50 protein-coding genes (1 of these 50 running past the window's edge) are annotated in these 57,671 nt (G+C 62.0%); 26 read left to right on the top strand and 24 right to left on the bottom strand.

Annotated elements, in window-relative coordinates:
* Positions 1-4: the 5' end (the start) of a tRNA (adenosine(37)-N6)-threonylcarbamoyltransferase complex dimerization subunit type 1 TsaB gene (gene tsaB / locus G442_RS0107070; protein ID WP_026397427.1), read on the bottom strand. It extends 713 nt beyond the left edge of the window; the window shows 4 of its 717 coding nt (coding positions 1-4); the start codon lies at positions 2-4; its stop codon lies beyond the left edge, outside the window.
* A complete protein-coding gene (locus G442_RS0107065) occupies positions 1-582 on the bottom strand; it encodes a malonic semialdehyde reductase (protein WP_026397426.1) in 582 nt (193 codons plus the stop codon). Before G442_RS0107065 ends, tsaB begins: the two co-directional genes overlap by 4 nt.
* Before the next feature lie 114 nt (positions 583-696).
* Entirely contained in the window at positions 697-1,260 is a 564-nt protein-coding gene (locus G442_RS0107060) for a NifU family protein (RefSeq protein WP_026397425.1), read from the bottom strand.
* A 195-nt stretch (positions 1,261-1,455) separates the two neighbouring features.
* A complete protein-coding gene (locus tag G442_RS0107055) occupies positions 1,456-1,743 on the bottom strand; it encodes a hypothetical protein (protein WP_035376325.1) in 288 nt (95 codons plus the stop codon).
* A gap of 457 nt (positions 1,744-2,200) precedes the next feature.
* Between G442_RS0107055 and G442_RS0107050 the strand changes: the two genes are divergently transcribed.
* From G442_RS0107050 to G442_RS21275, 3 genes are all read left to right on the top strand, one after another.
* Entirely contained in the window at positions 2,201-3,646 is a 1,446-nt protein-coding gene (locus G442_RS0107050) for a sodium:solute symporter (RefSeq protein ID WP_026397423.1), read from the top strand.
* 111 nt (positions 3,647-3,757) lie between these two features.
* Positions 3,758-4,024, top strand: a complete 267-nt coding sequence (locus tag G442_RS0107045) for a GNAT family N-acetyltransferase (protein WP_026397422.1) — start codon at positions 3,758-3,760, stop codon at positions 4,022-4,024.
* 295 nt (positions 4,025-4,319) lie between these two features.
* A complete protein-coding gene (locus G442_RS21275; RefSeq protein WP_051292063.1) occupies positions 4,320-6,464 on the top strand; it encodes a phosphocholine-specific phospholipase C in 2,145 nt (714 codons plus the stop codon).
* 102 nt (positions 6,465-6,566) lie between these two features.
* Here the strand turns inward: G442_RS21275 and G442_RS0107035 are convergent, their stop codons facing one another.
* The 4 genes from G442_RS0107035 to G442_RS0107020 form a co-directional block, all read right to left on the bottom strand.
* Positions 6,567-7,268: a hypothetical protein gene (locus G442_RS0107035; protein ID WP_146882427.1), complete on the bottom strand. Its 702-nt coding sequence runs from the start codon at positions 7,266-7,268 to the stop codon at positions 6,567-6,569.
* 236 nt (positions 7,269-7,504) lie between these two features.
* The gene (cysC, locus tag G442_RS0107030) at positions 7,505-9,397 is read right to left on the bottom strand and encodes an adenylyl-sulfate kinase (protein WP_026397420.1); all 1,893 of its coding nucleotides are present in this window, start codon (positions 9,395-9,397) and stop codon (positions 7,505-7,507) included.
* Positions 9,398-9,413: 16 nt separating this feature from the next.
* Positions 9,414-10,208, bottom strand: a complete 795-nt coding sequence (gene cysD / locus G442_RS0107025; RefSeq protein ID WP_026397419.1) for a sulfate adenylyltransferase subunit CysD — start codon at positions 10,206-10,208, stop codon at positions 9,414-9,416.
* 18 nt (positions 10,209-10,226) lie between these two features.
* The gene (locus G442_RS0107020) at positions 10,227-10,916 is read right to left on the bottom strand and encodes a phosphoadenylyl-sulfate reductase (protein ID WP_026397418.1); all 690 of its coding nucleotides are present in this window, start codon (positions 10,914-10,916) and stop codon (positions 10,227-10,229) included.
* A gap of 316 nt (positions 10,917-11,232) precedes the next feature.
* On the opposite strand from G442_RS0107020, the gene G442_RS0107015 reads away from it, so the two are divergent.
* Positions 11,233-11,493: a hypothetical protein gene (locus G442_RS0107015; protein WP_026397417.1), complete on the top strand. Its 261-nt coding sequence runs from the start codon at positions 11,233-11,235 to the stop codon at positions 11,491-11,493.
* An 18-nt stretch (positions 11,494-11,511) separates the two neighbouring features.
* Here the strand turns inward: G442_RS0107015 and G442_RS21270 are convergent, their stop codons facing one another.
* The gene (locus G442_RS21270) at positions 11,512-12,798 is read right to left on the bottom strand and encodes an MFS transporter (protein ID WP_051292061.1); all 1,287 of its coding nucleotides are present in this window, start codon (positions 12,796-12,798) and stop codon (positions 11,512-11,514) included.
* 102 nt (positions 12,799-12,900) lie between these two features.
* Between G442_RS21270 and G442_RS0107005 the strand changes: the two genes are divergently transcribed.
* Entirely contained in the window at positions 12,901-13,599 is a 699-nt protein-coding gene (locus G442_RS0107005) for an SDR family NAD(P)-dependent oxidoreductase (RefSeq protein ID WP_026397416.1), read from the top strand.
* Here the strand turns inward: G442_RS0107005 and G442_RS0107000 are convergent.
* Genes G442_RS0107000 through G442_RS0106965 form a run of 8 tightly spaced genes read right to left on the bottom strand, consistent with a single transcriptional unit; the run spans position 13,593 to position 24,066 of the window.
* Positions 13,593-15,215 carry a peptide ABC transporter substrate-binding protein gene (locus G442_RS0107000; protein WP_026397415.1) on the bottom strand — a complete coding sequence of 541 codons (1,623 nt, stop codon included), beginning with the start codon at positions 15,213-15,215 and terminating at the stop codon, positions 13,593-13,595. The genes G442_RS0107005 and G442_RS0107000 overlap by 7 nt on opposite strands.
* A gap of 4 nt (positions 15,216-15,219) precedes the next feature.
* Complete coding sequence (locus G442_RS0106995; protein WP_035376324.1) at positions 15,220-16,545, bottom strand: NAD(P)/FAD-dependent oxidoreductase; 1,326 nt, start codon at positions 16,543-16,545, stop codon at positions 15,220-15,222.
* A gap of 21 nt (positions 16,546-16,566) precedes the next feature.
* Positions 16,567-17,538, bottom strand: coding sequence for an oligopeptide/dipeptide ABC transporter ATP-binding protein (locus G442_RS0106990; RefSeq protein WP_026397413.1), 972 nt, complete (start codon positions 17,536-17,538; stop codon positions 16,567-16,569).
* Positions 17,535-18,524 (bottom strand): ABC transporter ATP-binding protein, encoded by a 990-nt coding sequence (locus G442_RS21265; RefSeq protein ID WP_035376323.1) that lies wholly within the window; start codon positions 18,522-18,524, stop codon positions 17,535-17,537. Before G442_RS21265 ends, G442_RS0106990 begins: the two co-directional genes overlap by 4 nt.
* Positions 18,521-19,390: an ABC transporter permease gene (locus tag G442_RS0106980; protein WP_161628341.1), complete on the bottom strand. Its 870-nt coding sequence runs from the start codon at positions 19,388-19,390 to the stop codon at positions 18,521-18,523. Before G442_RS0106980 ends, G442_RS21265 begins: the two co-directional genes overlap by 4 nt.
* Entirely contained in the window at positions 19,387-20,346 is a 960-nt protein-coding gene (locus tag G442_RS0106975) for an ABC transporter permease (RefSeq protein ID WP_035376322.1), read from the bottom strand. Before G442_RS0106975 ends, G442_RS0106980 begins: the two co-directional genes overlap by 4 nt.
* Entirely contained in the window at positions 20,339-21,514 is a 1,176-nt protein-coding gene (locus G442_RS23880; RefSeq protein ID WP_026397410.1) for an NAD(P)/FAD-dependent oxidoreductase, read from the bottom strand. Before G442_RS23880 ends, G442_RS0106975 begins: the two co-directional genes overlap by 8 nt.
* Positions 21,515-21,540: 26 nt before the next feature.
* Positions 21,541-24,066 (bottom strand): TonB-dependent receptor plug domain-containing protein, encoded by a 2,526-nt coding sequence (locus G442_RS0106965; RefSeq protein ID WP_051292060.1) that lies wholly within the window; start codon positions 24,064-24,066, stop codon positions 21,541-21,543.
* Here G442_RS0106965 and G442_RS0106960 point away from each other — a divergent pair.
* On the top strand, positions 24,007-24,966 hold the full coding sequence (locus G442_RS0106960) for an IclR family transcriptional regulator (RefSeq protein ID WP_084440443.1): 960 nt from the start codon (positions 24,007-24,009) through the stop codon (positions 24,964-24,966). The two genes, G442_RS0106965 and G442_RS0106960, sit on opposite strands and share 60 nt — an antisense overlap.
* On the opposite strand, the gene G442_RS0106955 is transcribed toward G442_RS0106960, so the two are convergent.
* A complete protein-coding gene (locus tag G442_RS0106955) occupies positions 24,952-25,185 on the bottom strand; it encodes a hypothetical protein (RefSeq protein ID WP_026397407.1) in 234 nt (77 codons plus the stop codon). The two genes, G442_RS0106960 and G442_RS0106955, sit on opposite strands and share 15 nt — an antisense overlap.
* 470 nt (positions 25,186-25,655) lie before the next feature.
* Here G442_RS0106955 and G442_RS23875 point away from each other — a divergent pair, with 470 nt between their 5' ends.
* The 17 genes from G442_RS23875 to G442_RS0106865 all read left to right on the top strand — a co-directional run bounded on the left by G442_RS23875 (position 25,656) and on the right by G442_RS0106865 (position 43,396).
* Positions 25,656-26,282: a GNAT family N-acetyltransferase gene (locus G442_RS23875; RefSeq protein WP_161628339.1), complete on the top strand. Its 627-nt coding sequence runs from the start codon at positions 25,656-25,658 to the stop codon at positions 26,280-26,282.
* Positions 26,283-26,387: 105 nt separating this feature from the next.
* A complete protein-coding gene (ruvC, locus tag G442_RS21245) occupies positions 26,388-26,933 on the top strand; it encodes a crossover junction endodeoxyribonuclease RuvC (protein WP_035376319.1) in 546 nt (181 codons plus the stop codon).
* Positions 26,930-27,547, top strand: a complete 618-nt coding sequence (gene ruvA / locus G442_RS0106935; RefSeq protein ID WP_026397406.1) for a Holliday junction branch migration protein RuvA — start codon at positions 26,930-26,932, stop codon at positions 27,545-27,547. Before ruvC ends, ruvA begins: the two co-directional genes overlap by 4 nt.
* A complete protein-coding gene (gene ruvB / locus G442_RS0106930) occupies positions 27,544-28,614 on the top strand; it encodes a Holliday junction branch migration DNA helicase RuvB (RefSeq protein ID WP_026397405.1) in 1,071 nt (356 codons plus the stop codon). Before ruvA ends, ruvB begins: the two co-directional genes overlap by 4 nt.
* A gap of 8 nt (positions 28,615-28,622) precedes the next feature.
* Complete coding sequence (locus G442_RS0106925) at positions 28,623-29,039, top strand: YbgC/FadM family acyl-CoA thioesterase (protein WP_026397404.1); 417 nt, start codon at positions 28,623-28,625, stop codon at positions 29,037-29,039.
* Between the two features lie 138 nt (positions 29,040-29,177).
* On the top strand, positions 29,178-29,897 hold the full coding sequence (gene tolQ / locus G442_RS0106920; protein WP_026397403.1) for a protein TolQ: 720 nt from the start codon (positions 29,178-29,180) through the stop codon (positions 29,895-29,897).
* A 4-nt stretch (positions 29,898-29,901) separates the two neighbouring features.
* Entirely contained in the window at positions 29,902-30,339 is a 438-nt protein-coding gene (gene tolR, locus G442_RS0106915) for a protein TolR (RefSeq protein WP_026397402.1), read from the top strand.
* Between the two features lie 131 nt (positions 30,340-30,470).
* Entirely contained in the window at positions 30,471-31,466 is a 996-nt protein-coding gene (locus tag G442_RS0106910; RefSeq protein ID WP_026397401.1) for a hypothetical protein, read from the top strand.
* A 26-nt stretch (positions 31,467-31,492) separates the two neighbouring features.
* Entirely contained in the window at positions 31,493-32,875 is a 1,383-nt protein-coding gene (gene tolB, locus G442_RS0106905; protein WP_026397400.1) for a Tol-Pal system protein TolB, read from the top strand.
* A gap of 247 nt (positions 32,876-33,122) precedes the next feature.
* Entirely contained in the window at positions 33,123-33,602 is a 480-nt protein-coding gene (pal, locus tag G442_RS0106900) for a peptidoglycan-associated lipoprotein Pal (protein ID WP_026397399.1), read from the top strand.
* Positions 33,603-33,887: 285 nt separating this feature from the next.
* Positions 33,888-34,799, top strand: coding sequence for a tol-pal system YbgF family protein (locus G442_RS21240; RefSeq protein WP_246789357.1), 912 nt, complete (start codon positions 33,888-33,890; stop codon positions 34,797-34,799).
* Between the two features lie 33 nt (positions 34,800-34,832).
* Positions 34,833-36,134, top strand: a complete 1,302-nt coding sequence (gene tilS, locus G442_RS0106890; RefSeq protein WP_051292058.1) for a tRNA lysidine(34) synthetase TilS — start codon at positions 34,833-34,835, stop codon at positions 36,132-36,134.
* A 431-nt stretch (positions 36,135-36,565) separates the two neighbouring features.
* The gene (gene ftsH, locus G442_RS21235; RefSeq protein WP_035376346.1) at positions 36,566-38,503 is read left to right on the top strand and encodes an ATP-dependent zinc metalloprotease FtsH; all 1,938 of its coding nucleotides are present in this window, start codon (positions 36,566-36,568) and stop codon (positions 38,501-38,503) included.
* Between the two features lie 193 nt (positions 38,504-38,696).
* Entirely contained in the window at positions 38,697-39,728 is a 1,032-nt protein-coding gene (folP, locus tag G442_RS0106880) for a dihydropteroate synthase (protein WP_026397397.1), read from the top strand.
* A 93-nt stretch (positions 39,729-39,821) separates the two neighbouring features.
* Positions 39,822-40,688, top strand: coding sequence for a LysR family transcriptional regulator (locus G442_RS0106875; protein ID WP_026397396.1), 867 nt, complete (start codon positions 39,822-39,824; stop codon positions 40,686-40,688).
* A 304-nt stretch (positions 40,689-40,992) separates the two neighbouring features.
* A complete protein-coding gene (gene aldA, locus G442_RS0106870) occupies positions 40,993-42,441 on the top strand; it encodes an aldehyde dehydrogenase (RefSeq protein WP_026397395.1) in 1,449 nt (482 codons plus the stop codon).
* 1 nt (position 42,442) lies between these two features.
* On the top strand, positions 42,443-43,396 hold the full coding sequence (locus tag G442_RS0106865; protein WP_026397394.1) for an AEC family transporter: 954 nt from the start codon (positions 42,443-42,445) through the stop codon (positions 43,394-43,396).
* A 109-nt stretch (positions 43,397-43,505) separates the two neighbouring features.
* On the opposite strand, the gene G442_RS21230 is transcribed toward G442_RS0106865, so the two are convergent.
* Genes G442_RS21230 through G442_RS21220 form a run of 3 tightly spaced genes read right to left on the bottom strand, consistent with a single transcriptional unit; the run spans position 43,506 to position 49,417 of the window.
* Entirely contained in the window at positions 43,506-45,089 is a 1,584-nt protein-coding gene (locus G442_RS21230; protein ID WP_371863412.1) for an efflux transporter outer membrane subunit, read from the bottom strand.
* Positions 45,086-48,238, bottom strand: coding sequence for an efflux RND transporter permease subunit (locus G442_RS21225; RefSeq protein WP_035376318.1), 3,153 nt, complete (start codon positions 48,236-48,238; stop codon positions 45,086-45,088). Before G442_RS21225 ends, G442_RS21230 begins: the two co-directional genes overlap by 4 nt.
* Before the next feature lie 6 nt (positions 48,239-48,244).
* The gene (locus G442_RS21220; RefSeq protein ID WP_408734933.1) at positions 48,245-49,417 is read right to left on the bottom strand and encodes an efflux RND transporter periplasmic adaptor subunit; all 1,173 of its coding nucleotides are present in this window, start codon (positions 49,415-49,417) and stop codon (positions 48,245-48,247) included.
* A gap of 385 nt (positions 49,418-49,802) precedes the next feature.
* Here G442_RS21220 and G442_RS0106845 point away from each other — a divergent pair, with 385 nt between their 5' ends.
* Positions 49,803-50,426 carry a TetR/AcrR family transcriptional regulator gene (locus G442_RS0106845; protein WP_161628338.1) on the top strand — a complete coding sequence of 208 codons (624 nt, stop codon included), beginning with the start codon at positions 49,803-49,805 and terminating at the stop codon, positions 50,424-50,426.
* Between the two features lie 18 nt (positions 50,427-50,444).
* Here G442_RS0106845 and cysE read toward each other — a convergent pair whose 3' ends face one another.
* Positions 50,445-51,206, bottom strand: a complete 762-nt coding sequence (cysE, locus tag G442_RS0106840) for a serine O-acetyltransferase (RefSeq protein ID WP_051292102.1) — start codon at positions 51,204-51,206, stop codon at positions 50,445-50,447.
* A gap of 353 nt (positions 51,207-51,559) precedes the next feature.
* Between cysE and G442_RS0106835 the strand changes: the two genes are divergently transcribed.
* On the top strand, positions 51,560-53,962 hold the full coding sequence (locus G442_RS0106835) for a glucose/quinate/shikimate family membrane-bound PQQ-dependent dehydrogenase (protein WP_035376317.1): 2,403 nt from the start codon (positions 51,560-51,562) through the stop codon (positions 53,960-53,962).
* 108 nt (positions 53,963-54,070) lie between these two features.
* Here the strand turns inward: G442_RS0106835 and G442_RS0106830 are convergent, their stop codons facing one another.
* Positions 54,071-54,448: a hypothetical protein gene (locus tag G442_RS0106830; RefSeq protein WP_026397390.1), complete on the bottom strand. Its 378-nt coding sequence runs from the start codon at positions 54,446-54,448 to the stop codon at positions 54,071-54,073.
* A gap of 251 nt (positions 54,449-54,699) precedes the next feature.
* Positions 54,700-55,410, bottom strand: a complete 711-nt coding sequence (locus G442_RS0106825) for a TetR/AcrR family transcriptional regulator (protein WP_051292055.1) — start codon at positions 55,408-55,410, stop codon at positions 54,700-54,702.
* A 242-nt stretch (positions 55,411-55,652) separates the two neighbouring features.
* Between G442_RS0106825 and G442_RS21215 the strand changes: the two genes are divergently transcribed.
* Entirely contained in the window at positions 55,653-57,215 is a 1,563-nt protein-coding gene (locus G442_RS21215) for an efflux transporter outer membrane subunit (protein WP_035376343.1), read from the top strand.
* Positions 57,216-57,671 lie beyond the last annotated feature (456 nt).

Below are 57,671 nucleotides of genomic sequence, written 5' to 3'. Positions count from 1 at the left end.
TCACAGCAGGCGACAGGCCTCGTCGAACTGCAGGCGCGCCGCGCGGGGCGTGTCCAGCGGTTCGCCGTGACCAAGGCAGACGAGGAAATTGGCGCGCCACCCTTCGCCAGCCAGGAACGTATCTTCGACCAGCGCCCCGTCGAAGCCCGACATGGGCAGTGCGTCGAGGCCGAGCGCGCGCGCAGCGAGGATGAGGTAGGCGCCCTGCAGCGATCCGTTGCGGAAGGCTGTTTCTTCAGAGAGACCGACATCCGCCGCGAACCAGCTCCGCAGATCCGGCTCCGGGTTCAGGCGGGAGAGCTGATCGAAGAACAGCGGGTCGTGCGCGACGATGACGACCACCGGCGCCGCGAGGGCTTTCTCGACATTGCCTTCGGAAAGTGCGGGACGCAGGCGCTCTTTCGCGTCCTGCGTCGTGAGGAAGACGAAGCGCCCCGGCGAGCAGTTGCCCGAGGTCGGGGCTATCTTCAGCAGGTCGTAAAGCACCCGCAGCGTCTCTTCGCTGACGGGCTCTCCGGTCCAGCGCGCAGGCGTTCTGGCGTCCCGGAAGAGGAGATCGAGAGCGCTGTCATCCACTGGCATAAGGCTGTCCCTGGCGATCGGGGCCGCGCCGGATGAGGCGGCCTGCGGAACGCTCAATACCCCCGCAGGAAAGCGCTTTCCAGAGGGCGCTTTCCAATGCGGGGCGGAATGAGGTCAGCCCATGACCTGTTCGACGGAGACGATTTCCGGGACGTAATGGCGCAGCATGTTCTCTACGCCGTGCTTCAGGGTGGCGCCGGAGGACGGGCACCCCGAGCAGGCGCCCTGCATGCTGAGCCGCACGACGCCATCGCGATACCCGCGGAACACGATGTCGCCGCCGTCGCTGGCGACGGCTGGCCGGACGCGCGTGTCGAGCAGTTCCTTGATCTGCTGCACGATCTCTTCGTCGCCCGGCGCGATCGGGTCTTCAATGGTCGCGGCGTCGTTTTCGACGGCCGGGCGGCCGGACACGAAATGATCGACCAGCGCGGTCAGGACCAGCGGCTTCAGTGTGCTCCAGTCTTCATCGTCGCTCTTCGTGACCGATACGAAGTCCGAGCCCATGAACACACGGGAGACGCCGGGAAGCGCAAACAGGGCTTCGGCGAGGGGCGAGCGGCCCGAAACAGCATCAGCGTCAATGAAATCGACGGTTCCCGCGTCGCCGGTGACGTCGCGCCCCGGGAGGAACTTCAGGGTGGCGGGATTGGGCGTGCCTTCGGTCTCGATGAACATTGATGGCTCCTGTGTCGACCCGTGCGCCTCGGTCAGAACGGCTGGAACGTCAGGGTCGGTAAAGTCCGGGTCGTCTAATTAAGGACGGAAACAGTCCTGTATGGCTTTCCAGATGTGGCGCCCGGTCGCCGAAGGCAAGGCCCGGCGTCGGAATATCAGCGTCGCGGCGCCGTGATGCGGGTCGTGGACGGGGGCTCAGTGGCCCCGAATGACAAGCCGGGGCGGCGGGATGACAACAGGCGTCGGCTCGACCAGTGTCACGATGATTGGCGGCGGAGGCGGGTAAGATTTGTGTGTCTTCACGACATCGACCGGAATGTCGACGATCGCCATGACGGTCTTGCGCGCCGGTCGGTGGCTGAGCGCCCAGATGCCGACGACGTAGACGACGGCGAGCACCGCCATCACAGCAAGCTTTATCCCCTTGGGCTTGCGCATTTTTGGCAGGTCGGGAGGTGGTTGAAAACGCCGGATGGGTGGCATGGTCTCGCAGACTATGTTTGGCGGCGGCGTGGGCCGTCGGCGCCATGTTCGATTTCCGCAGAGCGCACGGGATGGCTGGCTCGCGATTTTGCAGCCGCCTTGCCCGGTGCGCCTGATCACGCACGCGCGACCGCTTCCATGCGGTTTCTAAGATGAATCGGATTGAGCCGCAAACCGGATGTGGGGGGCGCGGCGGAGGGCTACGCCGATTCGCTATCGCAAGGATTTGCGTTTGACTGCCGACCGGGGCCAAGTATGCGGCGCGCAACCGGTTTCGCGCTCATTGCGCCGGACGGCGAAGTCTAAAATCACAACAATAGAACAGAGCGGATTCATTGAACGGACAAGAGGCGGCGCCACCGCGCGCGGCGAAAATACGCCGGATTGACGGAGCGTCGTCGGCCGGTCACCCCAGAAAAGAGTGCGACTGCTTTTTGGCAGCGCTCGGGCGGCGCGCATGACGGGACTGCTCGATCCCGTGGTGATCCTCGCCTGGCTTGTCGCCCTGACCGCAGGCTCGCTGTGGATGTCGCGCGCGTCGCGGACCGGGGCGGATCTCGTCGAGGCGCATCACGATCTTCCCGCCTGGGCGATCTGCCTGTCGATTGTCGCTACCGAGACCTCGACGCTGACGGTGATCAGCATCCCCGGCATCGCCTATGGGCACGGTTTCGTCTTCGTCGGGCTGGGCGCGGGATACCTGCTCGGCCGTTTCGCTGTCGCGCGCGTGATGCTGCCGCTTTACATGCGCGGAGATCTGGCGAGCGCGTACGATTATCTGGGGTTGCGTTTTGGTCCCGCCATGCAGCGTCTGGCCTCGGTCACGTTTCTTCTCACCCGGCTTCTCGCCGAAGGCGTCCGGCTCTTCGCTGCGACTCTGCCGGTCTGCGCGCTTCTCGCCGCGCGCGGGCTTCCGCTTTCGCCGCTTACGGTGCTGGTCGGTATGACGGCGTTGACGGCAGTGTACACCGCCATCGGCGGATTGCGCGCGGTGGTCTGGTCGGACACGGCGCAGTTCACTCTCTACGCGTTCGGCGCGGCGATATCGGCGTGGCTGTTGTGGCGCGGGCTGGATGCAACGCAGCAGGGGGCGATATGGACGTCGGGTCGGCTCGCGGTTTTCGGTTTTCATGACGCTGTACTGACCAGCCCTTACGCACCGGTCACGGCCATTGTTGGCGGAGCGCTGCTGGCCATGGCCTCGCACGGAGCGGATCAACTTATGGTGCAACGCGCGATGGCGGCGCGGTCGCTGCGCGACGCACAGCGGGCGATGGTCGCCAGTGCGATCGTCGTGACCGTGCTGTTCGCGCTGTTGTCGCTCTGCGGCGTGTTGTTGTGGGCGCGCGAGGGTGGGCGGGCTCTGGCCGACATGGGCTTTCGGTCGCCGGACGAACTGTTTCCGCGCTTCATCGTGCAGGACCTGCCGCCGGGACTGTCGGGTCTGCTGGTCGCGGGCGTCATCAGCGCGACGATGGGGTCGCTGTCGTCGGCGCTCAACGCCATGACAGGCTCCACCCTGTCTGACCTGCTGGGGCGTCGCGACGAAAGTCGGCTTCTTGCGCGCGCCGTGACGGCGTTCTGGGCGGTGGCGCTGATCGCGGCGGCGCTGGCGTTCGCCGGGTCGTCGCATTCGGCGCTGGTGTTCGGATTGCAGATCGCCGGGTATTCTTACGGGGCGTTGCTGGGCGCGTTTCTTCTGGGGCTGGTCGTGCGCGGCGCGCAGGAGCGAGCGGCGATGGCGGCGTTTCTTGCGACGATCGTCGTCATGGCGGTGATCATCGGGTTTGTGCGCCCCGGGGGCGAGACCATAGCGTTCCCGTGGTTGGTTCCGCTCGGCGTTTGTGTCACCTTTCTCGTGGGCGCCCCATTGACGATGTTGAGTCGGCGTGGGCGCGCCTAGGGCGTCGTCCTGTCGGTGGATATCGACTGACTGGTCAGGCCTTTTGCTTGAGAGCCGATGCGAACGGATCAGGTCCGGGTCGCAGGGCTGCGGCCGGGAGGGTGAGCGTCGATGACGATCGTCGATAATGTAAGCCAGAATCGTTTTGAAACGATCATCGAAGGGCATCTGGCTACGCTGATTTATGAGCGTCGCGACGACGCGCTGGTCATCCAGCACACGTTGGTGCCCGACGCGCTTGGCGGTCGGGGCGTGGGCTCCGCTTTGGTGAGCGCCGCCGTGGACGCTGCTCGTGCGGAAAAACGTTCAATCGTTTCACATTGTTCTTTTGCGACGGTGTGGTTGAAGCGTCACGGAATCGAAGCTCGCCCGGGGTGAGGCTGTGCGGTATTTTCTGGTCGGACATTTTCCCTGGAATATAGGGTATTTTTTGAGAACTTCGTCGGGTCTGTAATGGTCATGCCCGGTTGGGCATGGAGAAATCGATCAGATCATGTCTGGTGACGTCATTTGGCCTGAAATTTACGTGTTGTATTTTTCAGGGGCGTCTCAGGTTTAAAGTCTTCGAATTGCCTTCGGACATTTCACAGGATATTCATAAATCTGTCACCAACGGCAATAATCCCGTTGATATGTTGCGCGCGTTTTTAACGAGAAGTGAAAATACGCCCCAATGAACCAGACGGATCGTCGAAACTTCCTGAAACTTCTCGGTTCCGGCGCCATGGCCGGATCCATGCAGGCGAGCATTGGCAAGGCGATGGCTCTGCCAGCCAACAACCGCACGCGTTCTATTGATGACGTCGAGCATGTCATTTTCCTGATGCAGGAAAACAGATCTTTCGATCACTATTTCGGAATGCTCCAGGGCGTACGTGGTTATAACGATCCCCGCGCCGTACGTTTGCCCTCAGGAGACAGCGTCTGGAAGCAGCCCAGCGGCAATTCCGTGGTGATGCCTTTCCATCCGGACGCGCCCGATATGGGCATGCAGTTCCTAGCCGACCTGCCGCATGACTGGACAACGACGCATGAGGCGTGGAACGACGGAAAATGGGACGGCTGGATCGCAGCGAAATCCACGACATGCATGGCCCATATGACGCGTGATGACGTTCCGTTTCACTATGCGCTGGCCGACGCATTTACGATTTGCGACGCGTATCATTGCTCCATCATGGGAGCCACCGATCCTAACCGCTATTACATGTGGTCGGGCTGGGTAGGAAATGACGGCAGCGGCGGTGGCCCAGTCGTCGATAACGCTGAAGCCGGGTACGGCTGGTCCACATATCCGGAACGACTGGAAAAAGCAGGTGTGTCATGGAAAGTGTATCAGGACATTGGCACGGGGCTGACGGCCGCCGGATCCTGGGGGTGGACCAGCAATCCCTATATCGGAAACTACGGCGATTCTTCTCTGCTGTATTTCAACCAGTACCGAAACGCGCCTTCGTCGTCTCCGTTGGCGCTTAAGGCGCGGACCGGCACGAACGTTGCTGAGTCGGGCGGATTTTTTGACTTCCTGCGCGCCGACGTGAAGTCAGGAAATCTCCCCCAAGTTTCATGGGTCGTAGCTCCGGAGGCTTATTCCGAGCACCCGAACTGGCCTGCGAATTACGGCGCATGGTATGTTTCGCAGGTTCTCGACATTCTGACGGAAGATCCTGAGGTCTGGAGCAAAACTGTCCTGTTCGTCATGTTCGACGAAAATGACGGCTTCTTTGACCATATTGTGCCCCCTTCTCCGCCGACCGACGACCGTCATGGAAAGTCCACGGTTTCCATTGAGAACGAATTGTTTCCAGGGAGCGGCAGCTACGCAGCTGGCCCGTATGGATTTGGCCCGCGTGTCCCGATGGTCGTGGTTTCGCCATGGAGCCGGGGAGGGTGGGTCAATTCCGAGGTTTTTGACCACACCTCCTTGATACGTTTCCTCGAAACGCGTTTTGCGCCGCATTACCCGGGTCTGATCGAAAGCAACATCACTCCGTGGCGCCGCGCGGTTTCCGGCGATCTGACATCCGCCTTTGATTTCAGCAATCCGAACGGAAGGCTGGAAGCGCTTCCAGCGACCAGCAGCTACGCGCCGAAGGATTCCAAACGACACAGCAGCTATGTGCCGGCGGTTCCTTCTGAGCAGGCGACGCCTGTTCAGGAAACGGGAATCCGTCGTGCCCGTGCACTGCCGTATAATCTGCACGTCCATATGACGCCGCATCATGAGTCAGGAAAACTCGTCTTGGGTTTTCGTAACTCGGGAGACGCTGGCGCGGTGTTCCATGTGCGGGACGCGACCGCGACGTCGGAAATGCGTTATTACACCGTTGAGGCGCGCAAGCGGTTGAGCGACGTGTGGGACGCTTCCGCGGCGGGCGTTTATGACCTGAGCGTTCATGGCCCGAACGGATTTTTCCGTTCTTGCAAGGGAAATTTTGAATCAACGGGCGGCGCAAGGCTTGGGATGGACACCCGTGTCGATCATGGAGAGCAGACTCTCCACGTCGATCTGATCAATCACGGCTTCAATAGCGTGAGACTGTTGCTCACAGACGCCTACACCGGACAGAAGCTGTCGGGCCACTGGTTGCGCCCGATGGAATCTCACATGTTGCGTCTGGAGACTGTCGCCTGTGGCGGCTGGTATGATCTGACCGTGGAAGTTGAGGGCGACAGCAACTTTCGTATGCAGTTGGCCGGGCACATTGAAAACGGGCGCGACAGCATTACCGACCCTCTGATGGGGGGCGTGGCTGACGATCTGCCTGAGCCGGGTCATCCTCACGGCCACCATCATAATTCAGATTATCCAGCCTGACTTTTTGCGCACCGCGAGCCTACGGCAATAGGCCGTAGGCTCGCGGTCGTCGTCTTATTGCCGCGTGCGCCCGCGGCAGGACACGCCGCGATGCGGTTTTTATCATTGTGTCTCAGGACGCGGCGCAGCGTGGTCGGTGCGCGCCCAAAGCACCGGTGTCGCTTTAAGATCCAGTTCATGCCACCGCGTCAGCGTCGTGAGCGCCGCTCCTCCGATAAAGCTTTGAGGGCGGGCGTCGCGGGCGGTGGTCGTGTCTTCTCCCTTTTTTTCGGCCATGGCGCGACGCGTTTCAAGGCGTATGACACGTGCGGATATGGTGGACTCCGTATCTGCCTGCTGCGCGACGACGGTTTCGGAAGGAAGCCCCGTGCGTGCAGAGCGGGGCAGCCAATGTCCGGCTCCGGCCATGCAGGCCCCAAGAAGTGTAATGGCCGTGACGATTGGTCCCAGCACTGCATGATGGGGGAACAGGGGGCGCAGAATGTCCCGCGCGCGCGTCCGTTCGCCATTCTGCGCGGCGGAGGTCGCCGCGAGGAAGCGCGCTTCGGTTTGCGTCACGCCTTCCGCCGCGGGCAATCCGATATCGCCGAGGCGCATGTTACGTCGGGCAAGACGAGAGGCGGCGCGGCGGAAAGCTGCGGATACGGCTTCGAAGTCCTGACGGAAACAGGGCATCGCCAGCGTTGTGCGGTGTCGGAGAGATGGCTGGAGCGGCCTGTTAAGTCGGCGCACAGTCCATATCGTCAGGCGCTCGCTGGTGGAGAGGTCGTTCAGGGCGAGGGAGCAGGTCATGGTCGCATTCATGGGCAAATCCGACGCCGCCGCGCCGGCCTCCAATGTGATGTCCCTATTCTAATTGCGATCCAGTCGCATTTGCAACATCTATCTGCGAATGAAATGCAAATGGAATTGCCGCCGCTGACGGGCGCCAGCCGGAGCGGGCACGCGCTGCCCATAGCCGCCCATCATTCGCGCAGGCCAGAACAAACAAAAAACGCGGACCGAAGCCCGCGTTTTTCTGAAAGATCGAAAGAACGGCGTTAGCCGCGCCCGATTTTCCCGAGAACGAACTCAGTCAGTTCGCGCGCGTGCGTTTCGGCTGACCCTGCGTCGGCGGCGATGCGCAATTCCGGCTTTTCCGGCGCCTCGTATGGCGCGCTGACGCCAGTAAAGTTCGCGATCTTGCCTTCGCGCGCCGCTGCGTAGAGCCCTTTGGAGTCCCGGCCTTCGCAAACGCTCAGGCTGGTGTCGACGAACACCTCGTCAAAGCTGTCGCCAATGATGCGGCGCGCAAGGGCGCGGTCTGCGGCCAGAGGAGAGATAAGCGCGACGACGACGACCTGTCCGGTCTCGGCGAGGATACGCGCCACTTCGGCTGCGCGGCGGACGTTCTCATGGCGGTCGGCCTCGCTGAAGCCAAGATCGCTGCACAGGCCCATCCGCAATGTGTCGCCGTCCAGAACTGACACGTCGACGCCCTGCGAGAACAGAAGCTGCTCCGCATGACGCGCGATGGTGCTCTTGCCCGCGCCAGACAGGCCGGTGAGCCAGACCACGCGCGCGCCGTGACCCTTGACGCGTCGACGCTGCGCCGCGTCGACGGCGCCGCCGGACGGGTGGATCGCGTTGTGCTCGCCGCTGACCTCAGCGGGTCCCAGAAGAGGCGCGCCGCCGACGATGCGCTGGTTGCGATCGACGAGCACGCCGCGACCGTCGGCCGTGCCCGGCGTGAACGGATCGAACTGGATCGCCTCGGCGGCGGCCAGAGTGATTTCGGCGAATCCTTCCGGTGGGACTTCGCTTGCGGCCTGTTCGGTCAGATCGTCGAGACGCACGACCGAATCAATTGACGCCACAGTCACCTGATGTTCGGCGGTGGCAAGGCGCAGGCGGAAGCTTTCGCCCACACGCAGCGGCTCCTGACGCAGCCAGAACAGGCGTGCGCGGATGCGCGCCGTCTTCAGGGGCTTCGAGGAAGGGGGGAACAGCAGGTCGCCGCGATCGGGAATGACGTCCGGTTCAAGCGTGATGGCGACGGATTCGCCCGCCAGCGCGAAATCGCGCTGCGGAGCCTGCCAACGTTCGATGGATGCGACGCGCGCGACGCTGCCTTGGGCGCCGATCGTCAGGGAGTCGCCGACGCGGATTTCGCCGCGCTCGATACGACCCGCCACGTAGCGCTTGTCGTCAAAGCGGTAGACGTCCTGCACCGGCAGGCGCAGGGGCAGCCCGGCGCGGGAGTCGGCGCCGGGGACGGCGGCCAGCGCCTCGGTCAGGATCGGCCCCGTGTACCAGGGGGACCGGTCGGAACGGCTGGCGATGTTGTCGCCGTCGCGCGCCGAGGCAGGGACGAAGAGAGCAGGCTCTAGCCCGAGCTGACCGAGCAGATCGGTGACCGAGCGGCGGACGGCGGCCACGCGCTGTTCGTCGAAGTCCAGCAGGTCGACCTTGTTCAGCAGCACGATGATGTGGCGGATGCCGATCAGGCGCAGCAGCATCGCGTGGCGGCGGGTCTGTTCCTGCGCGCCCTCGTTGGCGTCTACGACCAGCACGGCGGCGTCCGCGTCGGCGGCCCCGGTGATCATGTTGCGCAGGAACTGCCTGTGGCCGGGGGCGTCGACGATGACGAACTGCCGGTCGCCCAGACGGAAGGGCAGGCGGGTGGAATCGACCGTCACGCCCTGATCGCGTTCGATCTGCAGGCTGTCGAGCAGGAAGCTCCACTCGATGGCCAGACCGCGCTTCTTCGAGGACTCGATGATCTGCGCGACCTTGCCGTCTTCAAGGTTATCGGTGTCGTAGAGCAGGCGCCCGATGAGGGTGGACTTGCCGTGATCGACATGGCCGACGATGACGATCGGCGTTGCAGCTTCGAGGGCGACGTCGCGATCGATCGGGTCGATGACGGTCGTGGCGGTCAGTGTCTCGCTCATGTTTATTCTCCGCCGCTCACAGATAGCCCGCGACGCGCAGTCGCTCGAACGCGTCTTCCGACTCATGATCCATGGCGCGTCCTGCGCGCTCGGAGGTACGGGTCGTCTCAAGCTCGGCGATGACTTCGGCGAGCGTCGAGGCGTTGCTCTCGATGGGGTTGGTGATGTCCTTGTCGCCCAGCGAGCGATAACGTTTGCCGTTCTTGGCGAAATAGAGGTCCACGAGCGGAATGCCTTCACGCTCGATGTAGCGCCAGATGTCGATTTCACGCCACGCGAGCAGCGGGTGGACGCGGATATGCATGCCCTCTTCGTGCGGCGTGGCGTACTGGTCCCAGAACTCCGGCGGCTGGTTGCGGATGTCCCATTTATGCGAGGCGCCGCGTGGGCTGAACACGCGCTCCTTGGCGCGGGTGCCCTGTTCGTCGCGACGGATGCCCGCGATGACGCCTTGCAGCTTGTGCGTCTCGATCATGTTGGCGAGGCCAGCCGTCTTGCGCGCCGCAGAACGGGCGGCGGGCGGCAGGGTCGGGTCCATTTCCTCGACCGGCGGGCAGTAGCCGAGCAGGAGGTCCAGATTCCACTTCTTCGTGTATTCGTCGCGGAACTGGTACATCTCCGGAAATTTCTTTTCCGTATCGACGTGCATCACCGGGAATGGCACGCGACCGAGGAAAGCCTTGCGCGCCAGCCAGACCATGACGTTCGAGTCCTTGCCCAGCGACCAGAGCATCGCCAGCGGCTTCAGCTTCCGGTACGCCTCGCGCAGAATGAAGACGCTCTGGGCTTCCAGTTGGTCGAGGTGATCCATGATCGGGGTAACCTTCTCTTATAAAGCCGGGCGATGAATGCCGCATTCGGTCTTGTTGAGCCCTGCCCAACGTCCGGCGCGCGGGTCTTCGTCCTCGCCCACCGCTCGCGTGCAGGGCGCGCAACCGATGGAGGGGTAGCCGTGGAGGCTCAGCGGATGGCGAGGCAGCGAACGCCGATCGATCTCTTCGTCGAGGTCGGCGGCGGACCAGGTCGCCAGCGGGTTGATCTTGATACGGCCTTCGCCGTTCGGCTCGACGATTTCCATGCGTTGCCGCGTGCTCGCCTGCGACCGTTTGCGTCCGGTGATCAGTGCGTGAAATGGCAGTGTGGCCAGATCGAGAGGCTCGACCTTGCGTAACTGGCAGCACGCGTCCGGATCGAACGCCCAGAGTTGTCCCTCCGGGTCGCGGTTTTTCAACGCATCAGGGGCGGGGCGGATGTCGCGCACGTCGGTCAGGCCCAACTGCTTCGCCAGAGCCTGACGATACTCCAGAGTTTCCGGGAAATGCTGTCCCGTCTCCAGAAACAGGATCGGCGTCGCCGGCGCGATGTCAGCGACCAGAGACAGCAGCGCCGCCGACTCCGCCCCGAAGGACGAGAGCACGGCGACATCGCCGGGAAACGTTTCCAGCGCGCTGCGCAGAACCGCTCTGGCGTCGTCGCCGGCCCGTTTGATGGTCGAGATCTTGTCGGAAGTCAGGGACATTATCGCGTTGAGCTCGTGTTGCACGAATTGCAGTCGTAATTTGTGGTTTCCATTTAGTGAGGGGAGCGCGCGATATCAAGTGATAAACCCCGGTCACGCTTGAGGGGAGAAATCACTATAAAAAATAGTGCAACTTATCGCTGGTGATTGCTCGCGCGCTATGCCGCCAAGGTGGCGAGCTGCCTGCGAGTACACGCGGCCTGTTACCTTTCGCTACATGTTCGCCGTATTCGCTACAGGCAATGCAGCTATTGGTTGGGCGTGATGCTGCGCCAATGAGCGTAGCGAGGTGGTGGTGAACGCTTGAGGAGACGGCATGAAAACCATTGTTCTGACGCTTCTTACGCTTTCGGCTCTAGCTGTCGCGGGTCTGGATGCGCGTGCGCAACTGACGAGCTGGCGTCCGTGGGACGAAACCCGAGCGCCTGTAATGGAGCGGACGCTTCCGGCTGAACGCCCGGCTCTCACGCCGCATCCAGCAGCGCTACGGCCTGCGACAAAGGCGATTGGCGTGTCATTTTCGCCTTACGCGTCTGTGACGGCGACGCCTTCAAGGCTGTTGCAGGTTCATCGCTGACGCAGCACGGCTGCGTCCTCATGTAATATGGGCGTCGCGCGTTTCCTGCAGGGTCGCCGCGCAAACTGCGGCTCCGACAGCAAGAATGACCCCGAGTCCGCCGATCACCCACTGCATGCCATAACCCGTCACAAGCTTCGGGAAGATGAACGTCGCGACCGTGGCCAGCGCGCGGCTGACGGCGACCGTCACTCCTATGCCCAAAGCGCGTAATGCGGTGGGAAAGCATTCCGGGGGATAGGCGTAGGTAAGGCTGTCCGCCGAGGCCAGCACCGCGCCGAACAGGGCGAGCAGGATCAGCGTAATCTGCGGCGACGCAGCGAAGGCGATCACGCCGAACAGCAGCGCCGCCTGAATACAGAGGCTGCCAATGGCGAGCGTTCTGCGCCCCATGACGTCGATCAGTTTCAGGCCGAACAGTGCGCCCGCCATGATCAGGGCGTCGTAAAGAATCCCTGCCGTAAACGGGTTTCGCACGCCCACACCGGCCAGCACGCCGGGCAGGAACGTGTTCAGCAAGAGATAAGGAACGTTGTGCAACGAATAGAACGCAACGACGCCAAAAGTGACGCGGTGTTGTGGCGGCCTGATGAGGGCTTTCCAGCCGGACGAACGCAGGGTTGGGGACGATGAGGCGACGCTTGGCGTCCAGTGCGCCCCGAAGCAACGTTTGCCAACAGCCAGCGCCGCTTCAAATCGTCCGTGATGGGCCAGCCAAGGAGCCGTCTCAGGGAGATTTTTACGAAAGGCGATGGCGACGAGCACGGGGATGCTGGCGCTTGCGAATATCAATCGCCACTCGTCGGCGCCAAAGATATCCCGCAGCGCGGAGCCTGCGACGAACGCGGCGGTGTATCCAGCGATCCACGAGACGCTGAGCCAACTCATCAACGCGCCACGACGCTCGTTCGCGACGCATTCCGAAACATAGACCTTGCCTGCGACGTAATCGACGCCGAGCAGCAACCCGGTCAGAAAACGCAGGATGATGAGATCCGCTGCGCCGTGCACGAATGCATGTCCGATGGCGAAAAGAAGGAACAGCCACATGTCCCATACGAAAGGAAGACGCCGACCATAGCGGTCTATGACAGGTCCTCCGAACAGACTGCCAAGCAGAAGCCCGAGAAACGGCGCAGCGGCGACGGCGCCAGCGCCGGTCGGTCCCAACCCGAGCGTCGCGATGGCGCCCGGCAACGCCGGGCTGATCGAGCCGAGCATATAGCCGTCCGTGAAAAGACCGCTTGCGCCGGCGAACAGGACGCGGCGTTGAAACTCCGTGGCGGCGGTAGGCGAAATCGTCATGGAGCGATCGTCATGAGAAATTCCATTTCGTGGCGTCGTGGTTTAAGGTGTTTAAATCGCTTTGAGCGATTTCTTTTCCATAACGTATTGAAGGAAGCGGTCATGAACAACCTGCATGAGCGTCGCGTCGCCATGATTTCCGGAGCGAACAGGGGGATCGGGCGCACGATTTCAGAATATCTTCAGTCTACGGGATGGTGCGTCAGCGCTGGGGTGCGCGACCCTGGAGCATTGAAGGCGTCCTCCACGCTGCATACGCACGCGTTCGACGCCAGCGCAGGAGGGGAGGGCGCCTGGGTGTCGTCGACGATCACTGCGTTTGGACAGATCGATGCGGTTATCGCCAACGCCGGTATCATGATTCCGAAATCGATCCTGGAGATCGAAGACGATGAGATGGATGCGATGCTGAGCGTCAATCTCAAATCGCCGATCCGTCTGGTTCGCGCGGCGTGGCCGCATCTCAAGGAGTGCGGGACGGGACGTGTGATCGTCGTTGCGTCGCTTTCAGGAAAGCGCGTCAAATCTGCGGATTCAGGCCCCTATGCAATCACGAAACATGCTGTGGTGGCTCTCGCCCACAGCATCAAGCGTACAGGCTGGAACGACGGAATTCGCGCGACGGCCATATGTCCCGGTTTCGTGGCGACAGACATGGCGCGCAGCATCACCTCGCGCGAAGAGGCGGAGATGACGCAACCTGCCGATCTCGCGCGCATGGTCGGCATGGTGCTCGACCTGCCGAATACTGCGAACGTCGCCGAACTGGCGGTAAGCTGTTCGGAAGAAGATCTTTATTGAGGAGGCGCGGTCCAGCGCCAGCGTGCGAGATTCCATAGATTGGAGCGCACGTTGACGTTGCTTTCAAAACCCGTAAGGCCAGAGCGAACGCCTTCGACATTGCTTTGCTGATATAGCGGCAGAAACGGCAGATCCGTACGCACGAGACTCTGGATCGAACGGTAATATGACAGGCGTGTTTCGTGATCGAAGCTGGCGTTGGCTTTCAGAAACAGAGAGTCGATTCGACTGTCGGCAAGCTGAAACACGTTCTGCCCCGCGCCGCCCCGTGCGGGCGATGCGTCGGACGTGAAATAACTCGAGGCGTCCGGGTCTGAACCTGTCATGAAGTCGACCGACACCAGAGCCGTGTCGAAGCGAGATTGCGACCAGTATCCCCCCCACATCACGGCGGCGGGTCGATTTTCGATGCGCATGATGATGCCGATATCGGCAAGGTTCTGCTGAATGACCTCCTGAACCTGCTGACGCAGGGCGTTGCCGGAAGTCGTCGCGTTTACGAATTCCAGCTTGACGCCATCGCGGGCGCGCACGCCGCCGAGCCTGCGGCGCCATCCGGCCCGGTCGAGACTTTCTGCGGCGGCTTGTGGATCGAATTTCTGTTTCGGCAGATCGGGGTTGTAGTAGGACGATTGCGATGGAAGGAAGGATTCCGTATCGGATTCTATATTTTCAAAAAGAGTTTCCAATATGCCTTGCTTGTCAATTGCTGTGTAGATTGCCTGCCTCACCACAATGTCGTGGAACTGAGGCCGGGCCATATTGATGGCTATGCTTTCGACAAATGGTTGTGGTGCGCGGAAGACCTGCCGTCCGGGTAACGTTAGCGCCTGTCGATATCTGTTGGGAGGAATGCCGGGCATACCCAGGTAGTCGATTTCCCCGGTTTCGAACTGCGTGAACATGACGGTCACATCCGGGATATAGCGTATGATCGCATAATCGACGCCAGCTCGCCCCAAATGCCAGTGTTGGTTGGCGCGCAGGCGTATGTGGTCGGAGGGAATGCGCTCGTCCCACATAAAGGGACCGCTTCCCACAGGTTTGGATGTGAAAGCCGTTGTGTCAGAAACGCCTTTGAGAAGATGCGCCGGGACGATCATGGCGCTGGCCAGAATGGCGTGAAACGGCGCATACGGCTTGCGCATGCGCCAGGTCAGTTCAAGCGGCCCGGTCTGTTCGACATGTTCGATAAACTCGAAACCTTTCCTGCTGTAAGCAGGGAAGGATGGATCCAGAAGCGTTTCAAATGTGAAGACAACGTCTGCGGCTGTGACCGGACGTCCGTCATGCCAGAACGCATTGCCTCGCAACTTCACGCGCCAGGTCAGCCCGTCTGCGCTCACGCCGCCATTGTTCTGGTCAGGCACATTTTCGGCCAGATCTGGAACGAAGGCGCCTTTGGCGTCGATGGACCAGAGGGGACTGAACAGGTTCATATGAACCCCGTCATCGACCTCGATATGCGGCAAAAGCGGATGAAAAACGGTCGGCTCCTGCGCCAATCCGACGATGATCTGGCTTGGCGCGTCAGCGAAGGCGCGCCACCGGGGTGCGGCGACTGCGACGCAGCCAGCCGCCTCAAGGAAACGTCGTCGTGGCAGGTGGAGCTTCAAAGCGTCAAAATCCGCCGATCAGACGCATTGGCGTGCCGTCAGTGAAGCGGGACAGGCGGAAAGGCGACGGATCAACGCAGGGCGCCTTGCCGGTCGCAAGGTCGGCGGTCAGGACGCCTGCACCTGGGCCGATGCCGAAACCATGGCCGGAATAGCCGGTGGAAATGGTCAGGCCGGGTATCTTCGCCACAGTGTCGATGACCGGCACGGCGTCCGGCATGACGTCGATAAGGCCGCCCCAGTGCTGAAGAATGTGGATCGGGCCTGCCGCAGGAAACAATTTCTGCAAATCGGCGACTTTGCTGCGCGTCAGCGCGATGTTGGGCTTGGGATCGAGAACGCGCGTCTTTTCGAAAACGGTCGGCATATCGAGATCCCAACTGCGCGGAGTAAGCAGTTCCGTCAGGAAGCGGCTATCGAGACGCGGCTTTACGGATTTTCGTTCGGCCATGAATGCCGGCAGATACATGCGCGCAAGCCGGAGCATATCGGGGACGATGGGCACGTTCAGGCCAACGCTTGGCGCTATGTTGTAGCCGCCGTCATCGCGCTTGCGGTAAGCGACGCCGCCGAAATACGCGGATGTTTCGGGAAGGCCGCTCAGCGGCGCGGTGCGGCAGACGGACGACAGCACTTTCATCTGCGGCAGGTCGACGCCAAGGTTGCCGCAAAAGAGGCGCGACCAGGCGCCGCCTGCAACCACGACCTGACTCGTACGGATATAGCCCAGTTCGGTCACGACGCCGCAGATACGACCGCCCTGCAGCTCCACGCCGCGCACGGCGCAGTTCTGCACGATCTCCGCCCCCAGGTCCCTTGCGGCGAGCGCCACAGCCGGGGCAGTCCGTTGCGGCTCCGCGCGGGCGTCAGTCGGGTTATAGAGCGCCGAGCGGCCTTCTCCCGTATATCCGGGCAGGATTTCCCTGATTTCGCTCGACGTGATGACGCGGCTGCCGATCTGGAAAGGACGAGCATCCTCAACAAACTGTTCGTGTCGGGCGCGGTCGGCGTCGGTCTTCGCGATGGAGACGACGCCGCAGACCGTAAATCCGGTGTCGAGTTTCTTCGAAGCAAACTCGTTCCACGCCCTGAAGCTCTCCATCATAAGCGGGAGTTCGCGCGGATCACGGCCGTTGCGTCGCACCCAGCCCCAGTTTCGGCTCGATTGTTCGCCTGCGATATGGCCTTTCTCGCACAGGATAACCGATACGCCTCGCTGGGCCAGCGTATACGCCGTGCTGACCCCGACGATGCCGCCGCCGATGACAACGACGTCGGCGCTTGCGGACGGCTTGGCGTCGGTTTGTATCGCTTTGACCTCAGGACCCATGATGTCTTCCTCTGCTTCTTTTCAACAGTGCGCCGGGCGAAGGTCGAGATCGGCGCGCCGACAGGCCGTCCAGTGATCCGGCGCGGTTTCGCGCATGACGGGTCTGGTCGTTCTGCATTCGGTGATTGCGTGTGAACAAAGCGCCGCGAAGGCGCAACCCTCGGTCGACGTGGGAGAAAGGCGCCCCGCATCGACTTCGGCGTGCGGCGTAAGTTTGCCACCCTGGCGCGGGGCGGCGGCGAGCAGACGCGCCGTGTAAGGGTGCCGGGGGCGCTCAAATAACCCGCGCGACGGAGCGATTTCGACCAGACTCCCGCGAAACATGACGCCAATCCGGTCGGATATCAGCCCCACGACGCCGAGGTCATGGCCGATGAACAGGATCGACAGGCCGAACTGATCGCGCAAATCCAAAAGCAGGTTGACCACCTGCGCCTGAACGCAGACGTCGAGCGCAGATACGGCTTCGTCTGCAACGATGATGTCCGGATTCATCAGTAGCGCCCGCGCGATGCTCAGGCGCTGTCGTTGTCCGCCCGAAAACATGGCGGGGGTGCGGTCCAGAGCATCCGCGCCCATGCCGATGATCGCCAGCATCCGCGCGATTTCCGTATCGTCCGTAATTCCGCGCAGTCGAAGTGGCGTTCTGAGGATTTGCCGAATGGTCTGGCGTGGGTTGAGCGACGCCGAGGGGTCCTGAAAGATCAGTTGTATCCGCCGTCGCATCGGTCTCAACGCGGTGCTGGACAGAGCGGTGACGTCCTGCCCGGCGAGATAGACCTTGCCCTCGCTAGGATCGATGAGGCGCATGGCGATACGCCCGACTGTGGTCTTTCCGGAGCCAGACTCCCCCACCAACCCCAGGATTTCGCCCGCGCGCAGGTCGAACGATACATCCCGCAGGGCGTAGGTCTGGGACGGCCGACCGAATAACCCCGCGCGTTGCGTGTAGGTCTTGGATACGCCCTGCACACTCAGAACCGGCGCGGTCATCTGGCGAGTTCCTCCCAGCGACCGCAACGTACGGCGTGAACTTCATTTTCGCCATCGGCGATGTTCAGAAGATCAGGCATCTGTGTCTGGCAAGGCGTCGGACGCATGGCGTCGCAGCGGGGCGCGAAGCGGCACCCAACGCCGCGTTCGCCGGGCGCGGGAACCTGTCCGCGAAGTATGGGCAGGCGCCGCGCGCCAAACACGCTGTCGATCCCCGGCGCGGCCCCGAGGAGGGCTTTGCTGTATGGCATGGCGGGCGCGGCGAAGAACGCGTCGGCTGGAGCGTCCTCCACGACCTGTCCGGCGTAGAGGACGATCACACGGTCCGCGATGGATGAGGCGACGGCGAGGTTATGCGTGATGAAGATCATTCCCATGCCAGAGCGGGCACGGAGTGAGAGCAGCAGGCGCAGGACTTGCGCCTGCACGGTCACGTCAAGCGCCGTCGTGGGCTCGTCGGCCAACAGCAATTCAGGCTCGCCGGCGATCGCCATGGCGATCAGCACGCGCTGTCGCATTCCGCCGGACAGGCGCTGCGGGATCAGCTTCAGGCACGCCTGTGGATCGACGATGCCGACTTCATGCAATAATTCGATTGCGCGTGCCTGGGCTTTTCCGCCGCGCAGACCGCAATGCAGCGACAGAACTTCGCGCATTTGTGCGCCTATAGTCTGGATCGGATCGAGGCTGCTCAACGGGTCCTGAAAAATCATGGAAACATGCCGACCAAGCACGCCGCGTCGCTCGCGTGAACTGATCCGCGCGAGGTCGGTCTCACGTCCGTCATTCAGGCGCAATATTGCAGAGCCGGTGACGTTTCCTCGCCCCAGAAGCCCCATCAGGGCGAGTGATGCAACGCTCTTTCCCGAGCCGCTCTCCCCGACAAGCGCTACGATTTCTCCTCGTTTCATCGAGAAAGAAACACCGTCAACAATGGGCGGACCGCCAAAATCCACCCCGAGATCGCGAACGGCCAGCAACGTCATGACCTGCTTCCTCTGGCCCGGAGGGAGGGATCGATGGCGTCTCGCAGGGATTCTCCCAGCAGGTTGAACATCGTCACGGTCAGCGCGATGGCGACGCCGGGGATAATGGCGAGCCAGGGATCGGATTCAAGATATTCCTGCGCGTTGTTCAGAAGATTGCCCCAACTCGCGTCAGGGGGCTGCACGCCGTAACCAAGATAGCTCACATACGATTCCAGAAGGATCGCTCGTGCGATGGTGAGCGTTGCGCTGACGATCACCGCTGGCGCGACGTTGGGCAGAACTTCGCGCAGCAGCACATAGCGGTCAGTCGCCCCCATGGCGACAACTGCGGTCACGTAATCCATTTTTCGGATCACGCGCGTTTGCGCCTGCACGACGCGGGCGGCCTCCATCCAGCTGACCAGCGTCACGATGCCGATGATCGTCCCTACGCCGGGGCTGAGCACGGCGGCGAGCGTCAGCATCAGGAACACGACCGGAAAACACAACGTGGCGTCGATGATTGTCGTAATCAGAAACCGCGCCGCCCCGCTGTTGTACCCTGCGACAAGGCCGAGCGCTGTGCCGATCACGGTGCTCAGAATGGTGGACGCCAGCCCCACCAGCAGGGAGACGCGCCCGCCCATCAACACGCGCGTCAGCAGATCGCGTCCGATTTCGTCAGTGCCGAGTGGATGTCCGGCGCTGATCGGAGAGAGAAAGCGGTGATGCAGATCGATATGTGCGTGGCCGTATGGCAAAACCCACGGGCCTGCGACACATGCGATGACGACGAGAACGATGTAGCAAGCGGCGATCCGGCCGCGCGGGCGCAGATCGTGCAGATGCGTCCTGACCGACAGGATGGCGTCGGCGCCGCTCATGCGCGCAGTCTCGGGTCGGCGGCGTGGTGCAGCAATTCCGCGGCGAGACTGCATATCAGCACGAGAACGGCGCTGAACATCAGAACGCCCAGCGCCACCGGATAGTCGCGGTACTGCAGGCTGTCGAGAAACAGACGCCCCACGCCGGGCCACGTGAAGACCGTCTCCGTGACGAGCGCTCCGCTCAGCAAAGTCGGGAGATAGACGCCCGCTATCGGAATCAGGGGGAGCAGGGCCGCAGGCAGGACGCGCCGCAGGACGATCCGCCAGCCGGGCACGCCCAGCGCGCGGGCGGTGCGGATATGGTCCTGATTCAGCGTGTCGCCAGCAAATGCGCGCACGTACGCGCCCCAGACCGGTATGGAGACCAGACCAAGCGTCATGGCGGGCAACGCGAGGTGGCGCAGACGATCGCTCGCTGAAGCGTCGCCCGGCGCCATCAGGCCACCCGCCGGAAACCATCCCGTGCGAACCGACAGAAAATAGATGAAGACAAGGCCAAGCCAGAAAGTAGGAAGCGAAAGCAGGATGACGCCGACGAGAGAGCAAAGCGCGTCGATAGCCTCCCCAGCCCGCAGTGCGCCGATCAACCCCATCGCCAGCCCGCCGAGGAAGGAAATCACCAGCGAAGCAAGGCCAAGTTCGACCGTCGCGCCAAGATGCGCGACGATGATCGAAAGCACCGGAGCGTGGTCGCGGTAGGAATGGCCCCAGTCGCCTTTCAGCAAGCCCCCGAGCCACTTCACATATTGCAGCCATAAAGGCTGATCCAGACCCATGGAGTGGGCGATCTGGTTCAGTCGCTCAGTGGTCATACCCGGCGATAGTGAAAATTGGGCGAGCGGGCCGCCGGGCGTCGCATGAAGAAGCATAAAGCCAGTCAGCGAGACCAGCATCAGCAGCAGCACATTGACGCCCGCCCGGCGCGCCGCGAAGGCAAACAAGCCTTCAGCCATGCAGGGTGACCGGTTCGAAGGCGCTCGCGCCGGCTTTTGCAAAACGGGATGATGAAAAAGCGGAAATATCGACGGGTGATTGCTCTTCCTTGACGAGCGCCGCCATGATTTTTCCTGTGATGGGGCCAAGACAGAAACCGTGCCCCGAAAAACCGCGAGCGACGAAAAGCCCCCTTGCGCCTTCGACGCGATCGAGGACCGGAAGGGAGTCCGGCGTCTGGTCGATCAGACCACACCAATAGGCGTCGATCTCGGCGTCCAGCGCAGCGGGCACGACGGTTCCGAAACTTTCGATCGTTTCCGCCAGTGCGCGAATTGGCGGCGCGATTATCGGGCGTCCATTTCGTTCATGCATGGCGCCGCTCCACGGTTCAATGCCGCTGGTGAAGCGAAAAGCTCCGTCCAGCTGTTGCCGTCCTGCGCAGGCGGCTTCCGCGTTGCGGACGTCGGCGACCGAAATAACCTGTTTGAGGGTGGAGGCGACCGGCTTCGTGCGAATGACGGTGACGTATTTGACGTCCAGAGGCACATCAGCGCCGAAGGGCGCGAGCAGGTCGTCACCCATGACGCCGCTGGCCAGCACGACAGCGCCCGTCGCGATGCGATGCGACGCAGTTCGCACGGCGGTGATTTTGCCGGCGGCGGTTTCGACAGCGATGACGGGCTCGCCGAACAGGGTCGTCGCCCCGGCCCGGCGTGCGGCGGCGACATAGGCGTTGACGGTGGCGTCGGGGTCGGCATGCCCGTCTGTCGCACAGAAGGTCGCCCCCGCGACAACGGGCGCAATGGCGGGCGCGACGTCGCGGACGGCGGACGCACCGTCCAAAAAGGAAATGGGCAATCCGCAGGCGGCGCCTGTTTCGGCAATGTCCTTCAGGGCCGGAAGATCGCCCGCGCCCATGCCAATTCGGAGATTTCCGTCCTGCGTGTAGCCTGTTGGCGCGTCCAGCGCTTCGGCGAGATTTTCCCAAAGCTTTACCGCGGCGATCGCCAGGGGAATTTCGGCAGGATCGCGGCCGGACTGGCGAACCCCGGCGAGGGTCCAGCCGCTGGCCATCGCCGCAGGGCCGTAGCGGTCGACGATGGTGACCGACAGGCCCGAGCGAGCCAATTCCCACGCGGTTGCGGCTCCGCTGACGCCACATCCGATGACGACGACATCCGTCATGGTTTTTCTCCGTTCCGGCTCAGGCGCTACCTGCGGTAATTGATCTGGAAGTAGTAGTATCCTCCGTTGAAGCCGATCTGCTGCACGTCGAAATTATAGCGCTGCACGCCAAGGTAATTTGTGCTGTATGGCACCCTGCGCTGTTTGGAGTTGAACAGGTTGTTTGCTCCCAGCCCGACCCGCCACGATGGCGTTATCTGATACGACACCAGAATGTTTGTAGCCTCTTTCGGGCGGTTGTTGAAGGGCAGATAGACCGTATTCGAATAGGCGTAGGGTCCGGTGACATATTGTTGTTGCGACGTCACTTTCCCGTAGCGAATTTCATGCACGCCGACAGACCAGGCGCCCTTGCTCCATGTGAAGCCGACAATCTCCTTGTTTTTCGGCGTGTATGTCGTCAGGAAGCCACGGTACAGGGCGTTGAGCAACGGTTGCCCGTTCTGGTCGTCGTCGACATGAGTGATGGTGGTCTTGTTGAGATTGATCGCCAGATCCCAGGCGACGTCACCAAATTTTCCGAAATGAGTCAGGTAGTTCGCAGTGATGTCCATGCCGCGTGTGCGGGTGTTGGACGTGTTAGCGAAATATTGCGCAGTCACGTCGTCTGCGATCAGGCCGCTTGGCAGGCCAAATCCGCCCGCCTCCAGCGCATCGATAGCCTGCTGGCCATTATAAACGCCACCTAGCGTTATCCGGTGCTTCAGGGAGATTTGGTAGACGTCTATCGAGATATGAAGCGGGTCGATCGGGTTGAGAACGATGCCTGCGGAGTAGTTCATTGAACGCTCGGGACGAAGGGGCTTTGATCCGAGCAAAATGGCCGATTTGGAATCTACGGGAAGAATCCCGGAAGCTCCCGTCGGAGATACGCCGAGGTTGGAGTAATGTTCTTCTGCGAGGGTAGGCGCACGGAAGCCGTTGCTGATGGTGCCGCGAACGCCGACACGTTTGTTGAAGTCGTAGCGCATCGAGGCTTTGCCGGTCTCGGTGTTGCCTGCGTCAGTGTAATGTTCGAAGCGGCCAGCCAGATCGATCTGCCAGTTTTTGAGAAGATGAGTCGAGACGTCGAGGTATCCCGCTGTTACGTCGCGGTAGTTTTTCGACGCCGACATTGGCGAAAGTCCGTCGTCTGCGGATGGTCCGCCCCCGTAATAGGATGCGGGTTCGCCGGCGCCGACCTGATATGTGTCATACCGATATTGCGCGCCCAGCGCAAAATTGAGCGGTCCTGCCAGAACAGGCACGTCGAAACTGCGCCTTACTCCCGCGTCGGTCGTCCATTGCGTATCATTGAACGTCATCATTGGAGAAAAACGTGTGGGCGTGTGTCCTGTCGCCGCGTAAAGGTCGGGGTTCACGGTATCGAACATGCCCACGTCTGCGACGTTGCCGCCATAAGTCGTGCTGAGATCCCAGTCCCATCCGAATTTCTTGCCCCTGAATCCCGCTGTGAAACTGTAGTCATTTTGTGAAACGGAGATTTGTGGCGAAAATCCCTGAGGATAAACTTGGGGAAGGACCGAAGGCAGGCGGTAGTTCTGGTAGCTTTCGCCATTCACGTGGCCGTAGGATGCGAAGGAGTAGAACTCGATCGCGTCCGTAATCCGGTAACCCATATTGTAGGAAATCGTCTCCCGCTGGATGCGCGGATTTCCCATGATATGGTTGTCATATTGCCCGGTGCGGTTATCAATGCCGCCCCGGTCGGTGTGGTCCATGTATTTGTATTCTGCGCTCAGATCGAAGAAGCCACGCCCGCCGAGATCGGTCCCCCAGTTTACAGACTCGCCCGACGTGAAGCCGTCTCCGGCGTAGTAGCCGCCGTTGACCGCCTGCATCGTCAATTCGTTGGCTGAATGTTTGAGAATGATGTTGATGACGCCAGCAATCGCGTCGGACCCGTACTGAGCAGCCGCGCCGTCCTGCAGAATTTCCACGTGATCCACGGCGGACACCGGGATCATGTCGATGTCGACGGGAATGGAGCCTTGTTGCGGGCCGGTATAGTCGGTCATGACGGAGGTAGTATGACGACGTTTTCCGTTGACCAGAACAAGGGTCTGGTTCGGCGTCAGACCGCGCAGCTGCAACGCGTCGGTCATGTTGGAATTGCCGATGTTCATCGTCGATCGCGTCAATGACGGCGCAAGCTGGGTCAGCGCGTCGCGCAGGTCGGCCTGCCCGGTTTGTTGCAACTGGCGTGACGAGACGACGAGAACGGGGCTGGTGCTCTTGCGCGCGGTCTGGTGGGGGTCGCGCGTGCCGGTGACGATCACCTGCTCGTCGTCCTGCTGCAACGCCTGAGCGGTCTGTCGCTTGCTGGGCGTTGCGGCAATCGCAGGAGCGACTGTCGTTCGCGTCGCCGGACGAGACGCGTGCGCGCCCGCTGTGGCGACCTGTTTGCTGTCTTGTTGCAAGGTGGAATTGCTTCCGGTCGTCGGCGAGGCGAATGCGACTGTCGATTGCAGCAGGGGAAGCAGCAGGGCGGCATGACCGACCTTGACGCCACGATGGCGTCTGGATGCATGTCTGCGCGCGTAAGGCTCCATACGTCGCTCCTGGTAATGGCGTTGGACGGCGGCGTGGCCGCTGCTGCGCCGGGAATTTGTGGCGATATCGTTACGAAGCGTGTTAGAGCGGGAGCGTCAGGTCAATACGGGATCGAACTGGTATCCGGAGAATTCCATATGGTGGAACGCGGGACGGAGGGGGGCGGGACGGCGAACGCGGTGCGCAAGGCTGCGCGGCTTCTTGCTGCGCTGTCAGACGCTGGGCCGCAGGGTATGGAGTTGAAAGATATTGGGCAGGCTTGCGGGTTGCCGAAATCTACGACTCACCGACTGTTGGGCGCGCTTTGTGACGAGGGGCTGGCGGCGCGGGTGCCTCGAACGCGACGATACAGCCATGTCTGGCGGGCGCCGCGTCACGAGACGATCGGCGCCTTTCATCCGGCGGAACGTCTGGCTCAAAGCCGATGGTGGCGTTCGGCGGTCGCGTCGCTTCCGGTTTGCGAGCACGACGCGTTTTTCCTGCTTGTTCATGCGGACGATCGTGCGCTTTGCGTCGACGCATGCTTCGGGCGCAGGGTGATTCCGTCGCTGACCCGCGGCATTGGCGGCCATGTGCCTTTAGGGGTCGGGTCCGGCGCCACGATATTGCTGTCGTTGTGCGAGGATCAGGCGGTGGAGGCCATCGTGTCGCGCAATTTCAACACGTCGGCTCGGGGAGCCGTCAGGCGCGAGGTCGAGACGGCGCGTCGCGACGGTTACGTGATGGATATGGGAACCTGGATCGCGGGGGTCGGCGGCGTCGCCGTCTCGGTGCCGACCGGAACGCCGGGTTTCGGCCTCGCTCTGGGGGCGGCGTTCTACACTAACGAGCACAACGTCGGTTCGGTCGAGGCGCTCGGCCGCAGGATGCGCGAAGTTGCGTCCTCAGTCGTTTTTTGACGGCGGGGGCTCCGGATTGTCTCGCTCGTTCGAGGCGACTTTCAGCGCTCTTGTATCCTGACAAAGAATGCGCAGCGCGGCGACCCAGAGTTCCGCTGCAGGGACGTTGCTGACATGCAGTTCATGGCGGGCCTGCCTATCTGCGACATCGAGAGCTGAAAAGCCGTGTTCGCGTAACAGTGTTTCCGCCAGAGCGTTGGCGTCAGGGCTGTCTTTCACGGCTGTTCCCGTCAACTGAGACGTTCTTGCGGATTGAGGAAGATGCGGGCGGGAGCGCGCGCCTTCGGCGCTGCGGAGGCGCAGGATGGGGCGAGATCAATACGCTTCAATATATGAAAATTCCGTTGCTGATGTTTCTCTGCGAACGCAGAGTGCGACCACATGAGGACGCCTGCCTCCACAGACACGGCTGAGTTTCTGACCGTCGACGCCCCTGAGCGCATCCATATCTGGCCAAAGCGCGATCCTGTTGAGTCCTCTGGCCGGATACGCTTGAACGGCGCAGTAATAAGGTTGCCGACAGGTTAAGGAGCCCTTGCCGCCCGGCGCAAGGGCTGCGGTATAATGGCCTCCTGATTTGGAGGGGGCGCACTGCGGGAAAGGTGATGCGTGTTCGGGACTGGTCTCACATCACGGGTCGTGTCGGTCGGAATTTTTGTCGCAGCGTCGCTTTTGGGCGGCGACGGGGCGTGACAATCTCCAGCCGGTTATCGTCGGCCACCATCGACCAATCCATCGTGGCGTCGCCTTGCGCAATCTATGCGATCTCCGACGTGCGGCTTGAGGGGCTGGGGCCGGAGCATGCGGAGATCATGTTCGAAGGCCTCTCGGACCCGGCGGCTTATCGCTACATCAGGGAAGATCCTCCCGTTTCGGTCGAGGCGTTGCGGGCGCATTACATTCGCCAGATCGAGGAAGCGCCCGTCGGCGAGGGCGAGGCGTGGATCAACTGGATCGTCCGGCGCGCGTCAGACGGCGCCCCGCTCGGATACGCGCAGGCGACCGTGGGGGAGGGCGAGGCGTTGCTGGGCTACCACGTCTTTCCTCAATACTGGCGGAGAGGCGTGGGGAAGGCGGCGCTCACGCTGGCGCTCGCCCGCTCTTTCGAAGACCCGGCCATTCACTGCGCGCGTGTAGCTATCTGCACACGCAATATTGCGTCTCTGGAACTGGCCAGAAGCGTAGGTTTCGTTTTCGACCGCCATGTCGAACATGCTGACTTCTTCAAGGGGGAGTGGAGCGACGAATACGAACTGGTTTTCCCGCGTCCCGTTTCTACGGCATCCCGTCTCGAGGGAATGGATACCGACAACTGACCGGGGCTGCCCGGCCTGAGGGGGTATGCGTCGCGTTGGCGGCAGGCAGGGCTGCGTGATGCTCTCGCTCTGGCCTCCACGGCTCGCGCCAGCTAAGAACGAAACATGATCACGCGCACCCGACTCATTGGCATAGACCCCGGCCTGCGCTTCACCGGCTGGGGCGTTATCGACGTGGAGGGCAATCGTCTGATGCACGTGGCCGACGGCGTTATCGCCACTGACGGGGACGAGGCCGTGCCGGACCGCCTGCGCGCTCTGTACGACGCGCTGACCGCGTTGATCCAGACGCACAAGCCGCAGGAGGCGGCGGTCGAGGAGACCTATGTGAACCGCAACGGCTCATCGACCCTGAAGCTCGGCTATGCGCGCGGCGTCGCCCTGCTTGCTCCGGCGCTGGAGGGACTCAGCGTGTCGGAATACGGCGCCATGGCTGTCAAGCGCGCCGTCGTGGGGACGGGGGCCGCCAGCAAGGATCAGGTCGAGATGATGGTGCGCCGCCTGTTGCCCACCGCGAAAATCAGCCGGGCCGACGCGTCTGACGCTCTGGCTGTCGCCATTTGCCACGCGCATCTGCGTGCGAGCGCCCAGCGGGTGGCGGTGGGGCGGGCGTCGGCTGAGAAGCGCGCGGCGTCGGGCGTCGGGCGATGATCGCTTCACTGGCAGGTCTGCTCGCGCAGGTCGATGCGGATCGCTGCGTGATCGACGTCAACGGCGTCGGCTATCTGGTCTTCGCCTCGACGCGTACGCTCTCCGCCCTGCCGCAGCCGCCGGAGCGGGCGCGCGTGCTGGTCGAGACCGTTGTGCGCGAGGATGCGATCCTGCTTTACGGATTCGCCGACCCCGCTGAGCGCGACTGGTTTCGCGTGCTGACAGCCATCCAGGGGGTCGGCGCTAAAGTGGCGCTCGGGCTGCTGTCCACCATGTCTCCGTCTGAACTGATCGCTGCGATCAGCAGCGCGGACAAGGCGAGCCTGACGCGCGCGCCGGGCGTCGGCGGCAAGCTCGCGGAGCGGCTGTTGACGGAATTGCGCGACAAGGCGCCGAAAATGCCCGGCGGCGGCTCCGGCACGGCGACAGCCTCGATCGTCGCGCAGCGCGGGGCCGAAAACACGATCGAGAGCGATGCGCTGCTTGCGCTGGCGGGGCTTGGGTTCCGTCGGGCGGAGGCGTGGCCTGTCGTCGGCAAGCTGATCGCGGAAGCAGGGGATAGCGCTGCTCTGGACGCCATCATTCGTGATGCGTTGAAGGAGCTGGCGCGATGAAGGGACGTCCTGAAGCCGAACGCGCGGTCGATCCTGCGCGCGGCGAGGAGGATCTGGGCGAAGGGTCGCTGCGCCCGCAGACGCTGGCGGATTTCACGGGACAGAAGGCCAGTCGCGAGAATCTCGCTATTTTCATCGAGGCTGCCCGCGCCCGAGACGAGGCTCTGGACCATGTGCTGCTCCACGGCCCCCCGGGCCTTGGCAAGACCACACTGGCGCAGATCGTGTCGCGGGAGCTTGGCGTTGGTTTTCGCGCGACGTCAGGGCCGGTCATCCAGCGGGCGGGCGATCTGGCGGCGATCCTGACCAACCTGCAGCCGCGCGACGTGCTGTTCATCGACGAAATTCATCGTCTGCAGCCTGCGATCGAGGAAATTCTCTACCCCGCGATGGAGGATTTTCAACTTGATCTGATCATCGGCGAAGGTCCGGCGGCGCGTTCCGTGCGAATCGATCTGGCGCCGTTCACGCTGGTCGCCGCGACGACCCGCGCCGGGCTGCTGGCGACGCCGCTGCGTGACCGGTTCGGAATTCCGCTACGTCTGGTGTTCTACACCCCGGAAGAATTGCAACTTATTGTAAGCCGCGGCGCCAGAAAGCTGGGTTTCGCGCTGACGCGCGAAGGCGCTGCGGAAATCGCCCGTCGGTCGCGCGGCACGCCGCGAATCGCCGGCCGTCTGCTGCGCCGCGTGCGTGATTTCGCGTCTGTCGGAGCGGCGTCCGGCGTCGAGGCGGGGGAGCCGGTCGGCGCGGAGGTCGCGGATGCGGCGCTGACCCGGCTGGAGGTGGACAGTCTCGGCCTGGACGGCATGGACCGGCGGTATCTGCGGCGCATCGCCGAGCACCACCATGGCGGCCCGGTCGGCGTCGAGACGCTGGCTGCGGCTCTGGCCGAAGCACGCGATACGTTGGAGGATGTGGTGGAGCCCTACCTGATTCAGGAAGGGCTCGTGCTGCGCACCAGCCGGGGCCGGGTTCTCGGAGAGCGCGGCTGGCGGCATCTCGGGCTGACGCCGCCGGCGTCGGCAGGGCAGTTCGATCTGCTGGCGGATGACGGGATCGGATAGGAGGCGTCATGACGACCCACAGCATCGATTTCCGGATTTATTACGAAGACACGGATGCGGGCGGAGTGGTCTATCACGCCCGCTACTTCGCGTTCGCCGAGCGTGCGCGGACGGAAGCGATTCGCGCCCAGGGCATGGCGGCGATCGATCTGCTGCGGGATTACGGGCTGGCTTTCGTGATCCGTTCGGCCTCCATAGACTACCTCATGCCGCTTCGGCTTGACGACGTCATGACGGTCAGGACGCGCCTGCTCGAGCAAGGGGCTGCGAGCTGTCGGCTGGAGCAGATTTTTTTTCGTGGCGCGGACGTTTGTGCGCAACTCGATGTGCGGCTGGCCTGCATTCGCGTCGCCGACGCCCGGGCTGCCCGATTTCCGCCGTCTTGGCGTGTTTTGTTGCTGAAACTGGCCGACACTGGTCAGTGAGGCGCCTTCTGCTTTGCGCGGGAAGTCAGTAAGGATCGCGGCGAGGTTCGGCGTTCCGCCGAGTCGCTGCGGGTTCGGCGCGCGTCATAACGGCGCGGCCGCCCGGGTCACCTAGAGCCGAAAGGGCAGGAGGCGTTTTTGGACCATGCGGTAGACGCGGCAAATCTCGGCGTGGCTGCGGCCGGGGATCTGTCGCTTTGGGGCCTGTTCATGCAGGCCTCGCTCGTTGTCAAGTTGGTGATGATCGGGTTGATCGTCTGCAGTGTCTGGGTCTGGGCCATCGTGTTCGACAAGATCGTGACGCTGCGTCGGATCAACCAGCAGGCGACGACGTTCGAAGACAAGTTCTGGTCGGGCGGCAGTCTCGACGATCTTTACGAGGCGGAGGGCGCGAAGCCTGCTCATCCTCTGGCCGCCGTTTTCGGCGCCGCGATGGGGGAGTGGCGGCGTTCGGCGCGCATTCCCGGGGTCGATCTGCTTCGTGGCGGCGTGCAGGAGCGCGTCGACAGGGCGATGTCGATCACCATTACGCGCGAAATGGAGCGTCTTGAGCGCTGGATGATCTTCCTCGCCACCATTGGCCCGGTGGCTCCGTTCATCGGCCTGTTCGGTACTGTGTGGGGCATCATGCACTCGTTCAGCTCGATCGCGGCGATGCACAACACCAATCTGAGCGTTGTCGCCCCGGGCATCTCCGAAGCCCTGTTCGCCACGGCGATCGGCCTCGTGACGGCCATCCCGGCGGTGATCGCCTATAACGTTATCAGCAATTCGCTGTCCCATTTCCAGGATCGCATGGAAGGGTTCGGCACGGAGTTCGCCGCAATTCTCTCGCGCCAGTCCGAAGAGAGGGCCTGACCCCATGGGCATGTCGGTCGGAGGTAGCGGGCGCGGTCCACGCAGGAAGCGTCGCCCGATGTCGGACATCAACGTCACGCCGCTGGTCGACGTGATGCTGGTGCTGCTCATTATCTTCATGGTGACGTCGCCGATGATGACCAGCGGCGTGAACGTCGATCTCCCCAAGACCGACGCCAAGCCTGTGAACAGCGACACGAAGCCGATCACCGTCTCTATCAAGTCCGATGGAACGATCTATCTGGGCGATAACCCGGTCTCCAGCGACCAGTTGATCGATCAGCTGAAAGCGGCGTCTGAAAATGATCCAACGCATCGTATTTTCGTGCGTGGCGACGCCCATATCGACTACGGCAAGGTCATGCAGGTGATGGGACAGATCACGGCTGGCGGCTTTACGCATGTGGCGCTGCTCGCGCAGCAGCCCGCAGGCGGACACTGAGGGGTCCGCGCCGTGCATAGCCGCTCATCCGCCTTGATTCTGTCGTTCGGCCTCGCATGCGCGGGCGAGGGCGTTTCGCGCGCTTTCGTGTCCCGCCCTGCGTTCGCCTGAAGAGGGGAGCTGAAACCCTCATGGTTCGGCCTCGCCGTTCCGAAACGGTCCTGATGCGACGCTCAGCCGTCATGTCGGGCTTGTTGCATCTGGCCATCCTGCTCGCGGCTGTGCTGTCTCTGCCGACGCCCAAGCCGCCGGAGCCTGAAGAGCCCCCGCCCGTAGAGATGCAGTTCGAAGGCGCTTCCGGCGGCGGCGCCCCTGCGCGAGCCGCCAAACCGGCGCCGCAGCCCGCGCCGGCCCCTGCGCCCACGCCGTCGCCGGAGCCTCCGACCCCGACGCCGCCAAAGCCGCAGCCGACGGAGGAAACGCCTCCGCCTCCTCCGCCCCCGCCGCCGGTTCCTCCGCCGCCACAGCAGGAGACGCCGCCGCTGCCGGATACGCCGCTGCCGCCGAAGGCCGAGGAGCCGACGCCTGACGCCGTGAAAACGCCGCCGTCGCCGCCCGCGCCGCCGCAGCCGACGCACGCGGTCGCCCCGCCGTCTCCGCAGACGCAGCCGACGGATGCTCTGCCGGACACTGCGATTCCGTCGCATATCACGCAGCCGAACAAGGCGAAGAAGGCGGAAGCCGACACGCATTCCCTGCTTGAGACGCTGGATTCATTCAGATCCGACACGAAGCAGACGCATGCGCCGAAGGCGAAGCCGAATCCCGCGCAGGGCGGCGCGCCAAATGGCGGCGGCACGCCCGATGGCGATATCACTGGCGCGATGAGCGCGGGCGATCAGCGTGCGATCGGCGGGGAAGTGCGGCGCTGCTACGCCGAGGATACGGCTGCGAAGGATTACGCGAGCTTCGTCGCGCATCTGATCGTCACGGTCGACGCTACGGGTGAAGCACGGCTTGTCGCATTTGCGCCAGAAACGCAGGCGAAAATGAACGCTGACCCGTCGTACCGCGCTTTAGCGGAGCGCGCTCGGGCGGCGGTGCTCAGTCCGACCTGTTCGAAGCTGCCGATACCGAAAAACCTGCTGGGTCAAACCCGGCAATTGAAGTTCGTCTTCCGGCCCTGATCCGGAAGAGCAAGGAGACACTGACCATGGGTTCGACTGAACGCGGCTATCTGTCCGACCGGGAGGCGGAAGCCTTCGCCGAACTGTTTTCGGCGCAGCGCGCCGGGTTCGGCGGCGAGGGACTGGGACGTCGCGCCCTGCTGGGCGGCGGCGCCCTTCTCGGCGCGGGTCTGATGGCGACGCCGCTCGCCGCGCGGGCGGCTGATCAGCCTGCGGCGGAGATCACCGTCGATCAGGCGCGGACGGCGCCGATCCCCATCGTTATCCCTTCTTTTGGCGCCGGCGTCGGCGACCAGATCACCGGCGTTCTGACTGACGATCTGTCGAACACAGGGCTTTTCAAGGTCATCTCGGGCTCCACCGGAACGGGCACGCCGGATTTCGGTCCTTACAAGGCCATGGGCGCGCGCGCGGCTGTGACTGGCGCCGTGACGGGCGCGGGCTCGCTGCGCGTTGAGTTCCGCCTGTGGGACGTTCTGACCGGCCAGCAGATTCAGGGTACGGCCTACACGACCAGCGCCGCCAACTGGCGCCGCATCGCGCACATCATCGGCGACGTGATCTACCAGCGGATGCTGGGCGAGAAGGGTTATTTCGATACGCGCATTGGTTTTGTGTCCCGCTCAGGCGGCAGTCGCAACCCGCGCATGCGCCTGGCGATCATGGATCAGGACGGCGCCAACTACCGCGTGTTGAGTAGCGGTCAGACAAAACTGCCGGCCTTCAACCCTGTTCGCGATCAGATCGCGTTCCTGTCGTATGCGACGGCGACGCCCCGCGTTTACGTGTTCGACCTGTCGACAGGGCGCCAGCGCATTCTGACAGAATTCAATGGCGTGCCACTTGGGCCGCATTTCTCCCCCGACGGCGGAACCGTGATCGTGCCGGTCGCACGCGGCAGCGGCTCGGAACTTGTGGCGGTCGAACTGGGGTCGGGCGCCAAGCGCCAGCTCACCAACTCCGGCGGGGCGATCAACGTCAGTCCAAGCTTCAGCCCGGACGGGTCGCAGATCGTGTTCAACTCCGACCGCGGCGGATCTCCTGCGCTTTATGTGATGAGCGCCTCGGGCGGCGCGGCGCGGCGCATCTCCTATGGCAACGGCAGCTACGGAGACTCGGTGTGGTCGCCGCGCGGAGATCTGATCGCCTTCACTCGTATTTCTGGCGGGCAGTTTTCTCTCGGCGTCATGAACCCTGACGGCACTGGCGAGCGGATCATGACGCAGGGTTATACGGTGGAAAGCCCGACTTTCTGTCCGAACGGCCGCGTCCTCGCTTTCTGCCGCCGCACGGGCGGAGCCAGCAGTCGCGACACCATCGGCACGATCGACATCACTGGGTTCCACGAGCGCGTAATCCCGACCCCGGAGGGCGGGTCCTCGCCGACCTGGTCGCCGCTGAACGTGTGACGGCGTCGCCGGTCGTTTCATTTATGCAACTCTGCCCCGAGGAAACGGCGGAGCCACGCTATTATCAGGCTTGACCGGGGCGAAAACCTGTGGCTATGGCCTGTGTAGTTCGAAAGCCAACTGCTTTCTGCGGCGAACGCTGTTCGCGCGGTTTCGGTTGGCTTCGGCTTACGGAGAAATCCGGCGTCATTTCCTTTACTTAATCTCTACATGTTCCCGCTGTGGAACTGATCTCAGGATCGAGACAATGAGACTGAAGTTTATCGGTGCGCTCGGCGTGGCCGCCCTTTTGGCCGCCTGCTCGAACGATCAAGCCAACACGGGCGCCGCCACGGGCGCGGGGGCGGCGGTGCAGCCGAGCGGCCCCGTTCCGGGAAGCGAAGCCGATCTGGTGGCCAATGTTGGCGACCGCGTGTTCTTCGACCTGAACCAGAACAGCCTGAGCGCTGACGCGAAGGCCACCCTGGACAAGCAGGCTGACTGGCTTGCGAAGTATCCGCAGGTTTCCGTGCAGATCGCCGGTAACTGTGACGACCGTGGCACCGAGGAATACAACCTCGCCCTGGGTCAGCGCCGCGCCAACGCCGCGCGCGACTATCTGACGGCGAAGGGCACGGCTGGCGCACGTCTGTCCACCATCTCGTACGGCAAGGATCGCCCGACGGCGACCGGCGACGGTGAGGACGCATGGGCGCAGAACCGCAACGCCATCACGGCTGTGCAGTAATAAACAGCTCGATTCGTTTCTAAACGCGTCGAATTGTTGAATAGAGCCGGTCGGACCATTGGTGTCCGACCGGCTTTTTCATATTCAGAACCAGATTGCTCCAGAGGCGAGTTGAGGCAGAGATGTCCGGCCCCGGAGGTCCTTGCGCGCTTCAGGGAGGATGCTGCGGGTCCTTCCCGCCTCTCGATGTTCTGGACCATCATGGTATTGACGTCGGCGCCACGCGTTATTCCCGAGGCAGGGAGTGGGGCGGCGCACGAACGCTAACGGCAGGGAGCCGCGAGAATGACGCGCATCGTGAAGCGCATCGCCGGGCAGTCATCGAAGTCTGGCGGAATCGGGATGGCGAGAACGCTGGTTCTGGCGTTGTGCGCAGGCGCTCCCGTCGTAATAGGCGCGGCGCCTGCATTGGCGCAGGTCAACAGCCGCGAAGGCATCGAACTGCAGAACCAGATCATGGAACTGCGCCAGCAATTGAGTCAGATGCAGTCTGCGGGCGCAGCTTCAGGCGCTTCCTCTGGTTCGCTACCGCCGCCGACGCCTTTGGGCGCAGCCTCCGCGGGGAACAGTGGAGACCTTGTCGCGCAACTGGTTGATCGCGTGAATACGCTAGAGGACCAACAGCGGGATATGCGCGGCCAGATAGAGCAATTGACCAACCAGTTAAAAGAACAGAACGACGCGCTGACCAAGCAGATCGGCGATCTCAGCTTCGCGATGCAGAACGGGAAGGGTGGCGGCGTTCCGGCGCCTGCAAGCGCCCCTGCCGTCGAGGCGAGCTCGGGCGGTGGAGATTCCGACGCGCCGCACGCGCAGACGCCGGACGCCTACCTCAAGACAGGGAACGCGGCGTTGCTCAAGCGCGACTACGCGGGCGCACAGCAAAACGCCGAATCGGCGCTGAAGACTGCAAAGGGCGGGACGAAGGTCGACGCGCAGTTTCTTCTTGGGCAGTCGCTCGCAGGACAGAAGCAGTATCGCGACTCCGCCGTTTCGTATTACGACGCCTACAAGCTGTCGCCGAAAGGCGCGCGTGCGCCGGACGCTCTTCTGGGGGTGAGCGCGTCGCTGATCGCGCTCGGCGACAAAAAGGCTGCGTGTCAGGCGTTGGGTAAGCTGAAGGCGGAATTTCCGTCTCCGGCGGCTCGCGTGTCGCATGCGTCCCAGATCTTCACGCAGCGCGCCGGGTGCTCCTGAGCGCAGCCTGGTGATGACGTCGGGAGGCGGATTGTGACGCCCCCCGACGATGCGCCTGCGGAGCATCCGTTCGACGAGGCTCGCGCGAGGCCGGTGACGCCATCGTATTTCGCGGCGGTTATGGCGCGCCTCGGCCCATGGCTGCCGGATGTTTCCGACGTTCCTCCTACCGCGCTGGCCGTTTCAGGTGGCGGAGACTCGCTCGCTCTTGCATGGCTGGCGTCACGATGGCGTCGTGGCCTTCAGGCATTTATTGTCGACCACGGCCTGCGTCCGGATTCTGCGCAGGAGGCCCTCGAAGCCGCGGAGTGGCTTGAAGCCATGGGGATCAACGCGCGAATCCTGACCCTGCACACGCTACGGGCAGGACCTGGGGTGGCCGACCGCGCACGGGATGCGCGCTACGCCGCACTGTTCGCCGCTTGTCGTGAAAGCGGATGCGTCGATCTTCTACTTGGCCATCAGGCGGACGACCAGATCGAGACGATTGCGATGCGTCGTGCGCGAGGCGAGGGTTTTGGCCTCTCAGGTATGGCGTGGATAACAGAAACGCCGGACGTGCGTGTGGTGCGTCCGCTTCTGGGCGTTTCCCGTGCGGCGCTTCGCGAGACGCTGCGCCATGCGGGCGTGCCGTGGGTGGATGATCCCTCGAACGATGATCTCCGGGCGGAGCGCGTGCGTGTTCGCCGCACCCTGTTGGAGGGAGGCGAGACGTTGAAGGCGGAGTTGTTCGCGCTGGGGCGCATTAGCGGGATCGTCCGTGCGGCGCATGAGAATGCGTGCGCCACGGAACTGGCGTCGACGGCGTCGCTGAGTGCGGGTGGCTGGGCGACGCTTGGTCACGACCTTCCAGGCGATGCCGCGCTTGCGGCGTTGATCCGTTGTGTGGGCGCAGGCGCTTACCCGCCGCCAGCCGATGCGGTGTCGGCGTTACGGCGGCGCGGTCGCGCAGGGACGCTCGCCGGGGCGCGGCTGTTTCGGGCGCGTACGGTCGCCGCGGGAGGGCAGAGCTGGGTTATGGCGCGCGAGCGGGCGGCGATGCAGGGACGGATCGAAGCGCGAGACGGCGTCGTGTGGGACCGACGCTTCGTGCTGCATTGCGATGCGGACATGGTTGGTCTGCGTGTGGGCGCGGCCGGAATGGGGATCGACCGGCGCGCCAGAGGCGGCGTGGCGGCGGCGTTGTGCGAGACGCTGCCCGCGTTATGGCGTGGGGAGCAGCGCGTGTGCGTCCCCTATCTGGGGATATGTGAGGAGGAGGCTCTCGTTGGGGCTGAGTTTTCGTTCGCGCCGAACGTCGCCGCTGCGCCGGGCGGCGTATGGGGCTTGTCATGAGGTCGGACGTGCGCTGAGCGGGGCGTGCGCAACCTCGGCGTTTGACAGATTTCGGCCTGTTCGCATGGGTCTACGATACTGTTTTTATACGTGTTCTGCGCGACTGGCCTCGCATGAGTGGGTGAAGCTGCGGGTAGCGTTCGCTCCTTATTCGTGAGCGGGAGCCATATTCTGGAACCAGTTAGGCCGAACAGACGGCGATGAGACCGCAAATCCGGCGGCGGGGTATAGCCCCGAAAAACCATGCCAACCCGCCGATGGCGTATGCGCTCGATACATACCGTCCTAAATTTAGCGTGGCGCACTTTGAAAGCGCTGTCTGACCACCATGTAACCCAAGCAGGATTGCAATCGGCGGCCGAAACCTTTCTGATTAGGGTTCGGGCGGACGGGCGAGCCGCCTGCGGGAACAGCATGGAACGGATGCCGTGATCAATAACTTTGGACGCAACTTGGCGCTGTGGGTCGGCATCATCGTCCTGCTATTGCTTCTTTTTAATATATTCCAGCCCGGCTCGGTCCAGCACTCGGCGCAGCAGCTTGCCTACTCGGACTTCGTGGCTGATGTCGACAACGGTCGCGTGCGCTCGGTGGTGATCCAGGAGCACAACATCTCCGGCACGCTGACCGACGGCACCTCCTTCGACACCTACTCTCCGCAGGACCCGGGTCTGGTTTCGCGCCTGACCGGGAAGGGCGTCGAGGTGGTGGCGAAGCCGCTTGAGACCGAGGGCAATCCGCTCCTGCGTTATCTGCTGAACTGGGCGCCGGTGCTGCTGATCATCGGCGCGTGGATTTTCATGATGCGCCAGATGCAGTCCGGCGGCGGCCGCGCCATGGGCTTCGGCAAATCCCGCGCACGGATGCTGACCGAGAAGCACGGCCGCGTGACCTTTGAGGACGTGGCGGGCATCGACGAAGCCAAGGGTGAACTGCAGGAAATCGTTGAGTTCCTGAAGGATCCGCAAAAATTCACTCGTCTGGGTGGCAAGATCCCCAAGGGCGTGCTGCTGGTAGGGCCTCCCGGCACCGGCAAGACGTTGCTCGCGCGCGCCATCGCGGGCGAAGCGAACGTGCCGTTCTTCACCATTTCTGGTTCCGACTTCGTTGAAATGTTCGTCGGCGTCGGCGCCTCGCGTGTCCGCGACATGTTTGAGCAGGGCAAGAAGTCAGCCCCTTGCATCATCTTCATCGACGAAATCGACGCGGTCGGTCGTCATCGCGGCGCCGGTCTTGGCGGCGGCAATGACGAGCGCGAGCAGACGTTGAACCAGATGCTCGTCGAGATGGACGGGTTTGAGAGCAACGAGGGTGTGATCCTGATCGCGGCGACCAACCGCCCGGACGTGCTCGACCCTGCTCTGCTGCGTCCCGGCCGCTTCGACCGTCAGGTCGTTGTGCCTAACCCGGACGTGAACGGCCGCGAGAAGATCCTGCGCGTTCACATGCGCAAGGTGCCTTTGGCGTCCGACGTCGATCCGAAGGTTATCGCGCGCGGCACGCCGGGTTTCTCGGGAGCTGATCTGGCGAACCTGGTGAACGAGGCCGCTCTGCTTGCGGCGCGTCAGGGTAAGCGCACGGTGGCGATGCGTGAATTCGAGGACGCCAAGGACAAGGTGTTGATGGGCACCGAGCGCCGCTCGCTGGTCATGAGCGAGGAAGAGAAGCGCATGACCGCGTACCATGAAGGCGGCCATGCTCTGGTCTCGGTCCTGACGCCTGGAACCGACCCGGTTCACAAGGCGACGATCATTCCGCGCGGTCGCGCGCTGGGCATGGTGATGAGCCTGCCGGAGGGTGATCGCTACTCCAAGAGCAAGGCGAAATGTCTTGCGGAGCTGGACCTTGCGATGGGCGGTCGCGCGGCGGAAGAAATTATCTTCGGGCCGGACAACGTGTGCAGCGGCGCCTCGGGCGACATCAAGATGGCGACCGATCAGGCGCGACGGATGATCACCGAATGGGGCATGAGCGAGAAGCTCGGCATGATCGCCTATGGCGACAACGGGCAGGAGGTGTTCCTCGGCCATTCGGTGACGCAGAGCAAGAATGTGTCGGAGGACACTGCTCGGGAGATCGACGCCGAGATCAAGCAGTTGATTGACACGGCCTATAATCGCGCGCGCACGCTGCTGATCGAACATATCGACGAACTGCATCGCCTTGCGGAAGCCCTGCTCGAGTACGAGACGTTGAGCGGCGAGGAAATTAGGCAGGTTCTGCGTGGCGAGAAGATCGAGCGTGTGGTGATCGACGACGCGATGCCGGAAAACCGGCGTTCTTCGGTGCCGCCGGTGCTCGGTCGGAAGGATGATGGCGGCGTTTCCGTGCCGCCGACGCTGGGAGGCGCGACGCCTCTGCCGGGTTGAGCCGGTCAGCATAATATGCGTTCGGGAGACGCGCCGTCCTTGTGGCGGCGCGTTTTTTTGTTCGGAACTCCCAAGCGTGTGGAGAACATTTCTCGGCAGGCGCTGCTGGCGAGGGGACTTCTGCAGTGCTCGACACGGTGCGGTGAGGGAGCAATGAGGAACGGCCCGGCAAGGGGTGTTCAGGAAGAAGCTGATGGACGTTGTGAAACTGGTTGAGCCCACGGGGCTCTTGTATGGGAATGAGGCTACCGCAGCGATGAAGGCGGGTGTCGCGCTGCCTCTTGCTGGCGGGCCCGTCGCTTTCGCATTGGCGTTTCTTTGGGATGGGGCTCAACGTACAGGGCCAGTTCCTGTGGAGCGTATTCCAGCCGGGTGGAGAGAGGCGATGCGGAGGGTTGTGACCGCGCCGCCACCTTGCGGTCTGCCCGCCGGGGCGACCGTCATGGGAATTTTGAACGTCACCCCTGACAGTTTCAGCGATGGTGGAGACTATGAAAGTACAGAAGCCGCAACATGTCAGATCGGCGTTCTGCAAGACGGGGGCGCGAGAATCATCGATGTAGGGGCGGAAAGCACGCGTCCGGGCGCAGCAGCCGTGTCTCTTGAAGATGAATGGCGAAGGCTAAAACCCGCCGTGGAACGTTTGCGACAGGCGGGTGCCGTGATCTCGGTCGATACACGTAACGCAAGGACCATGGAGGCGGCTGTGGATGCAGGCGCGGCTCTCGTCAACGACGTTTCTGCGCTTCGTCATGATCGCGATGCGGCGCCGATGTTGGCGACCAAAGAGTGCGCGGTGGCGCTGATGCATATGCGTGGGGAGCCCGCGACAATGAATATGCTGACGGATTACCACGATATCGGCGTGGATGTCGTAAGGGAACTTGCGGCGGCTGTTCGTGATGCGGAGAATGCGGGAATCGACCGGTCGCGTCTTCTGGTCGACCCGGGCTTTGGCTTCGCGAAAACGAGCGCTCAGAATTATGAATTACTCCGCCGGTTGCCAATTCTGGCGAATCTGGGTTGCAGGGTTCTTGTCGGCGTGTCGCGTAAAAGGATGATCGGTGACGTCACGGGCGTTGCTGAAGCGCGTCTGCGCGATCCCGGGACTGTGGCTGCGAATATTCCGGGTCTTGTATTCAGTGATGCGATACTCCGTGTTCACGATGCGCAGGCCATGACGCAGGCGGTGAAGGTTTGGGAAGCGCTTTGCGCGACGGCCTGACAGCGAAACAGGCTGCGACCGTAGCGCTTTATGTAGAAGGGAAAGTCTTCTCTCTTTGACGTTTATTTTCTCGATGCCTGAAATGTGGACGACATGGACGCCCTGAAGCTTTCCCAGTTGCAATTTTTCTGCGCGATCATGGAGGAAGGGTCGATCGTCGCGGCGTCGCGCCGGATGCATTGCGTCGCTTCAAACATCACGGCGCGCCTCAAGGAACTCGAACAGATTCTCGGGCAGGAATTGTTTCTGCGAGAGAAGGGCCGCCTGATCGTCACCCCGGCGGCGCGGCTTTTATACCGCGAGGTCACACCGCTGGTTGCAGGGCTTGGGCGTCTCCCTCATTTGTTCGATGCGGACAAGCCGAGGGGGATTCTGAAAGTAGGGGCCTTGGATGTGGCGTTGCGTCATTTTCTTCCCGAGCGTCTGCCAGCGTTCGCGGCCGCATATCCGGGCGTCGAACTGGCGCTTTTAACGAGGCCGTCGTACACCCTCGAGCGTATGCTGTCAGATGGCGAACTGGATCTTGTTCTTACCGACGGACCTATCCAGCATCCGTTGCTGGACAGCCGTTTTGCGTTCAGTGAAAGTCTGTCGCTCGTCACGCCGCGGTCCATAAAGGCCGTGGATGATATAGATTGGCTCACGACCACCGTTTTTCTGTTCAATACGGATTGCTTTTATCGCAACCGTTTTGAGGGATGGCTCAATGCGCGCGGGCTGGAGACGCCGGCGATTCAAACCATAGAGTCGTACGACGTGTTGCGGGCGTGTGTGGCGGCGGGCCTTGGCGTTTCGTGTTTTCCGGATAGCATGTTGCACGAGAGATCTGAGAACGACGGCGGGAATGTCCGTGTGTTCAGACCAGAAGATCTCGACCCGGGTCCGGTGTACTTTGTCTGGCGCCGTGAAGCCCTGAGCATTCCGGGAGCCCGTTTTGTAGAGCATTGTCTCGGTTCCTAGGGCCGTATCCGCTTGCATGTCTTCACGGATAGGCCTCATCGTTCATCGGCAGGGCGCGCATTTCCACATGGGCGCGGCGACAGATAATGCGTTGAAGCATGCTTCATTCGGCCGAAAGTGCTTGAGGGTCTGAAGGTGCTCCGTGAGATAATCATTGAATTATGGTTCGTTGAATGCCGGGCAAAGCGGATGACGCGTCTGATTTAACCAATCACTTTTTGTGAGTGACTTGCTCATATATCGTTGCTTTTAATGATGTGACGGTTTTCCGATACTTCCGTCATCCAACGATTGGGAGTTTCCGATGACAAATACACCCCGATACAATCTGTTCATCGACGGAGCCTGGACGGCTCCGGGTTCGAACGAATGGATCGCAGTTGAAAACCCGGCGACCGGCGAAACAGTTGCTCATGTCGCCAAGGGCGACGCGGGGGACGTGGAAAAGGCTGTCGTCGCCGCGCAAAAGGCTTTTCCGGCCTGGAGCAGAAAAACGGCTCTTGAGCGCGCAGACTATCTGCTCGCGTTGAACACCCTGATCGAACGCGACAAGGAGCGTCTGGCCGCGACGATCACCTCTGAAATGGGCAAGCCTCTGAAGGAGGCTCGCGGTGAAATCGACTTCGCCATTGGTCTCATTCGCTTCGCGGCAGAAAACACCCGCCGCCTGGAAGGAGAAATCGTGCCGGGCAGCACGCCGGACGAGAAGATTCTGATCGATCGCGTGCCGCATGGCGTTATCGGAGGGATTGCCGCATGGAATTTCCCTTTTGCGCTGTGCGCCCGCAAGATTGGCCCTGCTATCGCCGCAGGCAATACGGTCGTCGTCAAGCCGCATGAACTCACGCCTCTCGCGGGGCTGGAGATGGCGCGTCTTGTCGAGGAAGCGAAAATCCCAAACGGCGTCGTCAATATTGTGACGGGCGACGGTCCCGATGTGGGCGTTCCGCTGGTCGCGCATCCGCTCACGAAGCTGATCACCATGACGGGTTCGACGCCTGCGGGTAAAAAAATCATGGCGGCTGCTGCGGAGCACCTGAAGGAGGTTCGTCTCGAACTTGGGGGTAAGGCGCCCTTCATCGTTATGGAGGACGCAGATATCGAAAAGGCGGCGCAGGCGGCGATAGAGTCCAGATTTACGAACGCCGGACAGGTCTGCACCTGTAATGAGCGCACCTATGTTCATGAGGCGGTCTATGATGCGTTCACCGCGAAGATTCGGGAGAAGATCAGCGCGCTAAAAGTTGGCTCTCCGACGGATCCTGATACCGATATGGGCCCCAAGGTCAGCCTCGCTGAACTGGAGAAAGTTCATGCCATGGTCGAAGGGGCCGTGCGGCAGGGCGGCAAGCTCGAAGTTGGCGGCCATCGTCTGACCGGGCCGGTATACGACAAGGGCTTTTACTACGCGCCCACGTTGCTGACTGACGTTCGACAGGATATGGACATCGCCCATAACGAAGTATTCGGGCCGGTCTTGTCCGTGATCCGGGTTGCGGATTTTGATCAGGCGCTGGCCTTCGCTAACGATTGCCGTTACGGCCTGTCGGCTTATCTGTTCACACGCGATCTCGGTCGTATTCTGCGAATGACGCGGGAGCTGGAGTTCGGTGAAGTTTATGTCAATCGTGGCGGCGGCGAGGCCCCTCAGGGGTATCATCATGGCTACGGTGAAAGCGGCCTTGGAGGAGAGGATGGGAAGCATGGTCTGGAAGCTTACGTGCAGACCAAGACCATCTATCTGAACGCCTGATATGACAATATTCGGCGTCATCGCGGTGCTGGCGCCGATCTTTGGTCTGATCGTCTTCGGGGCGATCACGGCAAAACAAAACTGGCTGGGCGCGGACGCAACGAACGTGCTCAACCGCTTTGTCATTCGTCTGGCGCTTCCGGCGGAATTATTCAAAATAACCTGCGATGTGCCGCTGGCGGAACTGAACCATGTTGGTTTCGCCGGGGCATTTGGGCTGGGAATGGTTCTGACTTTTGGGCTGAACTGGCTCGTGTGCTGGCGACGCGACGCGGGACGCCCGCATCGTCTTTCCAATGCGGCTATAGAAGGGTTGTCAGCGGGTTACGCCAATACGTCGTTTATTGGCATTCCGGTCTGTCTCGACGTTTTTGGCGCGCAATCCATGGCGGCCATCACGATATCCACGCTTCTCACGGCTTGCAGCTTGTTCGCCATTGCAATTTTCATGATCGAGGTCGACGAGCGGGCTGGCGGACGAACTGGTCCGGTCATGAGGCGCGTCTCGCATGCTCTGGCGTTGAATCCTCTGATTTTCATGCCGTTTCTTGGTCTCGTTGTGAATATCGCGGGGGTGTCGATTCCTTCGGCAGGAACGACATTCGTGGCGTTGCTGGCGGGCGCAGCCAGTCCTTGCGCGCTGCTCACGATTGGGATGTTTCTCGTTGAATCGAGAAAAGCTTCGACTGCGCCATTGGTCGGGACGTTGCGGTTGGCGGGAATGAAGTTGCTTGTGCAGCCTGCGTTGACGTTTCTTCTTGCTGTCACAGTGTTTTCGGAGCAACCGGTGTGGTCGCGTGAGGCGCTTGTGTTGAGCGCGTTACCCACCGGAACAGGGCCTTTCATGCTGGCCAAGCTTTACGGGCGGGAGGCTGGCGTCGCCAGTCAGGTGACCTTGCTGACGACGATTGCCTCCATAATTACGCTGTCCACAATTCTTGTCTGGGTTTCATAGCTGCCGCCTATTTCTGAGTGTGTGGCAGCCAACTAATAAAAAATCCGGTCAGCGTGGCTGACCGGATGAAGAAACGAGGCTGAACTTCCGAGGACTGGTGGTCACGGCCTTACGGCGTCAGCAACCCTTTCGACGACATAGAGGCGCCGGGCCCGGGCAACCCGGTGTCTTTCGGTGTCACGGGCTTGCCGTTGTTCTGATCAGGCACGCTGTGCTGGCTCCATCCGCCGCCCAATGCACGGTAGACTGTCACCAGATTCTGGTATTTCAGAACATCAACCTGAATACGGCTTTGCTGAGCCTGAAGGTAGTCGCGTTGCGACTGCAGCGTAGTCAGATATGAATCGGAGCCAGTTGAAAAACGCAGTTTCGCAAGATGGAACGCCTCGTTTGAAGCCTCTACCAGCTGCTTTGCCTGCTTCGCTTCGTCAAGGTAGGTGCCGCGCGCCACGAGAGCGTCGGACACTTCCTTGAATGCGCTCTGCACGGTCTTCTGATAGGCGGCAAGATCGACGGCGCGTTCGCCTTTCGCGGTGTGCAAATTGCCGGAGGCCTGACCCCACGTGAAAAGCGGTATCGAAATCTGCGGCGTGAAACCCCAGGTTGTCGCCGCTGACGTGAACAGGCTGTGGAACTGCAGGCTGGAGAGCCCGTCAGTGGCCGTCAGCGAAATTTTCGGGAAAAACGCAGCGCGAGCGGCGCCGATATCTGCGTTCGCCGACAGTAGCGTATGCTCGGCCTGCTCGATATCAGGGCGCCGGTCAAGTAGGTCCGACGGCAGGCCTGCAGGGATGTCGGCGAGCAGTGTCTGCTCGCCCAACTTGCCCGGCGGCGGCAGGTTGGCCGGGATGGGCGCGCCGATCAGCAGGACGAGGGCGTTTTCGTCCTGCGCTTCCTGCCGGAGCGCGTCATCTCGCAACGATGCGGACTGCGCGACCTGCTCTTCGGTCTGACGTAATGTCAGCATGTCCGCTTCGCCGCGGTCGAAGCGCAGTTTGGTCAGCCGATACGTCTCGGCCTGCGACTGCCACGTATTCTGAGCAACTTCGGCGAGTTCTCTGGCGCCCAACCAGGCGATGTATGCGTTGGCGACCTGCGACACAGTTGAGATCAGAACCGAGCGCTGGTTGGCGACCTGAGCCAATGCTTTTTCACCGGCGCTGCGCGACAGGCTCCGAATGCGTCCGAAAAAATCGATTTCGTATGATGAGAAACCAATGCCAGCCGAGTAGTAACGGAACATGGACAGGGTTCGTCCTTGTCCCGGCGCGAAGCTCAAACCAGCAGTCCGCGACGGCGACAGATACATCCCTTCGCCTGTCGCTCCGATAGGCGGCAATAGAGTGGCGTGCTGAACATCGTATTCACCAGACGCCTGTTCAATCGAACCGGCGGCCTGACGCAGATCCCGGTTTTCCCGAATAGCAATGGCGATCAGGGCGCGTAGACGCGGGTCGGTGAAGAATTCTTCCCAGCCGATTCGCCAGGCTTCACGGTTGATCGCGCCGGGCGACGTCGTGACGCCGACGGCCTTCATGGGGTCGGCGGGGTAGGTCGTCGCCATTGGCGGCGCGGTTCTGTGATAGTCGGGGATCATCGTGCACGCCGACAACAGGGCGGCGCTGAATCCGATGACGCCCGCTTTCCGGGCGCCGTGGCGGCGCATGGAAAGCTTGCTCGGAGAGTCGATCATGAATGGGCGCCCTGGTTTGTGTTCCCGATTGTCTTTGGCTCATCGCCGATCTTCTTGGGCTGGACGCGGAAGAGCTTGAGCACGACCACGAAGAACAGCGGCACGAAGAACACGGCGAGCAACGTCGCGGTCAGCATGCCGCCGACGACCGCCGTGCCTATGGCCGTCCGCGCGCCGGACCCGGCTCCGGTGGCGATCGCCAGCGGAAACACGCCGAGAACAAAGGCGATGGAAGTCATCATGATCGGGCGGAGGCGTTCGCGTCCGGCGTTAAGCACGGCTTCGGTGAGCGGCTGGCCTGCTTCGAAATTCGCCTTGGCGAATTCGACGATCAGAATTGCGTTCTTCACGGCCAGTCCGACGGTCGTCAGCAACCCGACCTGGAAGTAGACATCGTTGGCGTAACCACGCCAGAGCGTGCTGACGATGGCGCCAAGCACGCCAAGTGGGATCACCAGGATCACGGCGATGGGAATCGCCCAGCTTTCATACAGTGCGGCGAGGCAGAGCAGGATCACGATGCTGGCCAGAGCGTAGAGAGGGCCGGTCGAACCGCCTGACGCTTCCTGTTCGAATGAGAGACCAGTCCATTCGTAGCCTATGCCCGGCGGAAGTTTGGCGAGCGCGGCGCGGATGGCGTCCATGGATTCGCCCGAACTGTGTCCGGCGGACGGCTGGCCCAGAATCTCGTAGGAGTTCAGACCGTTGTAGTTTTCGACCTTCTGCGGACCCATGATCCAGTTACCCGAGGCGATCGCATTGAAGGGCACCAGGGTTCCGCCGGAGTTACGGAGATACCACTTCGCAAGATCCACCGGCAGCATGCGGGATTCCGGGATGCCCTGAATGTAGACCTGCTTCACGCGGTCGTCGCGCAGGAACTGGTTCACGTAGATCGAGCCCAGCGCGCCTTCGATGGTCGTGTTGATGTCGGCGTTGGTCAGGCCAAGCGCGTTGGCCTTCTCGCGGTCGATGTCGAGATGATACTGCGGTGCGTCTTCCATGCCGTTCGGACGAACAGCCATCAGGCGGGGGTCTTTCGACGCCATGCCAAGGACCATGTTCCGGGCGGCAAGGAGCTTTGCGTGACCAAGATGCGCGCGGTCTTCCAGTTCGAGATCGAAGCCGGTCGCGTTACCCAACTCCAGCACGGCGGGTGGATTGATCGCGAAAATCTGCGCTTCAGGGTCGCCCCAGAAATGCATCATGATTCGCATGGCGATGGCTGAAGACGTCTGGTCCGCGTCGGGACGGACATCCCAGTCCTTGAGGCGTACGAAGAATGCGCCTGCGGACTGCCCGCGTCCGGCGAAGTTGAAGCCGTTCGCCACAAAGACGGACACGACGTTCTTCGCCTCGGTCTTCATGATGTAGTCGGACACACGCTGCGTGACAGCTGAGGTCTGCTCCATCGTCGCGCCTGGCGGCATCGTCACCTGTCCGAAGATCAGACCCTGATCTTCGTCAGGCAGAAACCCGCCCGGCAGCTTGGTGAACAGGTAGCCCGTGCCGCCGGTGATCACCACGAATAGCACCAGAGAGACAGCGACGCGCGAGACCATCCAGTTCACGCCGCCAAGATAGCCTTTGGTGAGGCGCGCGAAGGAGCGGTTGAACCAGCCGGAAAGACCCTTGGTCTTTTCTCCGCTGCTCGGCTTCAGCATGGTCGCGCACAGGGCGGGCGTCATGATGACGGCGACGAGCACAGACAGCCACATGGCCGAACAAATGGTGATGGAGAACTGGCGATAGATCACGCCCGTCGAACCGCCGAACGCCGCCATGGGCAGGAACACGGCGGTAAGCACCAGCACGATGCCGACCAGCGCGCCGGTGATCTCGTCCATTGAGACGCGGGCAGCTTCCTTCGGGGAAAGATTCTGCTCGTGCATGACACGTTCGACGTTTTCGACGACGACGATGGCGTCGTCGACGAGTAGGCCGACGGCCAGCACCATGGCGAGCATGGTCAGGGTGTTGACGGAGAAACCGAACGCCGACAGCAGGCCGAACGTGCCGAGAAGCACGACCGGCACGGCGATCGTCGGGATCAGCGTGGCGCGGAAATTCTGCAGGAAGACGAGCATGACCAGGAACACGAGGCCGATGGCTTCGAGCAGGGTGATGATCACTTCCTTGATCGACAGGACGATGAAGGGAGCCGTATCCAGCGGATAGACTGTCTTCAGGCCCGGCGGATAGAATTTCTCGAGCTGGTGAATCTCTTTGTAGACGGCGTCTTCCGTCGACAGCTGGTTGGCGCCGACCGCGAGCTTCAACGCAAGGCCTGCCGCCGGGTGTCCGTTGTAGACGGAGTTCATGTTGTAGCTCTGCGCGCCCAGCTCGACCGTGCCGACGTCGCCGATATGAACCTGCGAGCCGTCAGGCTGCACTTTCAGCAGAATTTTCTTGAACTCGTCAGGAGAGGTCAGACGGGTCGGACCGATGACGGAGGCGTCAAGACGAATGCCCGGCTTGGCGGTCAGGCCGCCGAGTTCACCTGACGAAACCTGAATGTTCTGGGCCTGGATGGCGGATTCAACGTCGCCGATCGTCAACGCGTATTTGTAAAGCTTTGACGGGTCGACCCATATGCGCATCGCATATTCGGAGCCGAACAGCGTGTGATCGCCGACGCCGGAGACGCGGGAGATCGGGTCAGACACGTTGGAGGCCACGTAGTCCGCAATGTCGACGCCGCTCATCGACCCGTCGGTCGAGATGAAGGCGACGAACATCATGAAGTTCTTCACAGCCTTCGTGACGCTAAGGCCCTGTGTGGTGACTTCGGTCGGAAGCAGCGGTTGCGCGAGCTGCAGCTTGTTCTGGACTTGCACCTGCGCGATGTCAGGGTTTGTGCCCTGTTCAAACGTCAGGTCGATTTCCATCTGGCCCGACGCGTATGACTGCGACGAGATGTATTCCAGATGATCCAGGCCGTACATCTGCTGCAGGATCGGCCGGACGGTGGTGTTGTTCACCGTTTCGGCCGACGCACCCGGATACGTCACGGTAATTGCGATCTGCGGCGGGGCTATGCTCGGGTACTGGGCGATCGGCATCTGAAATATCGAGACGCCGCCGACCAGCATGATGACGAGACCGATGACCCACGCAAAGATGGGGCGGTCAATGAAAAAACGTGACATGGCGGATTAATTTCCCGACTTCGTAGTCTCGTCGTCGACGAATGGCACGGGGGTTGTCTTGTCGCCGGGATGGATCTTCTGCAAGCCGGTGACGATGACGCGATCGCCAGCGGCGACGCCGCCTGTGACGATCCAGTCCGTTCCAAGCGCCTGCTGCGTTGTGATCGTACGAACAGCGACTTTGTTGTCAGACGTCAGCACCATGACCTGCGGCGCGTCGTGGGCGTCTCGGGAGACGGCCTGCTGCGGCACGAGAAGCGCGTTCGGGTCCATGCCTTCGTCGAGCGTGGCGTGGACGTACATGCCGGGGAGCAGAAGTTTGTCGGGATTGGAGAACTTCGCGCGAACGACGATCGTGGACGTTGCCGTGTCCACGTTGACTTCGCTGAATTCCAATGTGCCGGGGAGGTTGTAAGAGGAACCGTCTTCAAGCGTCAGCTTGACCGTGGCGGCGTTGTCGCCTGCGCGTTCGATCTGGCCGGACGCCAGTTCGCGTCTGAAACGAAGCAGCTCGACGGCGGGAAGGTTGACGTCGACAAAAATCGGGTCAAGGCGGGTAACCGTCGTCAGCAGATTTGTCTGCCCGGCCGTCGCCAGAGCGCCGACCGTAATGACGGAGCGACCGATGCGTCCCGAGATCGGCGCGTTGACCTTCGTGTAGCGAAGATTGACGGCAGCGTTCTCCACCTGTCCCTGCGCAACCTGAACCTGAGCCTGATCCGCCAGATACGTCGCCCTGGCGTCGTCCAGATCCTGCTGGCTGATCGCGTGTTCGCGGATCAGGGACTGATAGCGTTGATACTTGGCCTGGGCGGTCACAAGGTTGGCTTTGGCGGCCGCCAGTTGTCCCAGGTAGCTGTCGTAGGTGGACTGATAGAACGAAGGATCGATCTGATACAGCTGCTGTCCAGCCGTAACGTCGGAGCCTTCGACGAAGAGGCGTTTCTGGATCACGCCGTTCACCTGCGGGCGAACCTGCGCAATCTCATATGCTTCGGTCCGGCCGGGCAATTGAGTATGCAACTGGACGGCCTGCGTCTTCAGGGTCACAAAGCCGACTTGCTGGGGAGGTGGGGCAGGCGGAGCGTGCTTGCGCTCACACCCAGCCAGCACAAAAAGTCCCGCTGTGGGGATCAGGGCGGCCCGAACGGCCACCGGGAGACGAGAGCGCCTGGTCACGGACGTGATGTACCTATTTTGCTGCGAGCGGACTCTGACGCGGCCCAGGGATGCAAGATTTCGCGAGGACAGCGAACCACGCTCGACATTATGAAACTATTTGGTTTCTTATCGATTGGAAACTATATGGTATCCTAAACCCGGTCAAGCGGCCCCTGCGGACATCGCGCGGGTATTGCAGTCACAAACAGGAATCGGAGCAGAGGTGAAGCAGGCGGAGTTCCATCCAAAGCGCGTCGGGCGGCGAAAATCTTCGCGTCCGGATGGCTCGCGTGAATTTTCTGCGCCCTCGGATCCCGATCGTAACAAAGAATGTCATGGGGTCATCGAAGCGGAACCAGCGGGATCATACTGCGGCGCGCGCTCGCCGGGCCGTCCCCTGACGATGCAGGAGGATGAGCGGCGGGAACGCATTCTCGATGCAGCGTGTGCTGTTTTGCGCGGCCACGGTTACGTCGGCGCATCGATGGACAAGGTCGCCAATGCATGCGGCATGTCGAAGCGCACGCTGTATCACGTCTTTCCGTCGAAGCATGAGCTGATACACGAAGTTATTGCGACCCGGTTTTTCTTCGTGCAGGCGCCTCTGGATCCGAACACGGGGACGGCTAAGGAGCGGTTGACCGCGCTGCTCGTCTGTTTGGCGAGCCACCTGCTTCGACCGGATCGCGTGAGCCTTGCTCGCGCAATCATTGCGGATGCCCAGGAATCCGAAGAAATTCAGGATATTATCGCTCAATTGAAATTCGAGGGCGAACGCGACCCAATCGATGATGAGCTGCGCGCCTGCGTCGCAGAACTGGGGCTTGTTTGCGATATATCGAGAGCGCGGCGCATTCTGTTCGGCGTGACGATAGGCGAGCTGCTCCTGCACCAGTTCTGCATGCCCGGCCACCCTGACGAGTGGAGCGAGGTCAAGCTTCGAGTCGAGACAGGCGTCGAAATATTCCTCGCCGGGCTGAAGGCGGTCGACTGGAAGGCGTTGCCCCCCAGCGCCTGCGTCGCATGAGGTTGGAAGAGCGGCGCCTCAGATAATGTAGTCGATCGGAGGCAGCGTCTGGTCCATCGTCAGCGAGGGCAGGCCAAGATGGCGGGTGCCGACCTTGCGCGCCGGATTTCCGACGACGGTGGTGTAGGGCGGCACGCTTTCCAGAACGATAGACCCCGCGCCGATCTTGGCGCCTTCGCCGAGCTCGATATTTCCTAGTATTTTAGCTCCCGCGCCGATCAGAACGCCGCGGCGGATCTTGGGATGGCGGTCGCCCGCGTGCTTGCCGGTGCCGCCAAGGGTCACGTTCTGGAGGATGGAGACGTCATCCTCGACGATCGACGTCTCGCCGATGACGATGCCTGTTCCATGATCGAGGAGTATGCGCCTGCCGAGGCGGGCCGCCGGATGGATGTCGACTCCGAACAGTTCGGACGCTCTGCTCTGCAGGTGAAGAGAGAGATGTCTGCGCCCAGCGAGCCAGAGCCAGTTCGCGACGCGATAGGATTGCACCGCGTGGAACCCTTTGAAGAACAGGAAGGGCGTCACATAATCGGGGCAGGCTGGGTCACGCTCGCGAATGGCGTGGATGTCCGCAGCTGCGGCGCGAAGCGTCTCCGGCGTCGCGGCGTAGCATTCGTGCACAAGTTCTGTAAGGGAGTCAGCGGCGACGGCGCGGTCCCCGAGCTTGCGTCCGATCAGCGCGGCCATGGCTTCGGCGAAGCAGCCGTGGCTTTTTACGCCCGTCCAGAGCAGGCCCTTCACCAGCGGGTCGGCGCAAATCATTGATTCGCTGAGCATCTGCGTCCAGAGCGCCGCCAGATCGATCTGACGGTCGAGATCCTTGAACTGGGCGCCGCCGTTTTCTGCGTCGGTGTCTGCAAGTGACAGCGCAGAGGCGTTCAGTGTGTTCGAGCGGGCGGACATGCGAGGCTCTCCTCGGCTGATCGTATCGGTAACTGATCGCATCACTTGGAGTTATCTGGCGCGGAAACAAGGGGCGGCTCGTCACGTTCACACGGTGTTGCGGCTTTCTTGTCACGCGCCGGGAGCGAAGCAATCCGGGTTCTGGCGAGACAAATCGGGCTGGGGCATCGCTTTCGGGTCGACGTTTCGTCGCGCTTTATCCTAAGTAACCGGATTATCTATTCGATATGCAGATAAGGGGAGTGGAACCCATTCAAGGAAAGTCGAATGTGCCGCTGACTGTCGGCGTGCTGCTTTGTGCGGTCGCCGGGCTGGGTCTGACGGTCGGGGGGGCGTGGCTCGCGCTGTTGGGCGGTTCCCCTTATTACGCCATAACCGGCGTCGGGCTCCTTCTCACTGCCGGATTGCTGTGGCGACGGCATGAGGCGGCCCTTTGGGTTTACGCCGCCATCGTCGCCTACACGCTTGTCTGGAGCGTGATCGAGGCGGGGTTCGACTTCTGGGAGCTTGCGCCGCGCGGCGATTTCCTTCTGCCGCTTGGAATCTGGCTGTTGTTGCCGTGGGTCACAGGCAAGCTTGGCCCGGCGATGAACCTCTCCAAGCTGCCGCTCGCGGCGGGCATTGGCGCGGGCGTCGTCATCTATGGATACGCGCTGACGCAGGACCCGCAGGATATCGCTGGCTCCCTGCCACAGGTGTCCGCATCCGCACGCATTACCCCTGCCGATCAGGGCGAAGCTGTCGCCGCGGACTGGCCGGCCTGGGGCCGGACGCAGTTTGGCGACCGTTACTCGCCGCTTACTCAGATCACCCCTGCGAACGTTGGCAAGCTCAAGGTCGCGTGGACGTTCCGAACGGGTGACACGCGCGGGCCGAACGATCCGATCGAGACGACGGACGAAGTCACGCCGATCAAGATTCGCGACACACTTTACCTCTGCTCCCCGCACCAGATTCTCTTTGCTCTGGACGCTGCGACCGGCAAGCAGAAGTGGAAGTTCGATCCGCAGATCAAGGCCAAGCCGACGTTTCAGCATCTGACCTGCCGTGGCGTTTCGTACCATGAGACGCACGAAGGAGATCAGACGATCGATGGAGCGGCGGTCCCCAACGACTGCGTGCATCGCATTTTCCTGCCAGTGAACGACGGTCGACTGTTCGCTATCGATGCGGACACGGGGCAACGCTGCTACCGTTTCGGCAATGACGGCGAGATCGATCTGACGGACGGCATGCCGATGAAGGAGGCGGGCTTCTACGAGCCAACCTCGCCGCCGGTCGTGACCGATAAGGTGGTGATCGTGTCCGGCGCCGTGATGGACAACTACTCCACGCATGAGCCTTCGGGCGTCACGCGCGGGTTCGACGTCTATACCGGCAATCTGGTCTGGGCGTTCGATCCGGGCAATCCGGATCCGAACCAGTTGCCGGAGAATGGCCACGCCTATGTGGCGAATTCGCCAAATTCATGGATTACGTCAGCGTACGATGCGAAGCTGAATCTGGTGTACATTCCGACTGGCGTCGCCACACCCGATATCTGGGGAGGAAATCGCACACCGGATCAGGAGCGATATGCCTCCGGGATTCTCGCTCTCAATGCCGACACAGGAAAGCTCGCCTGGTTCTATCAGACCGTGCATCACGATCTGTGGGACATGGACGTGCCGTCGCAGCCGACTCTCGTCGATATCCATAAGGACGACGGAACCGTCGTCCCGGCTATCTATGCTCCGGCCAAGACGGGCAACATCTTCGTGCTCGACCGTCGGAACGGGCAGCTGGTGGTGCCTGCGCCGGAGACGAAAGTTCCCCAGGGCGTGGCGCCAGGCGACAGGCTGTCGCCCACGCAGCCGTATTCAGAACTCAGCTTCCGGCCTCGTCGCAATTTGACGGACGCGGACATGTGGGGGTCGACGATGTTCGACCAGCTCGCTTGCCGTATCATCTTCAAGAAGCTGCGGTACGACGGGCCTTTCACGCCTCCGTCGTTGCAGGGCACGCTGGTGTTCCCTGGCAATCTCGGGATGTTTGAGTGGGGCGGCATCGCCGTTGATCCTGTGAGGCAGGTCGCGATCGCGAACCCGATGGCGCTGCCCTTTGTTTCGACGCTTATCCCGCGTGGGCCGAAAAATCCGGCGACGCCGGACCACGCACAGCCAGCAGGGACCGAAACGGGCGTTCAGCCACAGTTCGGTGTGCCTTATGGCGTGGATCTGCACCCGCTGCTTTCGCCGCTCGGCATTCCGTGCAAGGCGCCGGGCTGGGGTTACATGGCCGGGATCGATCTCAAGACGAACAAGGTAGTCTGGAAGCATCGAAACGGCACGATCCGCGACAGCTCTCCGGTTCCTCTTCCGTTCAAGCTTGGCGTTCCCACGCTTGGCGGACCGCTCACCACTGCTGGCGGCGTGGCGTTCCTGACTGCGACGCTTGACGACTATATCCGCGCGTATGACGTGACGACCGGAGCGCAGCTCTGGCAGGACCGCCTTCCCGCCGGGGGGCAATCCAACCCGATGACGTATGAAGTCGGGGGTAAGCAATATGTCGTGACGGCCGATGGCGGACATGGCTCGTTCGGCACGAAGATGGGCGATTACGTCGTGGCGTATTCGCTGGACCAGTAAGCTTGTCCTCCCGCCCGGCTTATCGCCGGGCGGGAGTCTCCTGAGGAAGCGTCAAATCCGATGACTTCGTTCAGGTGACATCCCGGTTCGGGTTGTCACCGTCGCCAGTTATGTTGTCCGGCGCTCGCGCTCCGCGTTGCGATAGACCACGCGCGGAATCACGGCCAGAAGTCCCCGTATTGTCGCTTCGCGGGACAGCCCCGTTTCCCTCGAGAATTCGGCGATTTTCTCATCAGGGATCAAGGCTCTTATCAAGTCGATTTCGGCCGCTTCTGTAAGAGGGCGGTCGCGCCAGTGCTGGAGCAGGCCGTCCAACCCGGCCTCCTTCGCGCGTTGTCGCACGACGGGAATGCCTTCAGCTCCTTCCTTGCCCATATACTCGCTGACGGCGGATGTCAGACCTGAGTGATCGCCGTGCGCGCGGGTCAGGAAGTCTGCGACGTTGTTGGCCCTTCCGGGCAGGTTGTCACGTGTTGCTGTTGCCATGGGAGTGTCTTTCATAAGGAAGGACGACGGATGGCGACGTGCGAGCGAGGATCGGAATAACTGCGCCGCGCTCGCGTGACGCCTGTTTCATGCAACGTTGAAGCAGAAAGGCGGTTCGGAGCGTCTTGGAGACTTCTTTCCTCCCGTGGCTGATCTCCTCGAACTCGTCGGGGGTCAGGGACGAGGTATGTGCGCCTTGCAGGTGGAGTGGCGGAACTGCGCATATGGCGCGCTCGCCCAACTCCCGAGTATCAGGTGTGCGGTACGTGGACGGCGAGGAACATGTCGACGGAGCGTGTGGCGATCCGCTCTATTTCCTCTGGCGACGTATCGACCGTCATTCGCAGACGGCACCGCATTGCGATCCGCGTCTGGCACAAAGCGAAGAATTGCTCGGCGGCGAATTCGGGTTCGGGGACGTCCAGATGGCCGTTCGCTGCTTGCGTCTGTAGCCAGCGCGAAAGAGTGCGGATGCCGATGGCGGGACCGTTTTCCCAGAATGTCTGCGCGAGGTGCGGAAAGCGCGGCGCCTCGGAGACGACGATACGATAAAGCATCAGGGTGGTCGGCGCGATCACCAGACCGATCATGCCTTTGGCGATTCCAAGGAGAACGCCTCGCAGAGGCAGATCCTGGCGGATGGACTGAAAGGCGTTTGGTAACCCATTGCGGGACGTTTGCCTTACGAAGGCGGTGAACAGGGCCGCCTTGTTGTCGAAGTAGTTATAAAGCGTGCCTTTGGAGACTCCGGCGCGGCGAGCGATGTGCGACATGCTGGCGCCTTCGTAGCCGAGTTCCGCGAAGATCTCCCCGGCGCCGATGAGAATTTGCTGATACTTCGCGCCGCCTTCTTCGGGGCTGCACGCCGGGCAGGTTAAAACGTCCGCGGCTGGCGCGCTGCTCGGAGAATCTGTCTCTATACCCGGCGGGGTCGCGCCCGCTCCGGGGTGAGTCTCTGCCATAATATCCTCTGCGATGGGGCGCTCACGATTGACGCCCGAGGGAAAGCCGATAGGTTTGCATGCTGACCGAACGGGTCGGTCAGCGTCAAGGCGGGTGTGATATGGGCGGGGCGGGAAGCTCGGAGGTTCGTAATCGCGCGCGAAGTGCGAGTGGTCGGCCGGTATCGCCCCATCGTCCGAAAGTGCTGCGACGTGCGGCGAAGATTACATGGCAGCGGAAACTTGTTGGTGAGGAATTCAGCGTGAGAGCAGCAAATTCGAGGCGGCTTGTAACAGGCCTCGCGGTCCTGCTTGCCGGATGCGCCGTCGGCCCGAATTATCAAAAACCCCAGACGTGGACGCCGCCAAAATGGCGGCCTTCTCAGGTCGCGGACGGCGTGAAGGGCGGTAGCGTGACCGTTCCAGACGCGCCGGACGTGGCGTGGTGGGATATTTTCCACGACGCTGAACTTTCTTCTCTGGAGCGGCGCCTCGCCAGCGAAAACCTCGACGTGCAGCGCGCTGCGGCGCAGCTTTCGCAAAGCCGAGCGCAACTCGTCATTGCTGGAGCCGAGCGTTACCCGGGTCTGAGTGCGACCGGGTCGTATTCAAGGGCGCAATACAGCACCAAGATGCTCCAGCGTATTGTCTCTGATGTAGGCAAGAGCGCGGTCGGCGGCCCCAATGGCACGTTGATCGATCAATCGGCCGGCTACGCTACGATTCCGTTGCTCGATCAGTGGCGGGACAGTATCGATGCGACGTGGGAGGTCGATCTCTGGGGGCGTGTTCGCCGGCAGTATGAAGCGGCGAAAGCTTATCTCGATGAGAGCGCCGAACAGCGCCGGAGTATGTTGATCGCACGCGAAGGCGATCTTGCTCGTGATTACGTGGCGCTGCGCGCTGCGCAGGAGCAGCTTCGCATTCTCAAGGCCAATCGTGACGACGCGCAGAAGTTGCTCGATCTGAGTTCGGCGCGTTTCAAGGCGGGGCTTGTCAGCGAACTCGACCAGCAGACCGCCAAGTCGCAGCTTGAGGCGACGTCGTCGCAGATTCCGCAGTTCGACCAGCGAATCGCGCAGCAGATCAATGCGATCTCGCTGCTGATGGGGTCGCCTCCTGGTGCGCTGTATGATGAGCTGTCGCGACCGTCGGCGCTTCCGCCTGTGCCCGCGCACGTGCCGGTTGGCGTTCCGTCTGAACTGGCTGAACGTCGCCCGGATATTCGGGCTGCGGCGGCGCAGTTGCATGGCGCGACGGCCGAGATCGGCGAGGCCGAGGCGGATTTCTACCCAAAAGTGACGATCGACGCTGGGTTCGGCTTCCAGTCGCTGTCGTTTCGCGATCTGGGTTTCTGGAACGCGCGTGCGTGGAATGTCGGGCCGTCGATCACGTTACCGATCTTTCAGGGCGGTCGCCTGCGTGGTCAGCTTGCGTTGAAGAAAGCCGCGCAGAAAGAGGCGGCGCTCAATTATCGCAGCACTGTCCTCAGCGCCTGGAAAGACGTCGACGACGCTCTTACGGCATATTCGACCGAGCAGGCGCGGCGCGATCAGCTGCAGGCTGAAACAGCGACCAACCGCCGAGCATACGATCTGGCGCGCGAACAGTATCGCCACGGCATGACCAGTTCGCTGCAGGTTTTGGATGCTGAGCGCAGCGTTCTTCAGTCGGAGATGGATCTGGCTGATAGTGCGGCGACCGTCTCTACGAATTTGGTCCGTCTCTACAACGCGCTCGGCGGCGGGTGGGAATCGTCTTTCCCGACTGTCGGGGTGGCTACGATTGGCTTGAAATCGCGGTCGGCTGCTGGTTCTGCGGGTTGAGGTGAAAAATCTGCGTTTTTTTTGTGGGTTGGTGTTGACGGTGTGGTGTGAGGGGGCTTATACCCCCGTTCACCGGCGGCGCTGAGGGGTTGATCTTCTCGGACGAAGCCGGTAAAGTTCTCGGCCCGCTGGTTGGCGGCCTGCTCTTTGACAAGAGAATATGGAATAGAGAGGGATATGCTGACGGCGTTTCTTCTTGGGTTAGGGGGCTTTCGGGCTTTTTGATCTGGGGGGTTGGTTGGTTGGACTTTAGGTTAAGTCTGACTGATTGGACGTTTGTTTAGCGTATCTTTTGACAGACGCGTTTTATACAGATGTTTCGATGAGTACATGTTCCTGTCAATGATAGGAATTTGGCTAGGACTTGGCTTTGTTTGTTATGTTGGGGCTTTGGCTCTGACGTGATGAACCTGAGAGTTTGATCCTGGCTCAGAGCGAACGCTGGCGGCATGCTTA

The organism is Acetobacter nitrogenifigens DSM 23921 = NBRC 105050 (assembly GCF_000429165.1).
GTDB lineage: Bacteria > Pseudomonadota > Alphaproteobacteria > Acetobacterales > Acetobacteraceae > Acetobacter > Acetobacter nitrogenifigens.
The sequence above is the reverse complement of the archived record's forward strand: the minus strand, read 5'-3'. Positions and strand labels throughout refer to the sequence as shown.

What these genes read in the sequence shown, in the direction of transcription:
- G442_RS0107065 (WP_026397426.1), bottom strand. Translation starts at nt 582, where the DNA reads ATGCCAGTGGATGACAGCGCTCTCGATCTCCTCTTCCGGGACGCCAGA.
- G442_RS0107060 (WP_026397425.1), bottom strand. Translation starts at nt 1,260, where the DNA reads ATGTTCATCGAGACCGAAGGCACGCCCAATCCCGCCACCCTGAAGTTC.
- G442_RS0107055 (WP_035376325.1), bottom strand. Translation starts at nt 1,743, where the DNA reads ATGCCACCCATCCGGCGTTTTCAACCACCTCCCGACCTGCCAAAAATG.
- G442_RS0107050 (WP_026397423.1), top strand. Translation starts at nt 2,201, where the DNA reads ATGACGGGACTGCTCGATCCCGTGGTGATCCTCGCCTGGCTTGTCGCC.
- G442_RS0107045 (WP_026397422.1), top strand. Translation starts at nt 3,758, where the DNA reads ATGACGATCGTCGATAATGTAAGCCAGAATCGTTTTGAAACGATCATC.
- G442_RS21275 (WP_051292063.1), top strand. Translation starts at nt 4,320, where the DNA reads ATGAACCAGACGGATCGTCGAAACTTCCTGAAACTTCTCGGTTCCGGC.
- G442_RS0107035 (WP_146882427.1), bottom strand. Translation starts at nt 7,268, where the DNA reads ATGAATGCGACCATGACCTGCTCCCTCGCCCTGAACGACCTCTCCACC.
- cysC (WP_026397420.1), bottom strand. Translation starts at nt 9,397, where the DNA reads ATGAGCGAGACACTGACCGCCACGACCGTCATCGACCCGATCGATCGC.
- cysD (WP_026397419.1), bottom strand. Translation starts at nt 10,208, where the DNA reads ATGGATCACCTCGACCAACTGGAAGCCCAGAGCGTCTTCATTCTGCGC.
- G442_RS0107020 (WP_026397418.1), bottom strand. Translation starts at nt 10,916, where the DNA reads ATGTCCCTGACTTCCGACAAGATCTCGACCATCAAACGGGCCGGCGAC.
- G442_RS0107015 (WP_026397417.1), top strand. Translation starts at nt 11,233, where the DNA reads ATGAAAACCATTGTTCTGACGCTTCTTACGCTTTCGGCTCTAGCTGTC.
- G442_RS21270 (WP_051292061.1), bottom strand. Translation starts at nt 12,798, where the DNA reads ATGACGATTTCGCCTACCGCCGCCACGGAGTTTCAACGCCGCGTCCTG.
- G442_RS0107005 (WP_026397416.1), top strand. Translation starts at nt 12,901, where the DNA reads ATGAACAACCTGCATGAGCGTCGCGTCGCCATGATTTCCGGAGCGAAC.
- G442_RS0106995 (WP_035376324.1), bottom strand. Translation starts at nt 16,545, where the DNA reads ATGGGTCCTGAGGTCAAAGCGATACAAACCGACGCCAAGCCGTCCGCA.
- G442_RS0106990 (WP_026397413.1), bottom strand. Translation starts at nt 17,538, where the DNA reads ATGACCGCGCCGGTTCTGAGTGTGCAGGGCGTATCCAAGACCTACACG.
- G442_RS21265 (WP_035376323.1), bottom strand. Translation starts at nt 18,524, where the DNA reads ATGACGTTGCTGGCCGTTCGCGATCTCGGGGTGGATTTTGGCGGTCCG.
- G442_RS0106980 (WP_161628341.1), bottom strand. Translation starts at nt 19,390, where the DNA reads ATGAGCGGCGCCGACGCCATCCTGTCGGTCAGGACGCATCTGCACGAT.
- G442_RS0106975 (WP_035376322.1), bottom strand. Translation starts at nt 20,346, where the DNA reads ATGGCTGAAGGCTTGTTTGCCTTCGCGGCGCGCCGGGCGGGCGTCAAT.
- G442_RS23880 (WP_026397410.1), bottom strand. Translation starts at nt 21,514, where the DNA reads ATGACGGATGTCGTCGTCATCGGATGTGGCGTCAGCGGAGCCGCAACC.
- G442_RS0106960 (WP_084440443.1), top strand. Translation starts at nt 24,007, where the DNA reads ATGACCGACCTTGACGCCACGATGGCGTCTGGATGCATGTCTGCGCGC.
- G442_RS0106965 (WP_051292060.1), bottom strand. Translation starts at nt 24,066, where the DNA reads ATGGAGCCTTACGCGCGCAGACATGCATCCAGACGCCATCGTGGCGTC.
- ruvC (WP_035376319.1), top strand. Translation starts at nt 26,388, where the DNA reads ATGATCACGCGCACCCGACTCATTGGCATAGACCCCGGCCTGCGCTTC.
- ruvA (WP_026397406.1), top strand. Translation starts at nt 26,930, where the DNA reads ATGATCGCTTCACTGGCAGGTCTGCTCGCGCAGGTCGATGCGGATCGC.
- ruvB (WP_026397405.1), top strand. Translation starts at nt 27,544, where the DNA reads ATGAAGGGACGTCCTGAAGCCGAACGCGCGGTCGATCCTGCGCGCGGC.
- G442_RS0106925 (WP_026397404.1), top strand. Translation starts at nt 28,623, where the DNA reads ATGACGACCCACAGCATCGATTTCCGGATTTATTACGAAGACACGGAT.
- tolR (WP_026397402.1), top strand. Translation starts at nt 29,902, where the DNA reads ATGGGCATGTCGGTCGGAGGTAGCGGGCGCGGTCCACGCAGGAAGCGT.
- G442_RS0106910 (WP_026397401.1), top strand. Translation starts at nt 30,471, where the DNA reads ATGGTTCGGCCTCGCCGTTCCGAAACGGTCCTGATGCGACGCTCAGCC.
- tolB (WP_026397400.1), top strand. Translation starts at nt 31,493, where the DNA reads ATGGGTTCGACTGAACGCGGCTATCTGTCCGACCGGGAGGCGGAAGCC.
- pal (WP_026397399.1), top strand. Translation starts at nt 33,123, where the DNA reads ATGAGACTGAAGTTTATCGGTGCGCTCGGCGTGGCCGCCCTTTTGGCC.
- G442_RS21240 (WP_246789357.1), top strand. Translation starts at nt 33,888, where the DNA reads ATGACGCGCATCGTGAAGCGCATCGCCGGGCAGTCATCGAAGTCTGGC.
- folP (WP_026397397.1), top strand. Translation starts at nt 38,697, where the DNA reads ATGGACGTTGTGAAACTGGTTGAGCCCACGGGGCTCTTGTATGGGAAT.
- G442_RS0106875 (WP_026397396.1), top strand. Translation starts at nt 39,822, where the DNA reads ATGGACGCCCTGAAGCTTTCCCAGTTGCAATTTTTCTGCGCGATCATG.
- aldA (WP_026397395.1), top strand. Translation starts at nt 40,993, where the DNA reads ATGACAAATACACCCCGATACAATCTGTTCATCGACGGAGCCTGGACG.
- G442_RS0106865 (WP_026397394.1), top strand. Translation starts at nt 42,443, where the DNA reads ATGACAATATTCGGCGTCATCGCGGTGCTGGCGCCGATCTTTGGTCTG.
- G442_RS21230 (WP_371863412.1), bottom strand. Translation starts at nt 45,089, where the DNA reads ATGATCGACTCTCCGAGCAAGCTTTCCATGCGCCGCCACGGCGCCCGG.
- G442_RS21225 (WP_035376318.1), bottom strand. Translation starts at nt 48,238, where the DNA reads ATGTCACGTTTTTTCATTGACCGCCCCATCTTTGCGTGGGTCATCGGT.
- G442_RS0106845 (WP_161628338.1), top strand. Translation starts at nt 49,803, where the DNA reads ATGCAGGAGGATGAGCGGCGGGAACGCATTCTCGATGCAGCGTGTGCT.
- cysE (WP_051292102.1), bottom strand. Translation starts at nt 51,206, where the DNA reads ATGCTCAGCGAATCAATGATTTGCGCCGACCCGCTGGTGAAGGGCCTG.
- G442_RS0106835 (WP_035376317.1), top strand. Translation starts at nt 51,560, where the DNA reads ATGCAGATAAGGGGAGTGGAACCCATTCAAGGAAAGTCGAATGTGCCG.
- G442_RS0106830 (WP_026397390.1), bottom strand. Translation starts at nt 54,448, where the DNA reads ATGGCAACAGCAACACGTGACAACCTGCCCGGAAGGGCCAACAACGTC.
- G442_RS0106825 (WP_051292055.1), bottom strand. Translation starts at nt 55,410, where the DNA reads ATGGCAGAGACTCACCCCGGAGCGGGCGCGACCCCGCCGGGTATAGAG.